This is a genomic window from Roseburia yibonii (assembly GCF_014297335.1).
In the GTDB taxonomy this organism is placed as follows: domain Bacteria; phylum Bacillota; class Clostridia; order Lachnospirales; family Lachnospiraceae; genus Roseburia_D; species Roseburia_D yibonii.
This window is the reverse complement of record NZ_JACOQH010000003.1, coordinates 288358-346028: the sequence shown is the minus strand read 5'-3', so window position 1 is coordinate 346028 and position 57671 is coordinate 288358. Positions and strand designations below refer to the sequence as shown.

Sequence of the window (57671 nt, the reverse complement as noted above, 5' to 3'; positions counted from 1 at the left end):
GGTTTACATAAAATTAACGCGATCAGCATAGCGTTTTTCGTGGTCTATGTACTGCTCAATGGCTGTAAGTCCATCACAAACAATATGGTGGTGCCGATGATCGCGGACTGCTCCGATTATGAGCAGTACCGCAGCGGAAAATTTGTGCCGGGACTTATGGGGGCGCTGTTTTCCTTCGTGGATAAAGTATTTGCGGCGCTCGGAACAGCGTTTGTCGGACTGGTCATGCTTGCGATCGGTTACAACAGCCGTTTCCCGCAGATCGAGGATACGCTGACACCGGTCTTAAAGTGGACAACGATCTTTTTGTTCTGTATCGTCCCAATCATAGGATGGGTCATCTCACTGTTGTCCATGCATTTTTACAGTCTGGATATGAAGACCATGAAGGAGATCGCAAAAAAACTTGGTGACACGGAAGGAGAAAAAAAGAAATGAAGATCGTATTTCTGGATGCGGCATCGATCGGGGCGGACATCGATCTGTCCGGCTTCGATGTGCTTGGAGAAGTAAAGCGGTATGACTATTCCACGTCCGAAGAGGCGGCGGAGCGGATCACGGATGCGGATGTGGTCGTGATCAACAAGATACCGATCAATGAGACGACATTGAAAAAAGCAAAAAATCTGAAACTGGTCTGTGTGACGGCGACCGGCACCGATAATCTGGATAAAGATTATCTGGAAAAACGCGGGATCGCCTGGCGGAACGTAGCTGGATATTCCACAGAGAGTGTGGCACAGCATACTTTTGCGTTGCTTTTTTATCTGTACGAGAAGCTGCGCTACTATGATGATTATGTCAAAACGGAACAGTACATCGGGGATCGCTCGTTCTCGCATTTTGGCAATGTGTTTCATGAGATCAGCGGAAAAACCTGGGGCATCATCGGGCTTGGCGCGATCGGAAGACGGGTTGCGGATCTCGCGAAGGCATTCGGCTGTCATGTGATCTACTATTCCACATCCGGAAAGAATACGCAGCCGGGATACGAGCGGACCGATCTGGATACGCTGTTAAGAGAGTCGGACATCGTTTCTGTGCATGCACCGCTTACGGACGCGACACGCGGTCTGATGAACCGGGAGGCATTTGAAAAAATGAAACCCACGGCAGTCTTTTTAAATGTGGGAAGAGGGCCGATCGTTGTGGAAAAAGATCTTGCGGAAGCGTTAAAATGTGGACAGATTGCAGCGGCGGGCCTGGATGTTTTAAGTGCTGAGCCAATGCGGGAGGATAATCCGCTGCGTGAGATCAAAGACAGTAACAGGCTGTTCATCACGCCTCACATCGCCTGGGCGAGTGTTGAGGCAAGAACCGGGCTTATGGATATTGTTTTGCATCAGATCAGAGAATTTTTTGAATAAAATGAGAAGAAAAAACGCCTTTCGGATCAGAAAAAGTGTCCGAAAGGCGTTTTTGCATTAGCAACAAGCGTGGCCTAACTTGGGATACGACAGTCCATGCCACTGTGGTAGGATTTATTTCCGAGGTCGGCAAGCAGTCTGCCCTCCAATATTGGAAGCACGGCTTCGTTTTTGCAGGAAAACAGCTCGTCCAGCCGTTTTAAGTATCCGGCGTAGCGGCGTGACGCAGAGGAGAAGAGCGACGGGAAAGAGGCTGTGGAGACCGCATTTTCGTTCCACGGATTTTTCCAGGGGCGGTGCGCCTGATTTAAAGGATCCGCCGAAAATTGAAGGAAATCACTCGGGATCAGGGCGGAGAAATACGGATGACCGAGCAGAAGTCCCTCACACTTTCTGGCAAGCGCCTTCTTTTTTCCGGTGTTATCATGCAAAAGTCCTGCGGCAAGCGGCATGAAATAAGTCGCGCGCAGCGTCGTCTGAAAAGACACATGGAGATTCGGATATACATTGGAGTAGCAGTGGTGCAGGATCTTCGCGATCACAAAATGTCCGGTTTGGCTTAAAGCGATGGTGCGCTCCTGATAGAATTCCGAAGGCAGCTTTTTTTTATAATGGCGCAGAAACGCGGTATCAATGTCGGTCTCCAGATATACATGCGGCGCGAAAGCGGTGGCACTGTCCGAGCAGCTTTTCGAGCGGTCGTATACATAAGGGTGGCAGGTGGTGTCGAGAAGATAATGCCCGATAAAGCCGGCAATATAGCTCTCCGCGATCTGACGTTTTTTTCCTTTCGGGAATAAAAAACGGCTCTGAAGCAGGAAAAACAGAAATTTCCCGGTGTCGGTCGTGTGCGCGACAGAGCCGATGTTATTTTTATAGATAACATAAGAAGGAAGATCATAAAAGAAAATATCCGGTCCCTGAAGCCCGAGGCCAAACGCGGTATGGTTTTCCATAAGCTCCCGTCTGAGCGGGGAAGCGCCAAGTCTGTGGCAGGTTTTAACACCGAATAGGTAATGTGTGGTAAATCCCGGCATAAAGATGCTCCTTTCGTGAAAAAATACAGCTAAACATACAAAAACAGTATACCACAATAATGTGTGCATTTGAGGAATGATTTATTGACAAAAGTTTGATTTTAGGTATAATTCCATGTAGCGGCGTTGCACATAAGCAAAAGAAAAAGCTGCTACAAAGTCAGACTTTTGTATATTGAAATTGACAAAATGGTGAAAATGTATATTGCAGGAATACATAAAAATGTGATTGCATATGTTCATGTGAATTATATTTACATATACTGACACCTAGATTTATTCAAAAGTTAAAGGAAGAGCATGGAGGTTTGTGAGATGGCAAAATTAACACAGGCAGTTGAAAGAAAAGCATTTAGTGCGGCAATCGATGTGGCATTAAAGCATATTAATAAAGACCGCGAAAAAGGACTGCTTCAGATCGTTGATCTGGCACAGAAATTTATGGGCGACAACTTTCAGGCTGCTGCATACGACGGCGCAAGAAAGATGATCCAGAACCCGGATCAGAAATGGATGAGATATGTGAACCGTCTTTTGGATGAGACAGATCCGCATGTTGCGAAAATGACAGCACTGAATTTAGGTTATCAGGCAGCATTCTGCGGAACCAAGACGATCCGTAAGATGAGAGAAGTGCATAACTGCAATATCCCGTGGCTGATCCTGATGGATCCGACCAGCGCATGTAATCTGCACTGTACCGGATGCTGGGCAGCAGAGTACGGTAACAAGTTAAATCTGACATTTGATGAGCTGGACAGCATTGTTACACAGGGAAAAGAACTTGGAATTTATTTCTATATGTTTACCGGTGGAGAACCGTTAGTCCGCAAAGCGGATCTGATCAAACTGTGCGAGAAGCACAATGAATGTGCATTCCACAGCTACACAAACGGTACACTGGTTGACCAGAAATTCTGTGATGATATGAAACGTGTCGGAAACCTTTCCCTTTCCATCAGTCTGGAAGGATTTGAGGACACCAACGATTTCCGTAGAGGAAACGGTGTATTCGACAAGGTTATCGCGGCAATGGATCTGCTTCATGAAAACGGACTGATCTTTGGTAACTCCGTATGTTATACATCCAAGAACATGGATGCCGTAACAAGCGATGAGTTCTTTGATCTGCTGATCGAGCACGGAAGCCGTTTCGCATGGTATTTCCATCTGATGCCGGTAGGTATGAAAGCATCTCCTGAACTGATGCCGACCAAAGAGCAGAGAGAATATATTTACCACAGAATCCGTGAAGTCCGTGGATTTGAAGGTGGTAAGGAAATCTTCGTTATGGACTTCCAGAACGATGGTGAATATGTCGGAGGATGTATCGCCGGAGGAAGAAATTACTGTCATATCAATCCGAAGGGTGATGTGGAGCCGTGTGTATTCATCCATTACTCAGGAGCGAATATCCGCGAGAAGAGCCTGTTAGAATGTCTGAAACAGCCGCTTTTCATGGCATACAGAGACGGTCAGCCGTTCAATGAGAACATGCTTCGTCCGTGCCCGATGCTTGAGAATCCGGAACTCTTACAGAAGATGGTTCACGAAAGTGGAGCGCACTCTACAGACGTAGAAGAAGTAGAACCGGTAGAGCATCTGTGTGGAAAATGCGTGGAATATGCAAAAGAGTGGCAGGGAACTGCGGATAAGTTATGGGCAGCGCATCCGCATGAACAAAAAGGTTATACTAATTACAAGAAAAAGTAAGGAGTGATCTTTCATCCGCGGAAAAAAGAAACAGATCATAAAATTAATATTTGTTGCCGCGATCGTAGCGGCGATCGTGTATACATTCCGCGATTCGGCAAAGCCGATCGCGGAGCAGTTAAAACAGACGTCTTTTCAGGTCATTCTTGCGATCTGCGCGGCGTCTGTGCTCTATGAGCTCGTGGAAGGATGGATCACTTATGCATTCGCGCGTCATTATAATCCGGGGTTTCGTTATCTGGACGGTGTGGAGAGCGCGTTTTACTGCAGCTTTTACCGTGTGGCAACGCTGGGCAGTGGCGCGGGGATCGCGGCGATCTATTATTTCCATGAAAAAGAGATCGATTATTCAAAATCCACAGGCATGTATATGATCGAGTATGTGATCCATAAAGTGAGCATCGCGATCCTGTCGGTTCTTCTTTTGATCTTTAATTTTGGATTTTTTAAGCAGAACTACAGCTCGTATCTCTGGATGCTCGTGCTCGGCTATGGGATTACCGTGGTCGTGGCGTGTTTTCTGCTTCTGTTTTGCTGTTCGACGCGGTTTCACCGGCTGCTTTTGTGGCTGAGCGAAAAGGTGAACCGTAAACTGAACGGAAAAATAGAGCGCCAGAAGGCGCAGCTTGCGGAATACTGCGGGATTTTGGAGGAGGCGACGAGAGATCTTCTGCGGGATGGCAGACTGATCTTTACAGCGGTCTTAAAAAATCTGCTGAAATTCGCCTGCTGGTATTCGATCCCGTATCTGGTGCTGCGTGCCGAGTGTGATCTTACGCTGTTTCAGGGAATGGCAGTCATGTCTTTGACGGCGATGCTCGCGGCGGTGATCCCTTCACCGGCAGGGATCGGTTCCACTGAGTTTGTATTTACACTGCTTTTTTCCGTATTGATCGGGACAGGACTTGCGGGGTCCACATCCCTGTTATATCGTTTTGCGACATTCGTATTTCCGTTTCTGATCGGGGCGGTTGTGGCGCTGAACCATCAGAGGAAGAAACGCATACAAAGAAACAGTTAAAGCACATCTGTCTAAAGAAAGGCGGATGTGTTTTTTCTTGCATAAAAAAGCGGGAAATCCGGCGGACTCTTGTAAAAGACGCGGATTTGCGGTATAGTAGCGTAGGGAAAAATGAAAGTATATTGGGATAGATTATAGAAACAGGAACAGGAATGCATTATGAAATTTGAATTTACATTTGAGAAAAGAAACTGCATTACGAGCGGGATCGCATTTGCGGTTATGTTGGGCTTCTGTCTTTATTCCGGGAAAACACCGCTTATGGCGGTTATATTCGGCGCGGTTTATTTCCTGCTGAAAGGTCTTTCGATAGAACTTACACCGAAACTCAACTATGTATGGCTGGCGCTTGAGGTGGCGGTGAGCAGTGTGTTTACCGAACTTCTGATCCAGCATATGCTGCTTTTGCCGGAGGATCGTACGAGGATCACAAGCCAGAAATGGACTTTAAATATTTTGTGCTGCGCGGTGGTTTATCTGGGACTGATTTTTCTTACCGCGCGTCCGAAGATCGCCTGTATGACAGCGCATATTTTTCTGATGTCGCTTGGCGGGATCAATTACTTCGTGTGGCAGTTCCGCCAGAATGAGTTTACCTTCGGAGATTTAAAAGCAATCTCCACCGGGCTCAGCGTTGCGTCTGAGTATCACTTTTCGCTGGATACAAGAGCTGCGATGGCGGTCATTTTATCAATCGTGTATGTGGCGGGGATCCGGCGGATCAATCTTTCGTTTAAACGGATCTATGTGCTGCGGGCACTCAGCCTTTGCGCGGCGGTTGTCCTGGTCACCCATATTGCGATCAAGGCAGAGTTGATCGTGACAGAGACCTGGGAACAGAAAGGAACCTACCGCAACGGTTATATTTTGAATTTTGTGCTGGGAATCCGTGATTCCTTTGTGGAAAAACCGGCGGATTATTCGCTGGACACCATAAAGGAACTGGAAGACAAGTATGGAACGACGGCGGCGGATGCGGATGTCGCGAAGGAAACAGAGGACGCACCGGTCATCATCGCGATCATGAATGAGTCCTTTGCGGATCTTGGCGTGATTGGTGATCTGCGCACAAATCAGGAAGTGACGCCGTTTCTGGATTCGATGGATACCAATATTACAAAAGGCTGCGCGCTCTCGTCGGTATTCGGGGCAAAGACGCCGAACTCCGAGTGGGAATTCCTGACCGGAAACACGATGGCGTATCTGCCGAGCGGCTCTGTGGCGTATCAGCAGTATGTATCGGGAAATACCTATTCACTGGTCAGCACGCTCGAAAGCTACGGCTATAACTGTGTGTCCATGCATCCGTATTACGCGACCGGCTGGAGCAGAAATAAGGTTTATCCGCTGCTTGGATTTACCCAGAGTTATTTTATCGATGATTTTGATCAGAGCAACATTGTGCGTGAATACATCACGGACGAGGAGCTTTACAATAAGATCATCGCGCAGTATGAGGCGAAAGATCCGGATGAGAAGCTCTTTATCATGAGCATTACCATGCAAAATCACGGTGGTTATACCGATGAGTATCCGAACTTTACCGAGAATGTGCGGATGACCAATGGTTATTATTCGGATGTAAACCAGTATCTGTCCCTGGTCAATACCAGCGATCAGGCACTGGAAAAACTGATCAATTATTTCTCGAATGTGGATCAGAAGGTGGAGATCGTCTTTTTCGGAGATCATCAGCCGAGCTTAAACAGCAGCTTTTACCGTCAGATGAACGGAAAAGGCCTTTCCGGGCTTACGATCGATGAACTGGAAGAACTGTTTACCGTGCCGTTCTTCATCTGGACAAACTATGATTCAGAGACGCAGACGGATGTGCATACATCACTCAACTATCTGTCCACCATGGTGTTGGATAAGGCGGGGCTGCCGTTGACGCCATATCACAAATTTCTGGAGGATCTGCAGACGAAGGTTCCGGCAATGAACTCGCGCGGCTTTTATTCTACGCAGGATGGGGAATACAAGCACTACGTCGATGCGACCGGAGAAGAAAAAGAAATGCTGGATCAGTATCAGATCTTACAGTATAACGATATGTTTGATAAGAAAAACCGCAGTGACGTGTTCTTTTCTTATCAGGGAGCAAATAAAAAAGAGTAGGAAAGAATAAGAAAGAATGGAAAAAGTCCCGTGGGAGCATCCGTATCAGAGATCCCGCGGGGCTTTTTTGAAATATTTTTTGTAGGCTCTCGAAAAAGAAGAATAGTTCTTAAAGCCACTGGCAAAGCAGGCTTCGGTGATCGGTGAGCCGTCGCGGATCAGATCCCTTGCCCGGAGCAGGCGCCTGGTGGTCAGGTAATTTCCGATCGTGTAGCCGGTCTCCTCTTTGAAACTGTGCATCAGATAATATTTGCTGATGTAAAATTGCTCCGACAGCCGGTCAATCGAAATATCTTCCGTGAGATGCGTGTTCAAAAAATCAAGCAGGGCAAGGATCTTCGGATTGGAAGCGCTTGTGTTGACATAGTCGATGTGATTGTGGATCGTTGCGCGGTTTAACTGGATCATAAATTCCAGAAACAGGATATTCTGGTACAGCTCGCCGGCATAATCCGCATCCGAAAACGATTTTTCCAGTTCGCAGGTCACTTCGTAGAGTTTGCTGCGGTGAAAAGAATCCATGCGCAGGACATTGGACTTTTCCTCTTGCGCTTTTTTGAAACAGTAGTTCAGATCGTAGTTCTCATTCTGGTAGGAACTGATAAAATCCGGAGAAACATAGATGATGATGCGCTCATAGACCGCGTCGCTGTGGATCACGGGGCGGTGGATCTCTCCGGCTTTTACAAAGACCACATCATAGGGCTGCAGCTCGTAAGAATGCCCCTCGATACAGTAGCTGACATCTCCCCGGATAAAGATCAGGATCTTGTTGAAATCGTGGTAGTGAAAAGAAAAATCTTTTTTCTGCCGGTCGATGATGTGGAACATTTTGAAGTTTGTAGTGAGATAACCGGTTTTTTCGTAGTTTTCCATATGTAACCTCCGTACATTTATCGCCGGAATGCGGCATTCTATCAACACTGTCTGTCAGCCCGCTTAGGCACACTGGAAAAGCACTGCTAAGAGCGGTGTGCCATGGACGGACCATCTGTATCATTTCTTGAAAATTTCAAAGACAACTGTTATGTTCAGTATAAAGCATTATCTGCAATGTATAAAGCATTATTTTGATATTCTTTCAAAATAATGTCATATATAATGGAAACAGACTAAAAATGGCGAAACTATGCAGTTGACAAGATAAAACCTGAGAGAAAGGCGGTTTTTATTATGAAAAATTTCAGCAATTATACCGATTTTGATACAAAAGAAAATCTTGCGTTTGATTCCAAAGTGGTACACGGCGCACTTGGAACGGAGCCGCTTACCGGCGCGGTAAGCATGCCGATCTTCCAGGCGGCGACTTTCCGCCATCCGGAGTTTGGGCAGACCACAGGTTTTGCGTACAGCAGACTGGAAAATCCGACCAGACTGGAGCTTGAGCGCACCATGGCGATCCTGGAAGGTGGTATCCGTGGATTCGCGTTTTCCAGTGGACAGGCTGCCAACATGGCGGTATTTTCCCTGCTTGAGCCGGGTGATCACATTATCCTTTCGGATGATATTTATGGCGGAACATTCCGTATCATCGGGGATGTGTTTGGCAAGTACGGAATAGAACACACCTATGTTGACATGTCAGATCTGGATGCGGTACAGGCAGCAATACAGAAGAATACCAAGATGTTTTTCATTGAGACACCGACCAATCCGATGATGAAGGTGGCGGATATTCACGCTGTTTCCGAGATCGCAAAAGGAATCGGCGCGCTGACTGTTGTGGACAACACATTCCTGACACCGTATTTCCAGAAACCGCTTACACTTGGCGCGGACATCGTAACACACAGTTCGACCAAATATCTGGGCGGACACAACGACACGATCTCCGGTATCGTAGTGGTAAAGGATGACGAGGAGATCGCGGAGAAGATCAATATCCATATCAAATCCCACGGAAGCCAGCTCGCTCCGTTAGATTCCTGGCTGGTGCTGCGTGGCATCAAGACGCTTGCAGTCCGCATGGACAAGCACAACGCCAACGCAAAGAAAGTGGCGCACTGGCTGCGTGAACAGAAAAAAGTAGAGAAAGTTTACTATGTCGGATTTGAAGATCACAAGGACTATGATGTGACCTTAAAACAGACGACCGGATTTGGCGGAATGATCTCCTTTACCGTGGACAGTGAAGAGACCGTTATGAAGATCTTAAAGAATGTGGATATGATCATGTTTGCGGAGAGCCTTGGTGGAACCGAGACACTGATCACTTATCCGACGACACAGACGCACGAAGATACGCCGGAAGATGTCAAAGAAAAACTTGGTATCACACGCAGCTTCCTCCGTATGTCCGTTGGAATCGAGAATCCGGACGATATTATCGCGGATCTGGATCGCGCGATGAATGGTTAAAAAATAAAAATGAGTTTGAACATGCACGGGTGGATGGCAAAAAGCTGCTGCCCGTGTTCCTGTTTCCCGTGTTTTTACCAGAAAAATCGGGAAAGATGAAAGTAAAGGAGATAAGCGATATGAAATTTACGAAAATGCAGGCATTTGGCAATGATTATGTATATATTGACGCAATCCACCAGAAATTAAATAACTTACCGGAGCTGGCAAGATTTGTGAGCGACCGCCATTTCGCGATCGGCTCGGATGGCATGGTGCTGATCTGCCCGTCGGATAAGGGGGACTTCCGTATGCGCATGTTCAACCCGGACGGAAGCGAGGGCGAGATGTGTGGCAACGCGCTGCGAAGTGTCGGTAAATATGTATACGATCACAGGCTGACCGATCAGACGGATCTGGTCATTGAAACCCTTGGCGGGATGCAGCATCTGAATCTGACGGTGAAAGACGGACTGGTTTCCAATATCCGTGCGGATATCGGCGAGCCGCGCTTAGACACAAAAGTGATCCCGGTCAATACCGATCTTCCGCAGTTTGTGGATCAGCCGGTAAAAGTATTAGACCGCACCTTCCACATCACGGCGGTATCCTGGGGCAACCCGCACTGCGCAATGTTTGTAGACAGTGTTGCGGATCTCGATGTGGAAAAATACGGAAAAGAGATTGAGCATATGACGAGCCTGTTTCCGAATAAGACGAATGTGACCTTTGTGGAATTTGTGAGCCGGGACTATGTAAAGCAGCGGGAGTGGGAGCGCGGAACCGGAGAGACGATCGGCTGCGGAACCGGATGCTGTACGGCAGTTGTGACGGGCGTCCTGACCGGACGGTGTGACAGAAAAGTTACGGTAGAGCAGGTCGGCGGACCGCTTCATATCGAGTGGGACGAAAAAACAAATCATATGTTCATGACCGGACCGTCCCATACCGTATTTGAGTCAGAGATCGATGCATCACATATTTTGAACCAATAAAAAGTTTCTGCGCATACTCTGAATTTGAGAATTTTCAGGAATGCCGGATTTTTAATCGGATGGATCTGTGTTCGCAAAAATGGTACAAGTCTGGAAGATTGTCCGGCCGGGGACAGACAAATCTGCAGAAATTCTGCATTGCAGTTTGTCCCCAGCCGGACAATATCCGGAAATGCTTGCGTTACCGGGAACACAAAAAATAAGAAAATGGAGGATAAAGATGAAGTTAAGAGAACTTTGTGAAAAGATAGAATACACCTGTCTGCAGGGCAGCATGGACGTGGAGATCGCGGACATTATATATGATTCAAGAAAATTAGAGCAGGGAACGGCGTTTGTCTGCATGATCGGTGCGAAGACCGACGGACACAAATATATCCCGGATGCGGTGGCGAAAAAAGCGTCGGCGATCGTAGTGGAAAAAGAAGTGGATCTGGCGGAGATCCCGGCAGAGATCACGGTGATCTCCGTGGCATCGGCAAGAAAAGCGCTTGCCTGCATGTCAGCGGCGTATTTCGGTTATCCGGCAAGAGAACTGACAACGATCGGACTGACCGGAACCAAGGGAAAGACGACAACGACTTATATGATCAAAAGCGTACTGGAACACGCGGGAAAAAAAGTCGGCCTGATCGGAACGATCGGTTCCCTTGCGGGAGATAAAAAACTGCCGTCCAAGAATACGACGCCGGAGTCCTACGAGCTGCACCGTCTGTTTCGTGAAATGGTAAAAGAGGGCTGCAGCCATGTGGTCATGGAGGTATCTTCCCAGGGACTGAAACTGGATCGTACCGCAGGCATCGAATTTGATTACGGCGTATTTACCAATCTTTCCCCGGATCATATCGGACCGGCGGAACATGCGTCTTTCGAGGAATATATGGAGTGCAAAAGCCTCTTGTTCCGTCAGTGCAGATGCGGCATCGTAAATGCGGATGACGAGCATGTGGAAGGCATTTTAAAAGGACATACCTGTGAAGTCAAAACATTTTCCTGCGAAAAACAGGCGGATCTCATGGCAGAAAATATCGGATTTTTACAGGAGAACGGAAAACTCGGAATGCATTTTCACACCAAAGGCTGTATGGACTGCGAAGCGCGCGTACACATCCCGGGCAGATTTTCGGTATACAACGCGCTCGTGACCATGCTCGTGTGCCATCTGGCGGGAGTCGGAGATGAAGCGATCCTTGCAGCGTTAAGCGAGGTACAGGTCAAGGGCAGAGTGGAGATGGTTCCGGTGTCGGACAAATTTACACTCATCATCGATTACGCGCACAACGAGGTCAGCACCAGAAGTGTGCTCACAACGCTGCTTGAGTACCATCCGAAACGGCTGATCTGTGTTTACGGCGGAGGCGGAAACCGTTCCAAACTGCGCCGTTATGACATGGGAGAGGTTACGGGCGAGATGGCGGATCTCTGTGTGCTCACCTGTGACAATCCAAGAGACGAGGAGATTTCCGATATCAACAACGATATCAAGGTCGGACTTGCGAAAAGCAACGGAAAATATATCGAGATCGATGACAGAAAAGAAGCGATCCGCTACTGTATTGAAAATGCAAAAGAAGGCGATATGATCGTGCTGCTCGGAAAAGGCCATGAAAATTATCAGGAGATCAAAGGCGTGAAATATCATTTTGATGAGCGCGAGGCAGTTGCCGAGATTATGGAAGAAATGAAAAAAGGGCTAATGTAATTGCAATTTCGTCCGATAAATACATTAGAAAGTTCATTGGGAACTTAGCAATTCAGGGAAGAAAGGAGATGCCGTTATGCGTATAGAATCCATCAGTCAGGTAGCATCTTTATATAAAACAACAAAGACATCTGCGAAATATAACGTAAATGCTGCGTCTTATGGCAGGGATTATCTCAGTATCTCACAGACAGGGCAGGACTACCAGATCGCAAAACAGGCAGTTGCGGAAACTTCAGATATCAGGGAAGATAAGGTTTCTCGGTTGAAAAACAAAATGTCAACGGGCAGTTATTCGGTTGATACGGGAGATTTTGCAGAAAAACTTTTAGCACATTACAATGCAATGAACAACTAAGCAAGGAATGAGGATAAGACAGTGGCCAGTTTAATGGACGACCTTTTGGACGTAATCGAACAAGAAGAAAAACATTACCGGAAGCTGATCGGGTTATCGACAGACAAGAAGAACGCGATCATCAAGGGAGACATCCGGACATTAGAGGATATTACAAATGAAGAACAGGATGTCACCAGCATTTTGAAGAATCTCGAGACAAAAAGATCCGGGGTTCTTGCGGATATGGCGGATGTACTCGGACAGGATGCCGAGACACTTACCGTACGCAAAATGATAGATCTTCTGGAAAAACAGCCGAACGAACAAAAGAAGTTGTCCGATCTGTGTGACCGTCTGCGTCATACCCTGGATGAGATGTCTGCGGTAAACGAGCAGAACCGGGTTCTGCTTGAACAGGCACTTGAAATGGTGAACTTTGACCTGACCCTGTTTAAAAGTCTGCGTCAGGCTCCCGAGACGGCAAATTACGACAAAAACGCTTATAACACCGGAGAACTGCTTGGAAGCAGCGGTTTTGACGCAAAACAGTAAGATAAGGGAAGAAGGGAGAAGAAACCGTGGCAAATTCATTTGGAAGTTTATATATAGGAAGTTCCTCACTCAGGAACCACCAGAACGCGATCAACACAACAGCGAACAACCTTGCAAACGTAGGTACGACAGGTCATGTACGTCAGCAGGTACTGTTCACCGATGAAAATTATATCAAATTTGCGAATGCTGCGATCAGTCCGCAGCAGTACGGACTTGGTGTGTCGATCGGGGATGTGGTACATACGAGAGACATGTTTCTGGACAAGTTATACCGCTCTACCTCAGCGCGGTCAGCGTTTTACGAAACATCCTATGAGGCAGCTTATGAAGTGCAGACTTATCTGCAGGAAATGGAAGGAAAGCAGTTCCAGAACGCACTGAAAGATTTCTGGAACGCGTTTAATAATTTCGGAACAGATCCGGGAAATTCAACCGCACAGAACATGGTCATCCAGAAAGCGAGCCTGTTCCTCAGCCGTTCCAAGGCGGTTTATTCCGGACTCAAATCTTATCAGAAGAATATCAATACACAGATTTCCGAAAAAATAGATAAAGTAAATGAACTGGCGCAGAACATTTTCGACCTGAATTATGAGATCCAGAAGATCGAAGCGGGCGGCATTGAGACCGCGATGGACTTAAGAGACGCGAGAGATCAGGCGCTGGATCAGCTTTCTGCGTACGGAAAGATCGAATATGAAGAAAATCCGGATGGCATCGTGAGCGTCCGTTTTGAGAACCACGATCTTCTCGATGAAGTGCGTGTGTACAATATGGCAAAACAGACCGACAAAGTAACGGATTTCATTACGCCGTACTGGCCGAATACATCGGATATGACATCCGGCGATCTGGATTATGTCTATGATCTGACCGAGGAGATCTCCTCCGACATGAATACGGATATGGGATCGATCAAGGCACAGCTTCTCGCACGCGGCGATATGACACCGACCTATTATAATCTGTTCCACAATGCGGATGGAAGCACGATGACAAGCGAGCAGTATCAGGAAGGCATCGGAAAATCCACGATGATGAATTCACTGGCAGAGTTCGATCAGCTCATCCACACGATGATGACACAGATCAATGACCTGTTCTGCCCGAATACGCAGGTGGCGGAAGACGGCACCTGCTATGATGCGGACGGAAACGTACTCTATCATACGATCGAGGCAACGGTCAACGGCGAAACAGTCCGCGTGCTGGCAGATGAAAACGGCAATGCCTACTATGACGCGGATGGAAATATGATCGTTGCGACAGACGCAAAGTTTTTGGATGTGAATACAACACCGCGCGGAGAGGACGGACAGCTGCCGCCGCAGGAACTGTTCAAACGAAACGGATGTGACCGCTATACCGAGATTACGCTTCGTGATGCGGCGGGCAATGCGGTTACGGACGCAAACGGAAATGAGATCAAGATCTGGAAATACAATGAGGAAGATCTAAACGACCGTTCCAAAATGTATACGACCGAGGGCGTGTCCATTAACGGCGATCTCTTAAAGATCGGAACCAATCTCCCGCATATGAAAGCAAATATGAAAGACGTGGATTATGATCTGGGAAATAAACTTCTTGCGGCATGGACAACAGAGTCAATGTGGCTCAGTCCGTACGACACAGAGAACTGTACCTTTGAGAAGTTCTACACGAAGATGGTAGATGAACTGGCAATGAACGGCAATATCTACGCAACGGCGACAGATACACTTTCCGGATCCCTGTTATCTACGGATAACAAGAGACAGGAAGTGATCGGTGTTTCCACGGACGAAGAACTTACAAACATGATCAAGTACCAGAACGGATATAACGCTGCGAGCCGTTACATCAACGTGATCGCGGCAATGATCGATACACTGCTCAACAGCATGCGTTAGGGAGGAAGATAAAATATGCCATCAACATTTTTTGGACTTACGATTGCGGGATCTGGGTTAAGCTCTTTCCAGGCAGCGATCAATACGACCGCAAATAATATTTCAAACGTTCAGACGGACGGATATACCAAACAGGTTGCAAATCGTGTGGCATCAGAAGCCTTACGCGTGCATCAGAAGTACGGAACAACCGGTTCCGGTGTTACAACGACATCGATCACGCAGGTACGCGATTTCTACTATGATGTAAAATACTGGGAAAACAACGCAAATGTCGGTTATTACGACAAGCGGCTTTACTATATGAAACAGATCGAGACCTATTATATCGATGATGAAAAGACCTATCAGAAGGGATTTTCCACAATCCTCGATACCATGTTCAAAGATCTTGACAGTTTGAAAGGAAATGCGGGGGATGTCAACAAACGAAATGAGTTTATCGGCGCCAGCAACAATCTCACAAGCTATTTTACCGGAATTTCAGAAGAACTTCAGAGCCTTCAGTCAAGCTGCAATGACGAGATCAAGACGATCGTTGCGAAAGTAAACGCGACGGCGTCAAAGATCGCGACACTGAACAAGCAGATCAACCAGCTCGAGTTAAACGGCGGATATGCCAACGAGCTGCGTGACCAGCGTGCGCTTCTGATCGACGATCTTGCCCAGATCGTGCCGGTGACTGTAAATGAAGTGCCAATCAAGGATTCCAAGTATCCGGATCGTGTCACAGGCGCGAACTGGTATACGGTATCCATCAATGGCCAGGATATTGTAGACGGCTATGATTACCGCACCATAGAGTGCCGTGCGCGTGATTACAAGGTAAACCAGACCGATATCGACGGACTTTACGATCTCTACTGGTCAGATACCGGAAATTCTTTCAACACCACAAACGCGAGCATGAACGGACAGCTTCGTGCCCTGTTTGAGATGCGTGACGGAAATAATGAAGAAAACTTTTCCGGAGTTCTGACAAAGGTCGATGGAAATAAAGTGACGTTTGACCAGAAACTTTCCATCACAGACATGGCTGGCATGAATATGGACACGGAAGGAATCATCACGATCGGAAACAAGAATTTCCATTACAACGGATTTTCCTATAAAACAACGGTAGACGCGGAAGGGAACGAGACGATTACGTCTTTCACATTCAATCTGGAAGATGTTGACGCAGCCGTTAATTTAGATGATTATGTTGGAAAGAAAGCCGAGATCGGAACCAGTATAGATTCCCTCGGTATTCCATATTATATGAATCAGATGACTGCGTTTGTACGTTCATTCGCTTCAAAATTCAACCGTCTGGAACAGACCGGTGTGGACTTAAACGGAAATGACATGCGCACGTTCTTTGTGGCGAACATTACAAAAGAAGAGAGAGCATTTGCGGACGATAACTTTGAAATGAAAGCAGGCAACTACACTTACACAAGTGAAAGCGACACTTACTACTGGCTGACGGCGGCAAATTTCGGTGTCGCCAAAGAGTGCGTCAAAGATCCGACCCGTTTTTCAACGATCACAAAAGATAAATACAATGAATTAAAAGGCAAGGATCCGACCGGCGATATCACACAGGGTGAGGATGCTTATGACCTTGCGGAAGAACTCTTGAAGCTGCAATCTGATGTGAAGATGTACCGCAACTGCGGAGCATCCGATTTCTTAAAGTGCCTGTACAATGACGTATCGGTTGATAAGCAGGAGGCAAGCACTTTCAACGAGAACTTTGCCAATATTTCGGAATCCATCACGTCACAGCGCCTTTCCATTTCCGGCGTGGACGAAGATGAAGAAGCGCTTGATCTGGTAAAATTCCAGAATGCTTATAATCTGTCATCCCAGATGGTTCAGGTTATGACAGAGATGTACGATCAGCTGATCTTACAGACCGGAGTATAAGGAGGATAAATAAATGCGAGTTACCAATAACATGATCATGAACACGACAAAATCAAATATTAACCGCAACAAGATCGAAGTAGACAGAATGAACACGCAGATGTCCACGCAGAAAAAGATCGATGTGCCATCGGATGATCCGGTCATTGCAGTCCGCTCTCTGCGTCTCAGAAGTACGTTAAACCAGATCGACCAGTACCTGAATACCAACGTAAAGGATGCGGAGTCCTGGATTGAGATGACGCAGTCTTCTTTAACGACATTAAATTCGGTACTTGATAAAATCCATACACAGTGTAATGATGGATCCAATACCTATCTGACACAGAGCAACCGTAATACGATACTGACTCAGTTAAAACAGCTTCGTGATCAGATCTATCAGGAGGGAAACAATGATTATGCCGGCAGAACGATCTTTACCGGATACAAGACCAACACCACACTGACTTTCCAGACGGATTCAAAAGCAAGTTATACGATCACAGAGCCGTCTTCCTATGAAAATATTGAAGAAAAAGATTATTATACCCATACATTTGAATCTTTCTCAGATGTTCCGGCAAATGAACCGGCAGCAGATGTAGACAAAGTGACGATCCAGAGGATCCGCTTGTCTTACAACGCGATCAAAAATCCGACGGACATCACATTTACCTACAAAATGCAGAATGGAACGACGGCGACAGAAGTTTTGGATACGACCGGCGCGGGAGCATCTGCCAATGGTTTTACATTCAAACAGATGACGAACAGCAATCTGAATGCAGCGGATTATGCAGTCGGTGATGATGAAGTGATCTTAAATACTGATACCGGAGAGCTGCTCCTTGGAAAGAATGCAGCGGACTTTATACGTTCCAACAAAGCAAGCGTTTCTGTCACCTATGACAAGACTGGTTTTAACGAGGGAGAACTTCGCCCGGAGCATTATTTCAACTGTACGGATAAGACAGATACGGCAAATCCTGTGAAATACATCAACTACAATGACAAAGGCGAGCGGATGTATCAGGATATCAATTACTACATCGGAAACAATCAGTCGATCACAGTCAATACGCTGGCAGCGGATACCTTTAACGCCTCGATCGGAAGAGATGTAGATGAGCTTTCCGATGCGGTACAGTTTGCGATGAACGCTTACGATACCGTAGAGAAAATCAAAGCGATGCAGTCCTCAGAACGTTATTCTTCTGATGCGGATCAGGAAATGTTAAGCAAATGGTATGACGCGGCACAAAGACAGTTGGACTATGCAAACCAGAACATGCAGGATCTTTATAATGCAAAACTGACAACTGTTGACAATTATACAAAAGATGTAAACCTTGCGCTTACAACGGTAGGAGCAAAGGGACAGCGTCTGGATCTGGTTAAAAACCGTCTTGAGAGCAATATGACAACGGTAGAAAAATTAAAGTCGGATAACGAAGACAGAGACCTGTCGGATATCGTGATCGATTACACAGCGTCCTATACCGCTTACCAGGCTGCGCTTCAGGCGGCAAGTAAAGTACAGGAGCAGACATTACTTGATTATCTGTAAAAAGGTGGATGACATATGAATACAAGACTGTTTGGTGAGATTGATATACAAAAAGATAAAGTGATCTGCTTTGAAAACGGCATCATCGGATTTCCGGATTACAAAGAATATGCGCTGATCTACGACTCGGAAAAAAAAGATAAAAAAGGCGTATCCTGGCTGCAGTGCCTGGAGGATGAAGTGTTTGCGCTCCCGGTCATTGATCCGCTTTCGGTAAAACCGGATTATGCGCCGGATATTGATGAGGAGCTTTTAAAACCGCTCGGAGAACTGAATGCGGAGAACACCTATGTTCTTGTGACGCTTACGGCGACCGGAAAGAAAGAAGATATCACGGTGAACTTAAAGGCACCGATCATCATCAACACCGATACGAAAAAAGCGATCCAGGTCATAGCGGAGGGGGATTATCCGGTTAAATATAAGATTTATGATAAGCTCAAAGAAAAGGCGGGTGAGTAGACATGCTGGCACTGACAAGAAAAAAAGGGGAATCACTCGTGATCAATAATAATATTGAGATATCGATCCTTGAAGTGCGCGGAGATCAGATCAAGATCGGCATAACAGCGCCAAAGGATGTCCCAATCTACCGGAAAGAGGTCTACAAACAGATCCAGGAAGAAAACAGGGCATCGGTCAGCGCGGAAGGACTCGAGGCATTGAAAAAAATGCTTTGATCACCGGTTAATTATTTGCTGAAAAAACCGATATAATTATATAGAAAACCAAAAACAGGAGTAAAGAGTTATCACACGGAGGTGGTATGAAAATGGAAATAGCGGCAAAGGCAGGAGTGGTCTATCAGGGAAGTACGCCACAGCCTGACGGAAAAGTCACAACATCACAGGAGGACATACAGGTAGCGGTAGGAAATGCCACTGCGGGTGGAGTGACGGACACTTCGGATTCCGGAAGATCGGATGACGTGGTGATTAACGAAGTACAAAGTAAAGACACGATTCGTCGCGCGGTCGATGAGATCAACAAAAAAACCAATACGGAAGCGGTGTGGGGCGTACACGACGAAACGAACCGCATCACGATAAAGATCGTAGATAAGGAAACCAAGAAAGTCATCCGTGAGTATCCGCCGGAAGAAACACTGGATATGATAGCGAAAGTGTGGGAGATGGCGGGAATCCTTGTGGATGAGAAACGATAGGAGGAAGCAGTATGCCAATTCGAATTACAGGTCTTAATTCCGGTCTTGATACCGAAGCTATTATTTCAGAACTGGTTTCAGCGTATCGTACCAAGGAAGAAAAATATCAGAAAGCACAGACAAAATTGTCATGGAAACAGGATGCGTGGAAAGATCTGAACATTAAGGTACGAAGCCTGTATGATAATATCAGTAACCTTCGTTTTACTTCTGCGTGGACAATGAAGAAAACAACTGTATCAGATTCCGCAAAAGCTACGGTGACAGCGGCAGGTTCATGTGTAAACGGAACACAGACATTAAAGATCAAACAGCTTGCCAAGGGTACTTATATCACAGGTGGAGAGATTTCAAATACTTCAGCCGGAACCGCACCGACTTCAGCAACGAAGCTGAGCGAATTAGGATATACCGGATCAGGCGGAGATATCCAGGTGAAGGACAGCTCTGGAAATGTAGTAAAGACTGTCAGTGTGACGGGAAATACTACGATCAAGGATCTTGTGAGTGCGTTAAATGGCGCGGGAGATACGAAGGCTTCTTTCGATGCAACAAACAAGAGAATCTTTATGACCTCGAATAAGACGGGAGAGCAGAATGCGTTTTCTCTTGATGGCGATGCGGATATTTTGAAGACGGTTGGATTGAGCAAAGAGGGCGGAGCGAGCATCGTGGATGCGCAGGATTCCGAGATTGAGCTGAATGGTGCCAAGTTTACCTCTGCAAATAATACCTATACTGTGAACGGACTGACAATAGACTGCCTTGCTGAGACTGGAAACTCAGAGATCAGTATTACGACATCAGTGGATACACAGAGCATGTATGATCAGGTCAAGAGCTTTTTGTCGCAGTATAATTCCCTGATGAAAGAGATGTACTCGCTGTATAATGCGGACAGCGCAAAGGGATATGAACCACTGACAGATTCTGAAAAGGATCAGATGACCGATACGGAAGTGGAAAAATGGGAAGAAAAGATCAAGGCGGCGTTACTGCGCAGGGATGATACACTTGATGGAATTATGTCCACAATGAAAAACGCAATGTCAACTTCCTATTATATTTACAATGGAAACGCGGTTACATATGATTCCGATAAACAGTATTACAAATGCAACGGAAATGCAATTAAGAATTCCGATGGTTCTTATGTGACATCAGCGTCACAGTTGAAGCTGTGGGCATCGGCAAATGGAGCAAAAAAATACAGTCTTTCCAGTTTTGGCATCAAGACAGAAGCATATGCGACCATGACAGCAAACAGTTCTCAGGATGCGTATCATATTGATGGAGATGCGGATGACAGCGTTAGTAAGAATAACTCGGATGTTTTGCTGAATATGCTGAGCTCGGATCCGGATACCGTTTCTTCATTTATGAAACAGCTTACCAGTGGACTGTATTCAGCGATCGATACAAAAATGAAATCGGTAAAGGGATTGAGCAGTTCCTATACGATTTACAATGATATTGAGATGGCGAGAGAATACAGTGATTATACCGATACCATTTCCAAGTGGGAAGATAAGCTGACAGATCTTGAAGATTCTTATTATAAAAAGTTTGCAGCAATGGAGTCGGCACTGGCGTCCTTACAGAGTCAGTCTTCTTCTCTGTCCAGCCTGTTGAGTTAAAAATGACATAAAGTTAAGTTACATGGAGGTACAAATAACATGGCACTAAATACAGGTTATGCAGCATATGCAAACAATAAAGTGATGACTGCATCTCCGGCAGAACTGACACTGATGCTCTATGATGGAGCAATCAAGTTCTGCAATATTGCGATTCGCGCAATCGAAGAGGGCGATGTGGAAAAAGCACATAACAATATCGTAAAAGTAGAAAATATTATTGATGAATTTCGCGCGACATTGAATCACAAATATGCAGTGGCAGAAGATTTTGAAAATGTATATGTGTACTTGAGAGAGCGTTTATCGCTTGCCAATATGAAGAAAGACAAAGAAATTCTGGAAGAAGTCTTAAAACATCTGCGGACGATGCGTGATACATGGAAAGAAGTAATGAAGGAAACCAATAATGGAACAAAATTATCTTAAAAGGAGTTTGTATGCCGGGAGAAGATTATATAACAATCCTGTCAGAAAGTCTGCAGAAAAAAAATAAGATTCTGGATGCAATCCGGGCAGCAAATGAAGAACAGAAAGTACTTCTGGCGGATGAGATGCTCGGACCGGATGATTTTGAAAAAACATTAGATAAAAAAGCTGCGCTGATCGAGGAGCTTAATTGTCTGGACGATGGGTTCCAGCAGATCTATGAGCAGGTTCGCCCGGAAATCGAACAGAATATGGACAAGTATGCGGAGCAGATCCGGCAGATGCAGGAACTGATCCGAGAGATAGTCGCAAAGACCATGTCTGCACAGGCGGAAGAAGCACGAAATAAGCAGTTGATCGAGAAAAAATTTGCATCTGTTAAAAAGCAGATTCGAGAAGTTAAATCGAGTCAGAAAGCAGTAAACACCTATTATCAGAACATGATGAAAAATGCTTATCTCGATTCTCAGTTTTTAGATAGAAAAAAGTGAAAAAAGTCACTTTTTGCTATAAAGTATCGGCGAATATGTCCGATATATATAACAGGTAAGCAAGGAAACACTGATCTGTTTCCGAGCTGCTGGACAGTGGATGTTTGGAAGGAGCGTACGGCCGGAAGAATAGAAACTGTGACAAAACAGAATGAAATGGGGTAACCGTTTCAGATAAAATTAAAATGCAGCATGGAAGCTGCAGCAAATTCAAGGAGGAATTATATTATGGTAGTACAGCACAACCTTACCGCAATGAATGCGAACAGACAGTTAGGTATCACAACAAGCGCTCAGGCAAAATCTTCTGAGAAATTATCTTCTGGTTACAGAATCAACCGCGCAGGCGATGATGCTGCAGGACTTACAATTTCTGAGAAAATGAGAAGCCAGATCAGAGGTCTTGACAAAGCTTCTACAAACGCTGAAGATGGTATCTCCCTTATTCAGTCTGCTGAAGGTGCATTAAATGAATCTCATTCTATCCTTCAGAGAATGAACGAGTTAGCAGTTCAGGGCGCTAACGACACAAACCAGTCTATCGACCGTGATGCAATCAACCAGGAGTTAAATGCATTAACAAGCGAATTAGACAGAATTTCTGAGACAACTCAGTTCAACAAACAGAACCTGTTAGACGGAACTTATCAGGATAAGAAGCTTCAGGTTGGAGCTAACGGCGGACAGAGCATCGGAATCAGCATCGACAAGATGGATGCTAAGTCTCTTGGACTGAAAGATTTCAACTATGCTAAGGGTCAGAACTATACTCATTATGGAACTATCGTATACGAAGGAACTACATATGAGTACAACAACAAATTAGCAGACAGCGCTAACAAGAAAGCTTTCACACAGGCAGCTAGAGAAACTGGTAAAGCAGCTTTCACAGATGACATGATCTACTACAATGCAGCATCTGGAAAATACATTGTTGGTTCTGGAAAATATGATTCTCGTGAAGCAGCTATCAGCGGCGGAAAAGCATCTCTTGGTGCAAAATACGCAGCATCTGCAGCAAAAGCTTGGTCTGCATTAAAGAAAGACGTTGCATTCTCTTCTGAGACTGTTGGAGGATTCGGAAGCCTTACTACAATGAACGTACCGAGAGTTGATGATTACAACATGGCAAACGCTTCTATCCAGGCTATCCAGGGTGCTATCAACAAAGTATCTATCCAGCGTTCCGCACTTGGTGCATTACAGAACAGATTAGAGCATACAGTTGCTAACTTAGACACTGTATCTGAGAATACATCTGCAGCTGAATCTCGTATCCGTGATACAGATATGGCTGATGAAATGGTTAGCTACAGCAAGAACAACATTCTTGCTCAGGCAGGTCAGTCAATGCTTGCTCAGGCAAACCAGATCAACCAGGGTGTTCTGTCCTTATTACAGTAATCTGATAAGATTGGCAGTTAATTTAATCAACATAGAAAGAACCGGCAGTTTTGCCGGCTCTTTCTTTATAAAGATAAAAGGAATCAGTATGGAAGAGAAGATAAAACAGCTTTATATGGAGATCAATTATATTGGTTATCGGCGGTTAGAGAGCAGAAAAAACGATTATATAGAACAGGCAAAAAAGAGATTGCCAATGATAGAAGAATTTACAACATGGTTTTTGTCAGGCAATCAGTTTGGAATTGAAGATGAATTGTACCAGGCATTGCAGGCAAATCTGCTTACAATCCTGGATGATATAGTAACAGCAGCAAAAGAAAATGATACAGTATTGATGCTGGATGCGCTGGAAAGCGGAATCAGCGAATATCTGACGATGTTTGTGCCAGAAGAATATTTCGCAGGAAAGAAGGTGCTGGTACAATGATGGGATTATACGAAAAGAACCTGGAGGCGTTGAACAAGAGATTTCCGGGCATGGATAAACTGATCGAAGAAAAAAAAGATGAGTTGTTACAAAAAGAAAATCTTGATGTTGAGAGTGAAATCAATCTTGAGGGCAGAGAGATCTTAAAAGTACAAAGAAACAATCGAACCCTGTATCTTGCAGGAAAACGTTCCGCTTCGTTGGCGGCAGCAAATCAGATTAAATTTCTGGGAAAGATAGAATATTCAGCACCGCTTTTTATGGTTGGAATAGGAAATGGCTGCTATCTGGAGGAACTTTTTAAAGAAGTGCCGAAAAAAAATGACAATATGGTAATGGTGTATGAACCGTCATTTTCAATCTTTTATGAGCAGTTGTTTCATGTAGATATCGAAGAACTGTTTGAAGACAGAATTGTGGCATTGTTAGTAGAGGGAATCAATGAAGAAGGCATTAAGCCGCTGATCAAGCAGATGCTCCGCGGAGACAGAGTATCCTGTATGCGACATTTCATATTGCCGAATTACAATGAGATATGCCCTGAAAAAGTGCTTGATTTTCAAAAAGTGTTAAAGGATGTGGCAGAGGAATATCTGGTAAATATAAATACGGTACAGGCGTTTTCCAAGGTGGCAGTGGAAAATATGCTGAAAAATGCCGACTATGTGCGTACAGGCTATCAGGCAAAGCAGCTGATGGAGGCAATTCCAAGAGAAATGCCGGCAATTATTGTATCTGCGGGTCCTTCATTAAATAAAAATATTGAGGAACTGAAAAAGGCAAAGAATAAGGCGTTTATCATTGCAGTGGATACGGCAATGAAGCCGCTTTTAAGAAATGGAATTATACCGGATATGTATGCGATTATAGACGGGACAAAGCCACTGGAACTCGTAGCAGTAGAAGAAAGCAGAAACATACCGCTGCTCAGTGAAGTGCGGGCAGCACATGCAGTAATGGATTATCATAAAGGAAAGAAATTTTTCTTCCGGGAATTCACGCCGTATTTTGATCGCATGTATGAGATGAATCATAAAGAGTGGGCAGCAATGGATGTGGGCGGTTCTGTAGCGACAGCTGCATTTTCATTGGCATGTTATCTTGGGCTTGGGACGGTCATTATGGTAGGACAGGATCTTGCATTGACAGGAAATAAGACTCATGCGGATGGTACATTTAAAGAGAAGATGGAAGAACTGGATACTTCAAAGATGAAGATGGTTCCGGGAAATGTGGAGGAAAAGGTACCGACCAGACCGGATTTTGATCATTACAGAATCTGGTTTGAAGATTTTATTGCGCGTTGGAAAAATATGTATCCGAATTTTCGAGTGATCAATGCGACCGAGGGCGGGGCGAAGATCAAAGGAACGGAGATTTCGACATTAAAAGAGGCGATAGAAAAAGAGTGTAAGATTGAGGCAGATGTATCTGCAAATATTGAGAAGCTGGAGCCGATGTTTAACCCGGAGGAACAGAAAAAGATTCTGGTCTATATGAAAGATACACCGAAGAAGTTTCATGAGATGGCGGTAAATGCGGCTGCAGGTAAGAAATTGTATCAAAAACTGGATAAGCTGACGCAGAATCATAATATGGATAATGCAGCATATGACAAATTGTTAAAGCAGATTAAGAAAAATACTAAAAAAATAGAGAAGAATCAGAATTATTCATTAGTAGAAGAAACGCTCGGACGTGCCAACAGCATTTTAAAGACATCACAGTATATTGAATACGGTTCTTTCGAGGAAGAATGCAAAGAGATTGCAAGACGTGGAATTCTGTTTATGGAACTGGTTGAAGAATGTGCAAATCTTTTTGAGGGATTTTCAGATGAAGTGTTTGGTAAAATAGAGGAGTAACAGATAAAAAAACAGGCAGTACATGTAATATATACTGTCTGTTTTTGAATTTATCAATGGGAAGAATAGGTATTCAAAGAGCGTTTCATTAAAAACTCGGCCAATTCAAAGTCCTCTGCCACATCAATGTCAATGCTTCGGCCGCGCTCCATAACGTATGCGTATTCTTTTTCGCTTAACAGCTGGATGCTGTTGGCATGATAAGAAATTTTTCTGATATAAAGGGCACCATTAATACGATAATAGGTATCCAGATCCTGCCGGCGCTTGCTTTGGCTAAGTGATTTGCGAAAACTGCCAAGCGATAAATCGGGTGGAAGGGTCATGGACCATAAAGGGGAATGATCCATTTCGCACACAGCAGTTATGGCATCTGCGTTTTTCTGGTCAAACAACTGATAACCGCCGATGATATCAGAAGCAATACGTAGAGGTGAAGTTGGCTGGAGCAGACAGATGGTATCAAAATATCTGCCGGAAGTCTGATATTGACTTAGTACTTCAGTTACAACATCCCAGCTGCCGGCGGTATCACTGCTGGTTTTAGCAGAGCGCAAAAAAGGAACAGAAGCACCATAGTCTTTTGCAATCTGTGCGTAGTCATCGCTGTCTGTACTTACCATGATCTCATCAAAAAGCGCGGAATCTTTTGCGGCGCGGATACTGTATGCTAAAAGGGGGATATCCAAAAGAGGTTTGATGTTTTTGTCTTTTAGTCCTTTTGATCCGCTGCGGGCGGGAATAATAGCTATATTTTTCATATTGATACCTCAAAGTTTACATCATAAAAATCTTTTTTTATATTAACTGGAGCAGAAGTGACCTGCTTTAGGATCTGGATCATCTGATCGGAAGTTGTTCCGTCACCGAAGGGGTTTTTCACCTGTTTGACCATATCTTTAAACTCTGCGGAAGAGGCTTTTTTTATTGCACTTATGATATCATCTTTCCTCGGGTCACAATGTATGATACTGTCAGCAAAGAAACGTCCTTTTTGTCTGTCGCCAATATCAATTGTTGGAATGTGCATGGCAGGTCCCTCGGTTGTTCCGCTGGATGAATTTCCAATCATCATTTCTGAATATTTTAAGGCAGTCAGGTAACGTTTCATGCCGAGAGAAGGAACTACATGGAAATTGGTATATTTTTGAGCAGTAGATCTCCAAATCTCATTGATACGGTCGCCACCTGAATCTGTATTGGAAAGAGTGATGATATAGGAATAATCGGAGAATGCGCGAAGCGCCTCGATCAATTCATATAATTCGTTTTCGGAAGCCTCTTTTTCTAAAGTGACAGGATGAAAAGTGACAACGCAATAAGGAACATGCATAGAGAGTCCCAACTGGTTCCTGAAATCGTCTTCAGATAAAAGCTTGGTCTTTAAACAGTTTTCGATTGCAAGAGAACCAACATTATATACAGAATGAGGGTTCTCACCAAGTTGAATAACACGTTTGCGGTAAGCGTCACAAGTAGTAAAGTGCAGAGCGCTCATTTTTGTGATTGAGTGGCGGTATACTTCATCAATTGCACCGCTGGTAGTGCTTCCGCCACATATGTGTGTGATCGGAATTAAAAGTGTGGATGCTGCGATTGCTACGCCAAACATTTCATAACGGTCACCGATTACGATCAGCATATCCGGTCTGTGTTCAGAAAAATAGTGACTAAATGATAAGATGACATCACTGATCTGACGTGCGATTCCTTCCCGCGAATTGTCATCAAGATATTTTATTGGAATACATTCTGAAATATTGATACGGGAAGCCCGAATTTCTTCGATCGTATTTCCATTTTCCGGTGCCAGGTGAGAACCGGTCACTACAAAGTCAAGATTAAAATAAGAATCCTGCTCCAGCTTCTTAAGAAGGGGGAGCAGTTGACCAAATTCAGCGCGGCTTCCGGTTACAACGCAAATTTTTATTCTGTGCATATTAATTCATCTTCTCCAAAATCACGAATTGCTTTTGTTCCCAGTACATCAAACCATTTCATAGCAGAAATTCCGTTTCCGGGACGTTTGGTAGTAATGTTTTCTTCGGTTAAAATTTCACCTTTTTTGATATCTCTTTTTGCAACAATACTTTTTCGGGCGACAATAATATTGGGACGTTCTGCAGGAGAACAGATTTTTTTGCCATCACCAAGTGCCACTTCAATATTACGAATGGCAGAAACCATTGCTTTTAATTCATCTGGTTCAATGCTTGCCTTGTGATCCGGACCAATCATAGTGCGATCCAGTGTAAAATGTTTTTCAATTACAGTGGCACCCATTGCGACAGCTGCGATCGGAACCTCAATCCCTACGCTGTGATCGGATAAGCCGACAGGAAGATGAAATGCATTTTTTAAGGTGAGCATTGCATTTAAATTTACATTTTCCATAGCGGTAGGGTAATCGGTATGACATTGCAGTAAAGTAATTTCACTGGTTCCGTTTTTCTTTAAAATGTCAATAGCAGTCGCGATCTCGTCCATTTCTGCCATTCCGGTAGACATAACAACTGGTTTCTTGGTGGCGGCAATCTCTAACAGATATGGTAAATTAGTAATTTCGCCGGACGGGATCTTAAAAAATGGAAGATCCAGAGAGTCGAGAAAATGAACACTGTCAATGTCAAAGGCAGTAGATAAGTAGGACATCCCGATACTGTTGCAATATTCGTAAAGCTCATAATGCTGTTCCAATTTCAGACGGAGTTTTTTTGCCATCTCCAGCTGGGTTTCATCTGCTCCGGTTTCGCGTTTTTGATATTCTGCCTTTGGAGCATATTTGGAAGTGCAGTCAACGGCAGTCTGAAATTTAACAAAATCGGCACCTGCTTTTTTGGCCTCATCAATGAGTTTTTTTGCCAGATCCATATCTCCGTTATGATTTACTCCTGCTTCTGCAATAATGATTGTTTTCATAAAAACCCTCCTGTACATTATGAAAGTATTATTTTCCGCGTAGTTCTAAAAAACGATCAACTTTCATTTCTTCTTTAAAATTTTCAAATAGTTTTACTACATCATATTTTGGTTCATAACCAAGTTCATCTTTGGCATTTTGAACATCCATTAATATACCGCCGCCAGCAACTTTGTCGGTCAGACAGATAATTTCGGAAGGTTTGCCCGGTGGACAGAAGACTTCAATGATAGCCTCCATTTGCTGGCGCAAGGTAACGGGTATACCGGTTCCGCAATTATAAAACCCCTTTGTTAAGTTCTGTACTTCAATGGCTTTGCAAAACATCTGGGCCATGTCATAAACATGAAGCATATCTTTGGCATAGTTTGGATCACCCCAGATTTCAAGAGGTTTACTTTCCATTGCGTGAAAGATCAGTTTGTACAAAGGACGCAGTGTTTTGACACCATTTGGATAAATATAGTGGTTGGTACTGTAGGAATATACGGTCGGAAAACGGAAAGCAAAAGTTTTCAGACCATATTGCTGATGGTAATGTTCAAGTAACTCCAACGCAGTGTTTTTGGAAATGACATACATGGCGTGGTCGCCGGTGTAACTGAAGTTCTTTGGCATATCCGGTTTGATGATGGTTCCGGTTGGATATTCCCATACATCAAAGCAGCTGGTGGAGTATAAAATACGATCTACATTCCTTGTCCTGCAAAATTCAAGCACATTGTAGGTTCCCATGATGATCGAATCAAGATAATCTTTGGGATGATAGCCGTCCATATAGGCAGGAATAACAGCAGCAAGTAAAACAACGGCATATATATCTTCTTTCGGAAGATTGTCAAAATCAGAAGGATTTGTGATGTCAACGGATATGTATGGGACATCCATAGTTTGAAAAACGTCTGCTTTTTTACGCTTCCCGGAAGCAATGATCTGATATTCGTCTTTTGAAAAATACTCAGATGCATATTTGGTGAAATAAGACCCTACATTTCCGGTTGCACCGAATACAATAATTTTTTTCATGTTTTTCGTCTCCATAAAGTGTATAAATTTGTTTATTTTCTATATTGAATCATGAATCCATTGTTTTCATCAAATTCGGGATTCAGTTTTTTGCGCAGCATGACCAGATCGTGATATGCATCCGGATCAAAAATGGTTCGACCAACCCAGAAGGGAGCTCTGCCATTTTTGTTAAATTGCTTTTTGAAGCCAAAAAGAGTATCATCCGGGAGCATGCCGCCGCCTAAATGAAATTTTGATATTCCCATTTTGCTTGCCTGACATGCTGCTTCGTAAAGAAGAAGGTTTCCTGGAGAATATTTCCGGTATTCTGTATGTGTGCCGGAAAGATGGTAATGCATATATCGGTCATTATAAAACATGATAGAGCCGCTGACAGGTTTTCCCTCATACATTGCATAAAAAATGCATGCGTAATCTGCAAGAAGTTTTAAGGATTCAAAGTAATCTGTCTGGAAAGTATAGTATGCATCTGCCTGATTTTTTTCCATTGTCTCATTATACATTGGAATAAAATCTTTGAAGTCTGTAATGTCTTTTCGTACAATAGTGACGTCGTTTTTAATTGCTTTTCTAACCATATTACGGTTTTTGGAATCCATGTTTTTCATGATCAGATCCGGATTTGTGGTATCCATAAATATGGTGTCTCTTAAATAACGTGTTTCAATAACATATGGAAGCAGCTCGTGGTTGAGTAATAACGGATGAAAACGTACAAACTGTGAAACAATTCGATTTTCCCGGCAGTAATGCTGTAATTCCTTTAGAAACTGGATCTGGGAATCTTTTGGAATATTATGATCACTCAATGGCCCACCATAGCCGTAAGGTGTTTCGAGATCGTACCATGTATCAGCGGAAAGTTGTTCGCCAAATAGTCCGGAAGCTGCAATGTCGCTTTTCATGACCACATAGCAGAAGCGGGAAGCTGCATCTTCGTAATAGATGAGCAACGGTTCACCGTCACCATGAAGCATGAAAGAATGTGCATACTCATATAAATAATAGATATCCCAGTTAATAAATGATTTTATACAAATGTCCCATGCAGCAGCATCTGTTTGTTGATATATTTTTAAAATAGTAATTCACCCCCATATTGAAAAATAATATCCCTTAAATAGGTCATATCATTTTTTTGATATCGTTGATCGATTGGAAGAGAGATCAATGTCTCTGCGTTTTTTTGTGCCATTGGCCGGAATTCAGGCCGGAAGTGATCAAATGGCCAGTGTACAGCGCAGTATATCTTGTGTTCCATTAAATAACTTCGAAAAGAATCGCGGTTTTTTACACGTAGAGGAAAAACCAGCGGGCAGTCATTTTCTGCCAGGGCACAAACCGGTTGAAGTCCTATTTTTTGAAGTTCCAAAGTCAGAAAATGATAATTTGATCTTCGGGCTGCAATCAATTCTGGAATATCAATGCAGGAAATAAGAAAACGGGAAAAGTCCGATATCTGTAGTATCTCATCGGAAGTGTCCAATTTTTCTTCACATTCTGTAAATATCTGACGGTATTTAGCATTGCAATCCAGTTCATTTTTCAAAAAAAGATTTTTGAGTATCATACCGTAGGAGCGTGTGTTGTCGCTGCTGGTTTTTATATGGTCAAGTGCGGGTAAATCCTGAGTTTTTTTTGTATACAAAACGCCGCCAAGCGGAATTGGAAGCCATTTGCGGATGCTGGCGATCATATAGTCCCCGGTGATATGATTTATCGAAAAAAAACTTTGCGTTGTATCTTCAATTATCATTATACCACATTCGTCTGCCATACGACGCAGATAAGATAAGATTTGTGCGGACTGAACGGCACCGAAATAGTGGCAGATGTAAAGTGTTGCCACCTGTGGGGTGATCTTCCGTTTCAGGTCGTCGAGATCAATCTGCAAATCTTCGGTTATATTATAAAAAATAATGTTTTGGGATGAAAAACAGTTGCTGACCGATTCACAAATAAATTCGGGCAGAAGAACAGCCTTATTTTGATTAAACGGGATATGACGAAGAGCGCTTCTCCCACTGTCAAAAAACTGACAATTATAAGACTCCAGATAATGAAAGAGGTTATTGGATGAGATATTCAGTTTGTTTAAATCTAAGTCGTATTCACTGCCTAATTCCATTTTGTCATCTCCGGGTAAAAATGATGATTATATACTGAAGTCTATTGTAGAGGAAAAGTTCGCAACATTCAAGGGAGTGAAGGAAAAAATTGTTATCTGAAAATTGTTATCATTGCTTTTGCTATATTACTGGTTTAAAATAAGAATTAGGAAAACTTTAAACGGGAGATAAACGATATGAGGAAAGAGCAATTGATTCAGTTCCTGGGGGAAAGTACATTACATATAGTAGAAGCGATGGAAAAGATAGATGCTAATGCACATGGGATCTTGTTTATTGCAGATAAGAGTGGCAGGCTGCAGGGAACGGTTACGGATGGCGATATCCGTCGATGGATCATAAGATCCGGAAAATTAGATGTGGCAGTGGCAGATATCATGAATAAGGATCCAAAGATTGTATATCGCGGCGAGGAATCGCAGGCACAGGATTATATGAAAAAAGTGCAGGTGAAGGCACTTCCGGTCTTGGACGCAGAAGGTAAAGTCACAGATATCATACTGGATCGTGAAGATGTGACAGAGATGGAAAAACGTGACATGAAAACGTTACGGGAGGTTCCGGTCGTAGTGATGGCGGGCGGAAAGGGAACCAGGCTTTACCCATATACGAAAATTCTGCCCAAACCGTTGATACCAATAGGGGATATTCCAATCATGGAACGTATCATTGACAAATTTGTGGAATATGGAGTTGCAGATTTTTATGCTACGGTTAATTATAAAAAGAGCATGATCAAGTCTTATTTTGCAGATCTGGCGAAGGAGTACTCCATTCAATATGTGGAAGAGGACAAGCCTCTTGGAACGGCAGGAAGTCTGCGGCTGATCGATACAGAGTTTGAATGCCCTATCATTGTGACAAATTGTGATATCCTGATTCATGCTGATTATGCGGATATTTACAAATATCATAAAGAGTCCGGCAATGCGATCACAATAGTATCGGCGTTAAAAAATATTGTGGTTCCATATGGAGTGATCCATTCAAAGGAAAATGGTACTGTTATTTCTATGGAGGAAAAACCCAAACTATCCTATTTTGTAAATACAGGAATGTATGTATTGAATCCGGACCTGTTACAGAAGATACCGGAAGATACATTTTTTCATATGACAGATCTGACAGATTTACTTATACAAGAGGGAAAACAGGTTGGAATGTATCCAATCAGCGAGGATTCCTTCCTGGATATGGGCGAATTCGAAGAAATGCGCCGGATGGAGAAAAAATTGAATTTGAAATCGGAGTAAATGCAAAGGGGGTATCCTGATTACAGGGTGCCCCTTTAAGGGTCAAAGCTTAGCTGCTGATTGCTGAGTTGACTTATAAGAAAAGGATTGAGTAACAGGTGCAATAAGGGTATAATTGTAATAAGCAGCGGGACAAGTTATATATTTATGGAAGAAACCTTGTCTTAGCCAGAGGTTAGGAAAAACGAACAATCGGCCGATATATAAAATATAAAATTTAATGCTGGGTCAAATGGAATTGGCGGCGCTTGAAGAAACAAAAGAAGGGGACTTTTTGCGTAGTGCGAAAGTCCTTTTTTGATTGAGTGAGGGGGACAGAAGATGAATACAGCGTTGATTTTGGCGGGAGGACTGGATCCGCGTTTTCATATGGACATACCAAAACAGTTTGTGAATGTAAACAATAAACCGGTCATTATTTACACTCTGGAAATCTTTCAGAATCATCCGGATATCGATGAGATCATTGTCACCTGCCTGGATGGCTGGCAGGAGATGGTGCGGGTATATGGAAAACAGTTTAATATCACAAAGCTAAAGGAGATCATTCCCGGGGGAAAAGACGCGCAGGAGTCTACCTATCACGGGTTGCAGCTCTTAAAAGACCGCATGGGAGCGGGAGATATTGTCGTGGTACATGACGCGATCCGTCCGATGGTATCGGAAGAACTCATAACGGACAGTATCAAGGTGTGCAGGAAAAAAGGAATGGGTGTGGCGGCGACCTACATCATGGATACGATCATGCATTCGCCGGATGGAAAAGAAGGATATCAGTCGATCAACCGGTATGAGATCATGAAAGTGCAGACGCCACAGGCGTTTGACTTTGCGTATATCTGGGAAAAGCACAATGAGGCGGTCGGGAAAAACTGCCTTGGAGCATGGGACAACAGTTCCATGTTGACAAATCTCGGAGAAAAAGTCAGTTTCTCTGCGGGGTCGGATCTGAATTTGAAGATCAACCGCACAGAGGACGTGGAAATGTTTAAGGCGTTATACCGTATGAAACATCAGGAAGAGAACGAAAGAAAGGAACGGTAAGAGTCATGAATGTGGCACTGATACTGGCAGGCGGACACGGAAGCAGGACAGCACAGGATATACCAAAACAGTTTATGAATGTTTACGAAAAACCGCTGATCGTCTATACACTGGAAAATTTTGAGAAACATCCGGATATTGATGAGATAGCGGTGGTGTGTATTGACGGCTGGCACGAAGTGCTGCGGGCGTATGCCAGACAATATGGCATTACAAAATTGAAATGGATCGTCAGTGGAGGCGGCGACGGACAGGAATCCACCAGAAATGGGATCGAAGCGTTAAGGGAAGTATGTGGCGAAAAGGATGTGATCCTGGTGCATGACGCGGTGCGTCCGTTTCTTCCGGCGGAAGTGATCACGGATGCCATTGTAAAATGCAGACAGAAGGGATCGGGACTCAGCGCGGTCCGGTGTCAGGAGACGATCGTTCGAACCGAAGATGGGATATCCGGTCAGGAAGGCATTGCGCGTACAGAGATCATGCGTGTGCAGACCCCGCAGGCGTATCTGTATGGTAAGGCTCTTTGGGCATACGAAGAGGCAGAGCGCAGAGGGATCAAGGGAGAGGTCTATATCAATACGCTGATGCTGCGGCTGGGCGAGAAATTATATTTTTCCTATGGATCGGAGAAAAATATAAAAGTCACGACGGTAGATGATTTGGAGCTGTTTAAGGCACTGTTAAAGATGGAACGGGAAGACTGGATCAAGTAGGAGAAGATGAGATGATACGATTTTGGGATACAGAAGTTTACTGCATGGAAAAGAGTGAGCTGGACAGAGGCTGGTTGTTTTCATATTTTTGCCAGAAAGGCCACACGGATGATATGATCCTGGTTTACGATGCGGGTGCCTATTATGGCTATCTGAATTATCAGACGTTATTACATACGGCATCATCTGGCAGGGATGAGTATATTATTACGGAAAAATATGTGCATAAAAAGGATGACGCTCAGATCTGGGAACATCTACATGTATTGCTGAAACAATTAGAAGAACGGGGCATAAGGAAACAGGCCTTTATTCCGGTGTTTGATGAGCAGGGACAACTGCTTTATTTTGCATATGAATATGAGAAGGGGCTGAGTACTTTTTATATTGATATTGCGCTCATGGAATTACAGGAAAAGGACACGTTATTATTTTTTGAAGAGGCATATCCGCGGGTAAAAAGTGTATGTATTGATGAGTGCAATGAGTGGGCATATATTTTTTCAAATATTTTGGATATGTATGATATTCCATATTTTTGCGAAGGAGAGAAATGGGAACTGCTTTTTCCTGCCAAGAACAGAACGTTGAATGATTCTGCACATGGCAGGATGACAATTTATGCAGAGGGTGCAGAGCATTTTAGGGAATATGCATCGGATAAGCTTCTTTCGAATTGGAAATTTGTAATGAAAGTAGGTCAGAATAAACACTCTTTTTTGACGGAAAAAATAAAAAAGGATCTTAAAAATAAAAATGTAAAAGTGCAGACGATGTATTTTCCTACGGAAAGTCGAAGCAAGACATCAGGCGAAGAAATTCGACGTATGCATAGAGTATTTCCGCTGGAGAAAAGATGCTGGGATGATATTGTGGGCAGAAGCCAGATTAAAAGAATTATAGGGGAAAAGATTGACTGGGAGGCGTGGTTGGATGCGCAGAATGTGAGAAAACAAAATTCAAAAGAATTTTATGTGCGGGGAAAAAGCATAGAAACAAAAAATTATGGAAATGGAAAACATCACATTTACATTATAGGCCCGTGTATAGCAATGAGCTATTGCGTTCTTAGGGAAGAAGAAAGTATTGGATGTATTTTGGCGGAAAAACTGAAGGAGAAAGATTACGCCGTGGAGTGTATCATGTATCCCTTACACCATAGCATGCTTTATGAGGAAATGATACAAAGTCTAACGTTGATGGAAAATGATATTGTAATTCTGATTGATCGCCTGATGGAAAAAAAGCCAGATTATCAGAGTGATCTGCCAGTAGCAGATATTATAAAAAAACGGCAGGATGACTGGTTTTGGGATATACCCATGCATGCAACGGCAAAGGGATGTTTTGAAATTGCTAATGCAATGGCAAATTGGTTAGAGCCATTACTAAACGATACAGTAAGCGATGATCCCAAATGTCTGCAAATGGGAAAAGTTATACTGGATGAAAAAGCGCAGAAAAAGTTAGAAAAATATATTAGACAAGTGAAAGAGTGTCAAAGGATTGAAAAAGGAAGTTCGGTGGGAGCCATTGTTATGAATTGCAATCCAATGACCAGAGGACATCTTTATCTGATCGAGCATGCAAGAAGTAAAGTGGATTATCTTTATATTTTTGTGGTGCAGGAAGATAAATCGGATTTCAGATTTGAAGAACGTTTTGCAATGGTGAAGCAGGTAACCGAACAATTTGAAAATGTGATCGTTGTGCCTTCAGGAGAATTTGTATTATCCTATGCAACGATGCCTCTATATTTTGAAAAAGAAGAAAAGAAAGAAGATACCCTGGACGCAGCACATGATCTGACGATTTTTGGAGAATATGTGGCGAAGGAGTTGGGGATTACAAAGCGTTTTGTCGGGGAAGAACTTTTGGATCCGGTTACCAGACAGTATAATGAAGCTATGAAAAGGATTCTGCCCAATTATGGAATTGAGGTGGAGGAAATAAAAAGGATTGAGACCGATCAAGGGATCATCAGTGCTTCTGCGGTACGCAAATGGATCAAAGAGGATAACTGGGAAGCGGTAAAAAAATTTGTGCCGGCAGCAGTATACAGTAGGCTGCGTTTGGAATCAGGAAGAAACAATGAGTAGAACAGTAAGAAAGCAGATATTCAAAAAACTGGAAGAACTTTGTAGCGAGAATCAGAAAATTATCACAGATGTGATTGCGGAAGCGCAGTTACAGGATACCTTTGCGCGTTGCCAGAATATGGCGGTAGATATTGGAACGCAGATTGAGACAGTATATGGTGAAGGATTCGATTGCGTTCACGGACTGGAAGATTATTGTGAACTGATCTATATGACTGCTGTGGAACAGGATATGAAAAAGAGAGAAGACTTGGGAAAACGGGCAGAAAAAATCTTGCAGAACGTGATACAATATACACAAAAGGAGATACCGGACAAGTTAGAAGCGGTTTTTCTTCCCTACAAAGCGTCCATGTGGGATTCGCTGGAAAGTATCTGGCTGGCGGCAAGAGAGGACGAGACGTGCGATGCCTATGTCATACCGATTCCCTACTATGACAAAAAAGCGGATGGAACTCTTGGAGAAGAACATTATGAGGGAGGGGAATATCCCGATTATATTCCGGTGACGGGGTATGATTCGTATGATTTTGAGGCAAGGCGGCCGGATATCGTATTCATACATAATCCATACGATGGTGGAAATCATGTGACAAGTGTGCATCCGTTTTTTTATTCCAAAAATCTGAAGCGGTATACAGAGAAACTGGTCTATGTACCGTATTTTGTCCTGGAGGGAAACGGAATACCGGAAAACTACGCACTGACGACCGGTGTAATATATGCGGATTATGTTGTTGTCCAGAATGAAACGGAAAAGGATGACTACATCCGGTACTTTAAGAAAGCGGCGCCGGATTTTCCGATTGAGGACAAGCTGCTTCCGCTCGGATCGCCCAAATTTGACAAGGTACGGGCGTTAAACCGGGAGAATGTGGATGCACCGCAAGAATGGCGGGAAAGAAGCAAAGGAAAAAAGGTGATTTTGTATAACACCAGCCTGAATGCGATGTTGGAAAACGGTGCTGCATATATTGAGAAGCTGAAGGATGTATTTACCTTTTTTAAAGGCAGCAAAGAGGCAGTTCTCCTCTGGCGCCCCCATCCGTTGATGGAATCATCCATTGCGTCCATGCGCCCGGAATTATATGAAGCCTATATCACATTAAAGAAATGGTTTCTGGAAGAGAAAATAGGAATTTATGATGACACGCCGGATATGTATACGGCGATCGGGTTCAGCGATGCCTATTACGGAGATCTGAGTTCGGTCGTGTGGCTTTACAGGCAGACCGGAAAACCGGTACTGATACAAAAAGCAGAAGTTTTAGAGGAAAAATAATGGATAAACAGAATGAAAAAATATATGTAACTCAGTCGTCGATGCCGACGTATGAAGAATACATAGAAGCGATCAAACCGCTATGGGACAGCCATTGGCTCACCAATATGGGAAAATATCATAAAGAACTGGAGAAAGAACTGAGAGAATATCTGGATGTACCGCAAATATCTCTTATGGTAAACGGACATATGGCACTTGAAATGGCAATTCAGGCAATGGATTTCCCGGAGGGCGCGGAAGTTATCACGACACCGTTTACATTCATATCTACCACGCATGCGATCGTGAGAAACCGTTTAAAGCCGGTGTTCTGTGATGTGAAACTCAGTGATGGAACCATAGATGAAACAAAGATCGAAGAGCTGATCACAGAAAATACAGTTGCGATCGTACCGGTGCATGTATACGGAAATATTTGTAATGTGGAAGAAATCCAGCGGATAGCAGATAAATACAGTTTAAAAGTGATCTACGATGCGGCGCATGCGTTTGGTGTTACCTATAAAGGAAAAGGGATTGGAAATTATGGAGATGCATCCGTTTTCAGTTTTCACGCGACAAAGGTATTCAATACCATTGAAGGCGGAGCGGTAACTTTTTCGGATCCGAAATTATATGATAAATTATATAATCTGAAAAACTTTGGAATACGAGGAGAAGAACTGGTAGTGTCGGTCGGAGCCAATGCAAAGATGAATGAGTTTTCTGCGATCATGGGGTTGTGCAATTTAAAACATATCGACACGGCGATACAGGAGAGAAAAATCCGTTATGAGCGATATTACGAATTGTTGAGTGATGTTCCAGGCATCAGATTCTTTGATGAGAGGAAAGAGTGCCAGAAAAATTATGCATATTTTCCGATTGTGGTGGAGGAAGATTATAGAGCGACTAGAGATGGATTATATGATAGATTAAAGGAGAAAAAGATATATGCAAGGAAGTATTTCTATCCGTTGACTTCCGATCAGGCATGTTTTAAAAATAAATACAGGCAAGAAAAGCTAGAATATGCCAGATCATTATCCGATAAGGTTCTGGTATTGCCTTTTTATGAAAAACTTCGTATAGAAGATATAGAAAAAATATGTGAGTTGGTGGTTTGATATGAAGAAAACAATCCTTTTATTGCCAGGGACAAAGTGGCAGATGGATCTGGCGAGAACAATAAGGGAAAGAGGATACAACCTATATGTTGCAGATCCGTCTGAAAATGCTCCGTGTAGAGCGTATGCAGATAAGTTTTTACAGTCCGACATATTTGATAATAAAAAAATAGACGCATTTATAGAGCGTAATCCGATAGACGCAGTTGTTTCTGATGAATGTGATATAGCGACACCAGTGATTGCGAGAATTGGAGAAAAATTTCATTTAGCTACGATTGGTTCTGCCGAGGCAAGATTGTTTACAGATAAGTATAAGATGAAAGAATTTTGCAGACAAATAGGTTTAAATTATCCGGAATACAGACTTTGTAAGACGGAGGAAGAAGTACTTCTTTTTTTGCGAGAGATAAAAAAGCCGATTATTATAAAACCGATTGATTGCAATGCGAGTAAAGGCGTGCATACGGTCAAATCAGAGCAGGATATAGAAAAATATTTTGAAGAAACACTTTCATATTCACGGATTGAGAAGGCAGTTTTGGCAGAAAGGTATATAAATGGCACGGAATTTACTATAGATGGAATAAAAACATCAGAAGCACATTATACGCTGGCAATCAGCGAGAAAAAGCATTTTAAACATAACTGTAATATTGCAGATGAATTGCTGTTTTCTTATAGCAATGAGAAGTTTGATTATGAGCGGCTAAGAAACGTTAATGATTTGTATATATTAAAATCAAAATTACCATTTGGGCTTACACATGCGGAATACAAGTATGAAAATGGAAAATTTTATTTAATAGAAATTGCGGCAAGAGGAGGGGGAAACATGATTTCGTCTGTGATTTCTCAGTACTTGTCAGGGTATCATACATATGAATATCTGCTTGACTGTGCGTTAGGAGAATGCGCAGAGAGAACATTTGAGATCAGCGGACAGCTGAGGGATCGCGTGGCAGTTTTGAAGTTTTTTCATACACCGCATGGAGGTGGCAGGGTAAAAAAAATACATGGAATAGATTACTTGGAAAAAGAGGCAGATATAAAAAAATATGCGTTGAATTTCAGTGAGGGCGATATAATAGGAGATTGCGAATCTGATTCTGCGCGAATAGGTTACTATATTGCCTGCTCAGAAACAATGGAAGGGCTAAATGCGGTCATGGATCATGTAGAAAAGAAATTTAGGATTGAGATGGAATAGGAAAGAAAAATATGTTTGTTTCAATTATTTTTGACGCAGAATACTTTGGAATGGGAGAAAGGTATAAGTGGTTTCTCAAAAATATTTCCCATGCAAGGGAAAATGATTGTTTAGTAATTACACATAAGTATATAGAAGAGCATTATGAAGAGTATGCGAAAAATTGCGAATCACGTTTTTATGATGAATTTGAAATGCGGCGATTAGGCAAAGAGGAATACCAAGATGTCAGTAAAGGCTTTATTCGGGATGAAATTTTTGATGATTTAGAGGAAAGGCTGGTTTCACGGAGTGAGATGTTGCTATTTCTTTTACAAAACAGATATCCGCGTTTGGAGATGGAACTGGTTCGGATTATAGAGGAAGAGCTGGCGAAAAGAAAAGAGACCAAAGTAGAGGCAATCTTCAACTGTTTGGATACATTTGCCAGTGTGGCTTATCTTGGAGAAAAATATCAGTGTCCAATCATATCCTATTGTTTTTCTGCTGTAAAAAAAATTCACGGATATACACAAACATTGTATGTGGCTGCAATTGATGGGGCAATCAGGCAATCTGAAGAAGCCGAAAAACGATATATGACTTATAAAAGCGGTAAGCAGGTTCCGATTGTTTTCTCCAATCGGGAGTTGCTTGCAATTTTTGGAAAAAAGAAAAATATTCCGCTTTTAAAAATCATGGAGTGTGAACCGGAACATGAATTGGGAATCTGTAAAATGGCATGTTCCATTTACCCATATGATTATTCAAAATATAAATACACGGATACCGATTTATATTATGAAGCGCGAAAAAAATTAAAGACAACAGACATTATCATCCGGGATCATCCGGGTATTCCGTGGAATGGAAATGACAAAGGACCGAAAAAAGAGCATGAGAGAAATGATCCGATTTCTTTTATATTGAGCTGTAAAAGAGTGACAAGTATAGATTCACAGATTTTACTGAAAGCTCTTTTATGGGATAGAACAACCTTTTTAAGAGGAAATTTGTCATCTCTTCAGTTTATGTGCACCCAAGATATCTGTAGCGTTGAAAAGGTAGATATTCATAAGCTGAATTATTATATGTTTGGATATTTGATACCATCAGCCTTGATGTTTGATGCGGATTATTGGAGATGGAGATTCAAGCAAAAACCTTCTGAGTATGATATTTATATGAAGCATTTTAACTATTATATGGATTATTTTGGATATGATAAAGAAATGTTCTTTAGAATGGATGAAGAGAACCGATTTTCGTATGTTTTGAAAATGCGCCATATAGATAAGAGGATGATTCAAGATTTGCTGACTGGTGATATAGATTTTCCGATTAATTATGAGGTACTGTATTCAAAAATAGTGTTAAAAGCTGCAGAAGATATCAGTGAGGAGATTACATGCGTAAATGAGCAGTCCGGCGGAATAATACGAAGCAGGTTTAAATTTAAAAATGAGATAACTATAAAACAATTGATATATTATCCGTTTGTTGATGTGGGAGGGTTCGCAGATATAAAAAGTATTAGGATCGATGATGTGAAAAGTAGTAGAAATGAAAATGTACGGTATATTGAAAAAGGGAACGGAGGTATAGATATGGAAGTCAGAGAGATTGCTCCGGGGGATCATGAAATATCAATAGACTGGGTATATTTTTTTCAATAATGAGGAGGAAGAATGATGAAAGTAGCCGCTTATTTGCCGATTAAACTGAATAATGAGAGATTTCCAGGGAAAAATGTCAAAGCATTTTCAGATGGAACGCCGCTGTGCAGACTGATGTTTGATACGATTTCGCAGGTGGATGAAATAGATGACATTTATTGTTTTTGTAGTGATGAATCTATAAAAGAGTATCTATCCGGGCGAGTACAATTTTTAAAACGTGGGAAAGAACTGGATACTGCGGAAACAAAATGCCAGGACATTGTATCCTCATTTTTGGAAAAAGTAGATGTGGATATTATTGTTTTGGCGCATGTGACAAGTCCCTTTGTAAAAGTGGAATCCATTCGTGAATGTGTAAAGCAGGTGTGTTCCGGGGAATATGATTCTGCCTTCACAGCAGGTGTGGTTCAGGATTTTTTGTGGCAGGATGGAAAACCGTTAAATTTTGATCCATCAAGTATAGCAAGAACACAGGATTTGCCTAGAATTTATAAAGAATCGGTAGGCTGCTATGTCTTTACAAAAGATGTGTTTGAAAAAACTGGAAGAAGAATTGGATATAAACCTTACATATGTGAAGTGGATTCGATTGAAGAAGTAGATATTGATTATCCGGAAGATTTTGTGATTGCAAATGCAATATATGATAGCTTGAGAAAATAGGAAGCATGGGAGAAGTTTATGAGCGATATAAAGGTACTTGATGTGACATTGCGTGATGGCGGATGCGTAAATGATTTCAATTTTGGACAAACAAGTATGGAAAGAATATTGGATTCCATAGAAAAAGCAGGAATTGACTATATTGAACTTGGATATATAGATCAAAAAGAAGGAAGCCCTGTTGGAAGAACAAAATTCTGTGATGAAAAGGTTATATATAGTAATTTCCTGAAAGAAAAGAAAAAAGAATCAACATACCTTGCGATGATTGATTATGGAAAATTTGATGTAGATCTGTTGGAAGAAAGAAATCCAAAAGGAATTGATGGAATTCGTCTGGCATTTCATAAAAAGGATGCGGTGAAAGCACTAAAGGTTGGAAACGAGATACTGAAAAAAGGATATAAATTGTTTATGCAGCCAATGCTGACCATCCATTATACAGATGCTGAATTACTGGAGCTGATAGAGGGCATAAATCGTGAACTATCGGGAACAGAGGCGCTTTATATTGTAGACAGTTTTGGCGAAATGAGACCGGAGGATGTAACAAGAATAGCTGGCTTAGTGGATCATAATCTAAATGCCGATATACGGCTGGGTTTGCATACACACAATAATTTGCAGCTGGCTTATTCCAATGTCATAGCTCTGTTGTCGATGAATATTCAAAGATCAATAGTCATTGACTCATCTATTTTAGGAATGGGAAAAGGCGCAGGAAATTTGAATACGGAACTCCTGCTTGAAGATTTGAACAGACAATATGGCAATGCATATCATACAACCGCATTGATGGATGTAATGGATCAGGTTATGAAAGTATTGGAAAAAGAATTTTCCTGGGGATATTCGATAGAGTATTATCTTTCATCAATCAATCAGTGTTCGCCGAGTTATGCGAAATATTTTTACGGGAAGCATATGTTGCCAATAAGCGATGTGGCGGAACTGCTAAAGGCAATAGAACCTCAAAAAAGAGATTCATTTGATAAACAATATGCGGAAAAGGTATATACAAAATACAATCAGAGAAAACAGGCAGATGATGGAAAGATTATACAGCAATTAAAACAGAGCTTTGCGGAGAAGGAAGTTTTGCTCATTGCGCCGGGAAAGAGTATTATAAGAGCAAAAGAAGAAATCTGGTCAAAACTTCAGGAAAAGGAAATTGTTTCGGTCAGTCTGAATAATGAGGAGTACGACACGGATTATATTTTTGTGACAAGAAAAGATTTTTATTCCCGTTTGAAAAATAGAAAAAATAATGTGATAGCGCCATCTAATATGGATGATGATCCGCCAGAGAGTGTTAAGATTGTAGATTATCTGCATTGGATCATAAATTTTCCTGACATACAGGATTCGGCGGGAGCCATTGTGTTGAATATATTGAATCAATTAGGTGTAAAAAAAGTGTACTTAGCAGGATTTGATGGATTCTCGGGGGATGTGAATGAAAACTATTATGATGGAAACATGAGAATTTCAATAAGTTCCAAAGAGGCGGAAATGAAAAATAGAATGTTTGGCATGTATCTTACACAATTATATAATGATAAGAATATTGTCTTTTTGACACCGTCAGAATATGAAAAATACCTGAGTGAAAGAGATGAAGGGAAGGTATGATATGAATTTGGAAGAAGTATTGGTCTGGACATCGGAAAAAGACTATGAAGAAAAATTTTTGGATACTATAAAAGAAGAGGCTGAATTTATAATTTTCGGTGCTGGCATCGGGGGAGAGAAAACATTTTCGTTATTAAAAAAGGTAGGATTGTCTCAGAAAGTGGTTGCTTTTGTGGATAATAATATGCGAAAAGTTGGAAGTGATTATTGTGGGGTGAAAGTTATATCGGCGGATAAAATTTTACAGGTGGCAAACAATCCGATCATTATCATATCCAGCACAGCTTATGACAGGATTGTCGGACAGCTTGAAAAAATGGGAGTTGAGAAAAAAAGGACGGTTTATTTTCAACCGGCAAGACTTTTGGAGGGAGATCAGGAAAAAGAATTTATTCGGTCACACATACAAGAATTTTCTTTCTTTTATGATATGTTGAAAGATGAAAAGTCCAAAGAAATTGTAGTAGATCTGTTGAATTACCGGATTACAAAAGAACAGAAATGGCTTGATAAGATGGCTGATTATGTGGATGATGAGAAAGAACAGTATTTTGACACGGAGATATTAGATAGATATGAAGTTGAAGAAGGCTTTGTAGATGGTGGAGCTTATATTGGTGATACATTAGAAGAATTTATAAAACATTTTCCTACATGGAAAACTGGTTATTACTGTTTCGAGGCGGATGAAGAGATATGCAGTATACTTCGACTGAAGGTGGACAAGATGCAATTGGATTATGTGCAGATATATGAATATGCGTTGTGGAATACGAAAACACAGATAGCATTTGACAATTCAATTGGAGGGGCGGGTAATCATATAGGAGAAGGTGGAAAAAATGTAAATTGCATATCGATAGATTCCGCACTGGTGGGGAAACAGATCGATTTTATAAAGATGGATATTGAAGGTGCGGAGCATAATGCAATCGAAGGTGCAAAAGAAACCATAAAGAAATGCTTACCAGTTATGGCAATATGCGTCTATCATAAGCCGGAGGACTTTTATGACATTTTGATGCTGATTCATAATATATCAAGTGAATATAAATTTTATATAAGACAATACCGTTATGGACAAACGGAAACAGTATTGTATGCGGTTCCAGATTGCCGTAGAAAGAAAAATGAGGAATACAAGGAGGGTTGAAAAGTGACGGAAGAATGGAAAGAGGATTTAAGGAAACTGTTGTTTGAAAAAGAGCGGACGCCAGAAACTTTGGAAGAAGTATATGATATATACAAAAAAGTAGAAGCGTATCTGATAAATTTTCCATTTGAAAAATATCCATATCCGGGATATGAGGCGTTAGAATTTGTGTGTCGAAACTATGACTTTAAAACGGTATTAGATATAGGATGTGGGGAAGGCTATCAAAGTAATGAATTTTTAAAACGGGGAAAAAGAGTTACAGCAATAGACTATGGAAAGTCGGGGAGGGTTTCTCCGCATAAAAAAAATTCGGATTTTCGGCTCATAATAGATGATTTTAATAAATACCCTTTTGGAGAACAAAAATTCGATTGTGTATGGGCAGCGCATATACTGGAGCATCAGTTAGATCCGCATATGTTTTTACGGAAAGTTGTTGGTTGTGCGAAAGAAGGAGGTATTCTTGCGATTACTGTTCCGCCGTATAAAGAAGAAATCATAGGTGGACACGTCAGCTTGTGGAATGCAGGATTGTTGCTATATCATCTGATTCTCGCAGGGTGCGATTGTAGGGATGCGCATATAAAAAAGTATGGATATAATATTAGCGTTGTGGTAGAGAAAAAAACAATTGATCCTTTTGAAGTTGTTACTTATGATGTTGGAGATATCCAGCGTTTACGAAAGTATTTTCCGAGAGAGATAGAGTTCTATGACGAGTTTTTGCACAGGGATACACCCTTTGATGGGAATATTTGGGAATTAAATTGGAAGTAAGAGTTGGAGAGGACTTGTATGGAAGATTTTTTTATACAGATAGTGGAATCGGAACGGCAAAATGATATTTTGGAAGAATTGAAAAAAGAATCACTTCCACTGGTTATTTGGGGAAATGGAAGTATGTCTTATAGCGTGCGGAAAATTTTGAGGCATTACGAAATAGAACCAGTTGCATGCTGGGTCGACCATGCAGATATCACAGAAGTGGATGGGATGCCAGTAATGTCAATCGAAGAAATAGTAAAAAAATACGGGGCGGTAAATATTGTTTTTGGACATTCTAGATATGAACTGGCAGATGCTATATCAGAAAAAGAGGGAATCCATAAGTGTTTTTGCTTGATAAATGTATGTTATGAACAATGGAAACACTTGACGTATGAATTTGTTTTGACGCATAAGGAAGAATATGAGAGGACATATCAATGGCTTGAGGATGATTTGTCAAAAAAATGTCTGACTGCATTTTTGAATTGCAAATTGACAGAAGATTTTCATTATATATTACCGGTATATCAAGAACATATCAGTTACTTTTCAAATCCTTTTTTTGAAATTACAGAATCGGAGAGCTTGGTTGATATTGGTGCATATGATGGTGATACGATTAGAGATTTTTTGAAGGTAAGGAAATGCTATGAACGAATATATGCCATAGAACCGGAGCGCGAGAGTGTTAATAGGTTAAGGGCTTATATATCAAAGACAAAATTAAAGAATATAGATGTGTATCCATATGGGTGTTGGAATCAGAATACGGAATTAGATTTTTGTGAGGATCAAGAAAGTTCAGGTGTCGGATCGGGGGGAGAGACAAAACTTAAAGTATACAAACTGGATGATCTGCTAAAAAATAAAAAGGTTTCTATTATAAAGATCAATTTTTTGACAGGGGTCTGTGAGACACTGGAAGGTGCATCTGGAATATTGAAAGAACAAATGCCAAAGCTTATGATAATGGCAGGGTTTGATGAATGGGGATTGATTCAAATACCGCAAATGATAAAAGCGATAAATTCGCATTACAAAATAGCGATAAGGTATGCAGCTGCGATGCCGGCAAGGTTAATACTCTTTGCATATTAGAAAAGTTGATAAGTCTTGTGGGGAAAATAAGGAGAGTGGACAATGAAAAAAAAGATCATTGAGTATATTATTCAAAATAGAATTTCTACGACAGAGGTTGCAGATTGTCTGGGAAAAGCAGGGGTATTGCCGGAGGTATTGCCATTAAATGCCAGACACTATGCGGTTGGTGAAATACAATATTTGTATGCAATTCAGGATTCCAACTGGACAGTACATGAGGATTTAGACAGGCAAATGGTATCTGATAAGATTGTACTGATTGATGCAGTTGATGTTCATGACAGGGCAATTATCGGAGATCTTGTTTCAAAGTATATTTTGTTATATTGTCAAAACAGAGCAATTGTTTGCACGGGAAAAATGAGAGATGCGCATTATCTGATCAAAGAAAATTACCCTATTTGGTGTAAAGGGGTATCTCCAATCGGATGCTTTAATGAAGCAGTAGATAAGACGGCTTTTTTGGACGTTATAAACGAGAGAAGGAATTTTTATCAGGGGTCAATTGCAGTTTGTGATGATTCAGGTGTGGTCGTAATACCAAAAACCCAGATAACGGAAGAATTTTATGATAAGTTGGTAGCCATTGAATTGCAGGAAGATATTTGGTATGACTGTATAGACAGAAAAAAATGGAGTACGTTTAAGACCATATGTTTAAAAGACTATTTAAAGGAGTACGGGGGAAGAAGTGAAAGCATATAGTTGTATGGAAGATGTACGCAGGCGTATAGATTTAAATTATCAGTTTATTAAGGAATTGGAAAAAAGTCTGGATGCGTGCGAAGGGGATGAAGAAAAGTTGGAGCTCCTGCAGTTAATTGGGTGCGGGTGTTCAGAATATATAACAGGGGCATATAGTAGCAATATTCTTGAAAGAGAAATTGTAAAAATAGGTCAGATAATAGAATTTAGTCCGGAGGAAAAACCGCAAAACGGAAAAATATTGCATGTTATGACCCGGGCGGGAAAGGCCGGAGGACATTCTACGATTGTCTATAATTGGATAAAAAATGATAAAAAACGGCAATATTCGATTGTGTTTACAGATATGGAGTATTGGGACATACCTAAGTTTATTCTTCAAAGTGTAGAGAAAACAGGAGGAACGATATTATGCTTACATGGAAATTTTCTGGAAAAAGCAAAACAGCTGTTACAATTTTCACAGAAGTTTGAACGTATTGTTCTTCATATACATATGTATGATATTGTGCCGTTATTGGCATATAGCAATAAAAATTGGCAGATACCGGTATATTTTTATAATCATGCAGATTTTAGATTTTCCTATGGATTTTCTGTTGCAGATGTTGTCTTGAATTTGAATAAATTTGATTGGGAAAAGTCCAAAAAGTATAGAGGAATTGCAGATGAAAAAAATCTGATATTGCAATCGCCAAACGGGGGGATTATAGATTCAGTTATATGTGATGAAGAGACAAAAGAGAAAGTGCTTTTAAATTTTAAAATTGATAAAAAGAGAAAGCTGATTGTCTCGATGGGAGATGAGTTCAAGTATCAGGATATCATACATTGTAGTTTTACGTATTTTGTTGAAAAATTGTTTGAAAGAAGCAAACAAAAACCACAATTTATTATTATAGGACCAGATCCGAAAAAAGAAAAGTGGAAAAGGTTGGAGGAACGAACAAATGGGGATGCTCGGGCAGTTGGCTATAGAAGTAGACAGGAGGTCTACAGTTTGATAAAAGCAGCAGACTTATTTATTGCATCATTTCCAATGCGGGCATCAGGCGCAGGATTAGCTGAAAAGTGGGGGGTTCCGAATCTGTCCTTGTTTGTAACCGATAGAGAAAAAGATCTTTTTGGAAACAATAAAGCAGACTCTATAGAGGAACTTGTAGATAAATCACTGGACATTTTAAATGGGAATACAAAAAAATATAAAGATGGATGTTTGAAGCATCAGCTGACACCAGAAGAATGGTGTAAAAAATGGGACGAAATTGTTGAAAAAAATACCACACATAATTTAAATTTATTTGAGGCGAAACGATACATAGAAAAAACGGATTATGTTAATTGTCAGTTGATGCAGAAGATGGCCTCCCAGAATATGGAGCAATATGCGGATTTTCATAATATCAGCGGTAAATTTAGGAAACAGTTGTATTTGCTGGATCAGAAATATGACATGGATATATTTAAAAAAGATATCTATGAAAGTTACAACGAAAAAATGGCATTATCTGACAAACATTTGAAATTATATTTAACAGCAATAAGGTGGATTTCCGTAAAACAAAAGGGGAAAAAAATCGGGAAGTATCTGCGGAAGAAAGGATACCATACGATTGCAATATATGGAATGAGCTATATGGGGCAGAGGCTGGTAAAGGAATTGGATGACGGTTTTGTGGAGGTTTGTTATGGGATTGACAGAGATGTGAAAAAAAAGCATTCTGAAATAAAGATATATCATCCGACAGATGAACGCAAACCTGTGGATATTATTGTAAATACAACAAATTTTGAAAATTCCAAGATATTAGAGGGAATGAAAGACCAACAGGCAAAGATGCTGTCTTTGGATGCAATATTGGAGGAAATGGACAAGTGTTTCTACTGAGTGCAAGAGACTGTATAAAGTATAATGGAAATTTAGTTTTTATGACTGAGGAAACATCATTGCCGGTAATGCTTGATGTTGAGAAGGGAGAGGTACGTTATATGCCAATATCCATAAAACCGGATAGGATTGCACCTGTGGATTTGGCAGTGAAAATTGGAACAAATGGATTTTTTTTAGAGGTGTCGGGCGAGCATATTATAGAATATAAGATTGAAACAGCCGAGATAAGTGAATATCCAATTTCGTGTCATAAGATGGCGGATGGTAATTATGCTTTTGTGACGGCGGAAGAAAAGCAGATTTTGATTTTTACAAGTGCACTGCAAAAGCTGGTGATCTTTGATATGGAGACAAAAAAGATAAAAGAAGTTCCTTATCCGGATAATGTAAGGGAAATTGTATTTGGATGCGGCTGTCGCTGCGGAAAAGAAGTTTGGTTGTTTCCAAAGCTTGGTGGGAAGCTGTTGTGCTATCATACAGATAGCGGAAAATATGAAAGCTACTGTCTGGACATCGTGTTGGAGAAAAGTGTACATGCTATTCGGGACAATGGATGCATATATATACTGACTTGGGTAGGCGAAGTATATGAATTTGACATTCATAACAGGAAGCTTGAGCAGATTACTTCATTAAGAGAACTGCTGAAAGATCATACCGTGTCGTGTCTGTTTCCGTCAGATGGAAAGATGATAATTTTACCGGGAACAGATGATCGCTTTTATCAGTTGAATATTAAAACTGGAGAAGTCAGGGTATTGGATAACTGTTGGCCGCCAGACGTGGAATTTGAAAAAATGCGCGAAAAGTGGTCAAAATTCTATGGCTATTGTGAGGATGAAAATTTTTATTATTTATCAAACCGTGTGTGTAGTCATTATCTTAGAATTGATAAAAATACAGGAAAATTGATCTGGATAAAGCCAATACTTCCGAATGCAAAAGAACGGATAAAGTATATACAGGAAAATATTACAGAAGTGGTGGTGGAAGAAGAAGGGTTCCTAAAAGTGTTTGTTGATGATGTTCCGCTGGAAAGAAAAATAGTAAAAAATAGAAAGCAATGTACAGGAGAAAAGATCTGGAGAGTGATATCTGGGCAATAACTGAGACAATGCAAAAGAATATGAGGAGAAAATATTATGGGAAACCCATATAAACGTATTTTATGGGGACTTGGAAAAGAGTACAATTCACATGTGATGTGTTTAAAGCATCAGGAGAGCCTTAATGAGATTAGAATCAATGCAGTCACAGCCAATGAGATACCGCATTATAGCAGGATTGATGGCTGGCCGCTTATTGAAAAAGAAAAAATAAAGAGAACTGCGTTTGACTATATTTTAGTAATGAATGAAGCTTATCAGGATGAGATTGTTACGGATATTATGAAGCTTGGAATAGAAAGGAAACGTATTTTGCCATGTCGGATTCTCGATATTCCCTATTTTACATGGAGCCGATATATTAGGTTGTTAGAAAGCGAGATATCTATCCTCAGTAATAACTGTTGGGGTGGGATAGTGTGCCGTACGCTGGGTATGGAATGCCGTTCTCCATTTAAAAATTTGGCATTAAGTGCCAAAGATTTGTTGAAATTTATACCGAGGATAGGGACGTTGTAGAACATTTTATTTCTTTGAAAACGAAGAAAAAAGCCTGTTTTGTGCCGCGGGGATTCGGCATAAAAGATCCAAATGTTTATGAATTAGAAATGTTGCCCGGACAGAAAGAATTTTGGGAAGTGGTTAATTCTAATGCGTCAAATGGAGCGAACAGCTATTTGTTAGATATCATTTCACTTCTTGCAGGAGAAAAAAAGTATCGTGTAGATTAAAAATAATTAAAATAAGGATGGATGGAAAATTGTATGAAAACAATAGCAATGTATTTACCACAATTTCACAGAGTAAAGGAAAATGATGCGTGGTGGGGAGAAGGATATACCGAGTGGACTGCGGTAAAAAACGCAAAGCCACTTTTTGAGGGACATAATCAGCCGAGAGTTCCGCTGCATGAAAACTATTACAATCTGCTGGAAAAGAGCACGATGGAAGAACAGGCAGAACTGGCGCAGCAGTATGGCGTAGATGGTTTCTGTTTTTACCATTACTATTTTAAAGATGGCAGAAAAATATTGGAGAAACCTGCAGAAAATCTTTTAAACTGGACGGATATAAAGCTGCCGTTTTGCTTTTGCTGGGCAAATGAGACGTGGGCAAGAACATGGAGCAATGTTGGAAATAAAAACAGCTGGAATGAACAGCTCGAGGTGAAAGGTTCAAAATCGGAAAGCGGAGTTTTGTTGCAGCAGGATTATGGGAAAGAAGCGGAATGGGAAGAACATTTCTATTATCTGCTCCCGTTTTTTAAAGACGAGCGATATATAAAATACAATGGCAGACCGGTATTTTTGATCTATAAGCCGAAGAAATTGTACTGCCTTTTGCGCATGATGCAGTTTTGGAAACAGCTTGCAAAAAAGGAAGAAATTCCGGAGATTTATGTGATCGGGGTAAATGTCGGGTATCAGGTGCCGGGGATTGACGCCGCATTAATGCTTGAACCGGGAGCATCCCTAGACATTGACTTGACGGGAAAAAAGGTGAAAAGACGGAAAAAAAATGTTATAAATGCGGTTGAGTATCAAGACATTTATGAATTAGAGGGACATATTGGAAAAATTAATAATGGAAAAACATATTTAAGTGCACTTGTTGATTATGATGATACTCCAAGGCGCGGAGAGAAGGGAGATTGTTTGTTAGGAGTATCGCCGGAGAACTTTGAAAAGAATTTTTCTTTGGTATTAGAAGAAAGTAAGCATAGAAATAATGAATTTGTATTTATTAATGCTTGGAATGAATGGGGAGAGGGTATGTATTTAGAACCGGATGAGAAACATGGTTTTGAATATTTAAAGGCAGTTTTGAGAAGCTTGGAACGTATAAAAAACGAGGATGGAACGAAGAATGTTAGTAGTAATAACAATGAAAAACCAGAGTTTCAAACACAACAGGAATTGGAAAAATTGAGGGAACAGTATGATCTTTTGGATCATTGGTTCCAATTAAAGCAGCAGAATAGATCGGTAAGTGAATATTTTATTGAAAATCATTATGATCAAATTGCACTATATGGATGGGGAACTTTAGGGAAACATTTATATGAAGATTTGAAAATGAGTAAAATAGAGATATCTTACATTATTGATCAGAACAAGAAAGAAGAAGGTATAGTTGCTCCAGAGGCTTTTTTAGAAGATCAGTCTGGAATTTCTGTGATTGTAGTTACACCTATTTTTGCATATGAGGAAGTGTATAAGAAATTGTGTAAGAAGGTTGATGTGCCGGTTATTTCGTTGCAAGAAGTTGTGATGTCTCTTTGAATGATTCATGAAGGAAAGAGTAGAAGGCCATGAAAGTATTATTGAATGTAGTGATACCCTTTTATAATGTTGAGAAATATTTCAAAGCTTGTTTGGACAGTTTGATAAATCAGACGGAAGCTTTTGATGAGTTTGTTCGGGTAAATGATGGATCAACAGATGATAGTGGAAACATTGCAAAAAAGTAGATTTCATAAGTTGCGATCTCGTAAAGACGTTAAGGCAGAGGCTTTTGGAATATCCGGTGGAAATTTTACAGTTTTCCGAGAAGGTTATAAATGAATTGTAGGATTTATCCTGTAATGAGAATCAATTTATGAGACCAAAAGAAATGTCTGGATTAATTATGACAGGAATATTGTATTTTGAAAAGGTATTTCCTCAATATTTAGAAGAAAATGCAGAGTATTATTTTATTTGTACGAATACAAAACGGAAAAATGATTATATGGGGGGCCATTGGTTTCGCGTGAAACATAATTAACTGGTTAGAGGCATAAATAATGAAAGGATAATATGCCTTTATGATGATAGTGATGTGTGCGGATTGGATGAAGCAGAAAGAAACTTAAAGAAAAAGATTGAGATGTAGGTGATCATATGGGTATGGTATTTTATGGTGCTGGCTATTTTGGGAAAATAGCATGGGAGCACTACACAAAAAAGAAATATGCTGATCGGTTAATTGGTTTCATGGACGGTAAAAAGACAGGTCAATATTGCGGAGTGCCTATTGTTTCATGGAACGATATTGATGTTGCAAAGACGGCGGTTGTAATTACGGTACAAAATCCATATGTGGTAAGTCAGATTTACAGGGAATTACAAAATTACAAGGTGCAGCATATTTTTTGGTTTATAAACTTAAACTGGACGGAGACAAGCAATAGCTTCTTAAGTTCAGAATGTATAGAGGGAAGTAATTGGGGAGCGTGTCCAATGCCGCAGGCGGAGATACATGTTGCAGATTACTGTAATTTGAATTGCAGGGGCTGTACACATTTTTCTCCGATATTTGAAAGGGAAATACCTGAATTTGATGTCCGAATAAATGATATTATGCTGTTGAAAAAAAAATTTTCGAGTATTGTACACTTTTCAATTTTGGGAGGGGAGCCTTTATTGAATCCTGATATTATTAGGTATATTAAGGAGACGAGAAAATTATTACCCAATACATATCTTCAGATTGTAACAAATGGTTTGTTGATTCCAAGACTGAGTGAAGATGTTTTTGTGTGCATAAAGGAAAATCGTGTGGTGGTTAGTATTTCGGAATATGAACCTACACATAGACAAATTGAGCAGATTAGAGATAAATTAAATCAATATCAGATACCTTACTGTATTCGTTCGTATGACAGCAAACAGAAATTTAATAAACCGTTGTCGCTTAGTGAAGAAAGTAAATATCCAAATATCTGTATTTCTAATGGATGTGTGAATGTATGGAATGGGAAAATTGCAAGATGTCCGACATTGATGTATGTGCAGAAATTTAACAAAGTATTTGCAAAAAATCTTCCGACAGAAGGAATTCTTGATTTGAGAGACTGTCCGTCAGGAGAAGAATTACTGGAAATCTTGCAGCAGCAAGTACCATTATGCAAACATTGCATTCTATGTGAGATTGAGTGGAAATCCTGCGGAGCAATTCCAACATGGAAAGATTTTGCGGAGAAAGACTAGAGAATAACATTATGCTGGAATCAGGTGCTGAAAGAACTATTGTAAAAATTTCGATTATTATTCCGATTTTTAATAATGAGGAATATTTAGAACAATGTATAGAAAGTGTACAGCGGCAGACGGTAAAAGAGCTTGAGATCATCTGTGTGGATGACGGATCGAAAGATCAGTCGGCAGAGCTGATCCGCAGGCTCCGGCAGGAAGATGCAAGAATTATATTGCATCAACAGGAAAACAGAGGGGCAGCAGCTGCGCGGAATGTCGGGATTCAGCTGGCAGGAGGCGAATATATCGCTTTTTTGGATGCCGATGACTATTATCGGCAGGAAGATGCATTACGGCAAATGATAGATTGCTGTGAGAAGAACCAGGTGAAAGCCTGTGGAAGCGTGATGTATCTTTTGCAGGAAGAAGAGAAGCCAGCTCCGTCAGCCAAACTGGTAAAGAAGATGGCAGAGGAAGGGATTCTTGCCTATCGTAACTATCAGCTGGATTATGATTTTACGACATTTATTTTCAAAAGGGAAATGATTCTAGAGGATCACATCCGGTTTCCGGAGTATCGCTACTTTGAAGATCCGCCATTTCTGACCCGGGCGTTGGATAAGGCAGAGTATTTTTGCATGATGGATGTGGGTTTGTACTGTTACCGCAAGATGGATGTCGCATTCAAATTGACCAGGGAAAAGACGAAAGATCTGCTTCGCGGACTGTTAGATAATTTGAATTACGCGAAAGAGCATCAGCTTGCGGATCTGTTTGGAAAGACATTGGATCGACTGGAGTATGAATATGGAACTTATATTTATCACAATGTCACTTTGGAAGATACAGAGGAAATAGAGCTGCTGACAGAGGCGGGAAACATTGCGGCAGAGCAGCTGCAATGTGAAAAGTATGTGGTACGTCCACTCCGCATGATCCTGGACGGCGCATATGCCGGCGGCGGGGCTTATGAGGATGCTTTGCGAAAAAAAGTACAGGAAGCAGATTCGGTTGCAGTGTATGGTGCAGGAAAGTTTGGAAAGCGTTTTCTGGACTATTTAAAAAAATATCAGCTGGATAAAAAAGTTTCCTGTGTGATCGTGTCAAAAAAATCAAACGAAGAAACCATGTTCGCAGGAATTCCGATCCTGGAGTTAAAAGATTACAGAAAGAAAACGGGTGAGGTGATCTTTGTTGCCATGGGCGGAATGAATTATAAGGCAGTAAAAAAAGAATTGGATCAGCGAAAGATTTTAGATTATGAACCGGTAGATGAGGTGTTTTTAGAAACAGGCAGGTGAGCGATATGTATGATAGAAACCAGTGGATCGAACAATTAAAAAGCAGAGAACTTCTTATTTTTGGCGCCGGGAATATAGCGGAGGAAGTGGCATACTGCCTGCAAAGAAAGCCTTATGAGTTAAAGATTCACGGGTTTATGGTGTCAAAAAAAGAGGGGAACAGGAAGGAGATCTTCGGGCGCCCGGTGATCGACATCGCGGAGGGCAGACGTGAGTATCCGGATGCCTGTATTCTGCTTGCTGTCATGGAAAAATATCAGGATGAGATTCTGGATACTTTAGCGGAGAATGGATTTCATTCGGTGATCCCCTTGACATTTGAGAGCGATCTCTGGAGCGAACTGCGCGGAAATTATTACCGGGAGTGCAGGCTCAGTCAGGGAAAACCATATCTTACGCTGGAAGAGGAATTAAATGCGGTAGATGGTACAGAAAAAAAATCCGGGGCGCTTACGGTTTATATGGCAAAGTGCCATGTGGACAGACCACTGCCCGAAGAAGAAGTAGGCGAGATATGGGAGACGCCGATCCAGGTAGGAGCTGCCCTGACGGATCAGTGTATCGCAGAGGTATGCGACAATACGGGAGATCATATTTCAGAGAAGAACAAAGAATACTGTGAACTGACCGCGCTGTACTGGATCTGGAAAAACGGGAGGGCGGATTATGAAGGGCTGTGTCATTACAGAAGACACTTTGTCCTGGATGAAGAACAGAGAGAAAAACTGCTTTCTTCCGATATCGATGTGATCCTGACGATCCCGGTTTTCAATTATCCGGATGTGCGGACGGCATATTGCAGGGATCATGAGGCGGCAGACTGGGAGGTTATGCTGGAAGCGATCCGCGAGCTGCAGCCGGAATACTGGAACGCTGCGGATGAATTACAGCGCGGACAGTTTTATTATGGTTATAATATGCTGATCGCCAGAAAAGAGATCCTGGATGATTACTGTGCATGGCTGTTCCCGATCCTTGCATACTG

The 57671-nt window shown here is 41.7% G+C and carries 54 protein-coding genes (2 of these 54 only partly in view); 46 read left to right on the top strand and 8 right to left on the bottom strand.

Going from position 1 to position 57671, the window contains the following annotated elements; all coding sequences use genetic code 11:
• Both H8Z76_RS06530 and H8Z76_RS06525 read left to right on the top strand, forming a co-directional pair.
• A protein-coding gene (locus tag H8Z76_RS06530) for an MFS transporter (protein ID WP_186981988.1) crosses the window boundary here: on the top strand, positions 1-438 show its end. Its footprint begins 1026 nt before the window's first position; the window shows 438 of its 1464 coding nt (coding positions 1027-1464); its start codon lies beyond the left edge, outside the window; the stop codon is at positions 436-438.
• Positions 435-1367, top strand: coding sequence for a D-2-hydroxyacid dehydrogenase (locus H8Z76_RS06525; protein ID WP_186981987.1), 933 nt, complete (start codon positions 435-437; stop codon positions 1365-1367). Before H8Z76_RS06530 ends, H8Z76_RS06525 begins: the two co-directional genes overlap by 4 nt.
• A 74-nt stretch (positions 1368-1441) precedes the next feature.
• On the opposite strand, the gene H8Z76_RS06520 is transcribed toward H8Z76_RS06525, so the two are convergent.
• Positions 1442-2404, bottom strand: a complete 963-nt coding sequence (locus H8Z76_RS06520) for a zinc dependent phospholipase C family protein (RefSeq protein ID WP_186981986.1) — start codon at positions 2402-2404, stop codon at positions 1442-1444.
• 315 nt (positions 2405-2719) lie between these two features.
• Here H8Z76_RS06520 and H8Z76_RS06515 point away from each other — a divergent pair, with 315 nt between their 5' ends.
• The 3 genes from H8Z76_RS06515 (at position 2720) to H8Z76_RS06505 (ending at position 7256) form a co-directional block, all read left to right on the top strand.
• Positions 2720-4117, top strand: a complete 1398-nt coding sequence (locus H8Z76_RS06515; protein WP_022516170.1) for a radical SAM protein — start codon at positions 2720-2722, stop codon at positions 4115-4117.
• 13 nt (positions 4118-4130) lie between these two features.
• Positions 4131-5138 (top strand): lysylphosphatidylglycerol synthase transmembrane domain-containing protein, encoded by a 1008-nt coding sequence (locus H8Z76_RS06510; protein WP_330594982.1) that lies wholly within the window; start codon positions 4131-4133, stop codon positions 5136-5138.
• Positions 5139-5297: 159 nt separating this feature from the next.
• Positions 5298-7256, top strand: a complete 1959-nt coding sequence (locus H8Z76_RS06505) for an LTA synthase family protein (RefSeq protein ID WP_186981985.1) — start codon at positions 5298-5300, stop codon at positions 7254-7256.
• Positions 7257-7301: 45 nt separating this feature from the next.
• Here H8Z76_RS06505 and H8Z76_RS06500 read toward each other — a convergent pair whose 3' ends face one another.
• The gene (locus tag H8Z76_RS06500) at positions 7302-8132 is read right to left on the bottom strand and encodes an AraC family transcriptional regulator (RefSeq protein WP_022516174.1); all 831 of its coding nucleotides are present in this window, start codon (positions 8130-8132) and stop codon (positions 7302-7304) included.
• A gap of 297 nt (positions 8133-8429) precedes the next feature.
• On the opposite strand from H8Z76_RS06500, the gene H8Z76_RS06495 reads away from it, so the two are divergent.
• The 17 genes from H8Z76_RS06495 to H8Z76_RS06415 all read left to right on the top strand — a co-directional run bounded on the left by H8Z76_RS06495 (position 8430) and on the right by H8Z76_RS06415 (position 25958).
• Positions 8430-9614, top strand: a complete 1185-nt coding sequence (locus H8Z76_RS06495; RefSeq protein ID WP_022516175.1) for a trans-sulfuration enzyme family protein — start codon at positions 8430-8432, stop codon at positions 9612-9614.
• A 119-nt stretch (positions 9615-9733) separates the two neighbouring features.
• Positions 9734-10588 (top strand): diaminopimelate epimerase, encoded by an 855-nt coding sequence (gene dapF / locus H8Z76_RS06490; RefSeq protein ID WP_022516176.1) that lies wholly within the window; start codon positions 9734-9736, stop codon positions 10586-10588.
• A 220-nt stretch (positions 10589-10808) separates the two neighbouring features.
• On the top strand, positions 10809-12290 hold the full coding sequence (locus H8Z76_RS06485) for a UDP-N-acetylmuramoyl-L-alanyl-D-glutamate--2,6-diaminopimelate ligase (protein ID WP_022516177.1): 1482 nt from the start codon (positions 10809-10811) through the stop codon (positions 12288-12290).
• A 76-nt stretch (positions 12291-12366) separates the two neighbouring features.
• Positions 12367-12648, top strand: coding sequence for a flagellar biosynthesis anti-sigma factor FlgM (flgM, locus tag H8Z76_RS06480; RefSeq protein WP_186981984.1), 282 nt, complete (start codon positions 12367-12369; stop codon positions 12646-12648).
• Between the two features lie 21 nt (positions 12649-12669).
• Positions 12670-13182, top strand: a complete 513-nt coding sequence (locus H8Z76_RS06475; RefSeq protein ID WP_022516179.1) for a flagellar protein FlgN — start codon at positions 12670-12672, stop codon at positions 13180-13182.
• Between the two features lie 26 nt (positions 13183-13208).
• On the top strand, positions 13209-15077 hold the full coding sequence (locus H8Z76_RS13865) for a flagellar hook-associated protein FlgK (RefSeq protein ID WP_022516180.1): 1869 nt from the start codon (positions 13209-13211) through the stop codon (positions 15075-15077).
• Positions 15078-15092: 15 nt separating this feature from the next.
• Positions 15093-16988, top strand: a complete 1896-nt coding sequence (gene flgK / locus H8Z76_RS06465; protein WP_186981983.1) for a flagellar hook-associated protein FlgK — start codon at positions 15093-15095, stop codon at positions 16986-16988.
• A 13-nt stretch (positions 16989-17001) separates the two neighbouring features.
• On the top strand, positions 17002-18537 hold the full coding sequence (locus H8Z76_RS06460) for a flagellin N-terminal helical domain-containing protein (RefSeq protein WP_022516182.1): 1536 nt from the start codon (positions 17002-17004) through the stop codon (positions 18535-18537).
• A gap of 15 nt (positions 18538-18552) precedes the next feature.
• Positions 18553-18999: a flagellar assembly protein FliW gene (gene fliW / locus H8Z76_RS06455; RefSeq protein WP_022516183.1), complete on the top strand. Its 447-nt coding sequence runs from the start codon at positions 18553-18555 to the stop codon at positions 18997-18999.
• A gap of 2 nt (positions 19000-19001) precedes the next feature.
• Positions 19002-19217 (top strand): carbon storage regulator CsrA, encoded by a 216-nt coding sequence (gene csrA, locus H8Z76_RS06450; RefSeq protein ID WP_022516184.1) that lies wholly within the window; start codon positions 19002-19004, stop codon positions 19215-19217.
• An 86-nt stretch (positions 19218-19303) separates the two neighbouring features.
• Positions 19304-19702 carry a flagellar protein FlaG gene (locus tag H8Z76_RS06445; RefSeq protein WP_147618499.1) on the top strand — a complete coding sequence of 133 codons (399 nt, stop codon included), beginning with the start codon at positions 19304-19306 and terminating at the stop codon, positions 19700-19702.
• A gap of 11 nt (positions 19703-19713) precedes the next feature.
• Positions 19714-21339 (top strand): flagellar filament capping protein FliD, encoded by a 1626-nt coding sequence (gene fliD / locus H8Z76_RS06440; protein WP_022516186.1) that lies wholly within the window; start codon positions 19714-19716, stop codon positions 21337-21339.
• A gap of 39 nt (positions 21340-21378) precedes the next feature.
• Positions 21379-21768, top strand: coding sequence for a flagellar export chaperone FliS (gene fliS / locus H8Z76_RS06435; RefSeq protein ID WP_022516187.1), 390 nt, complete (start codon positions 21379-21381; stop codon positions 21766-21768).
• 11 nt (positions 21769-21779) lie between these two features.
• On the top strand, positions 21780-22259 hold the full coding sequence (gene flgN, locus H8Z76_RS06430; protein WP_022516188.1) for a flagellar export chaperone FlgN: 480 nt from the start codon (positions 21780-21782) through the stop codon (positions 22257-22259).
• 228 nt (positions 22260-22487) lie between these two features.
• Positions 22488-23663 (top strand): flagellin N-terminal helical domain-containing protein, encoded by a 1176-nt coding sequence (locus tag H8Z76_RS06425; RefSeq protein ID WP_186981982.1) that lies wholly within the window; start codon positions 22488-22490, stop codon positions 23661-23663.
• A gap of 88 nt (positions 23664-23751) precedes the next feature.
• Positions 23752-24093 (top strand): hypothetical protein, encoded by a 342-nt coding sequence (locus H8Z76_RS06420; RefSeq protein ID WP_022516190.1) that lies wholly within the window; start codon positions 23752-23754, stop codon positions 24091-24093.
• A complete protein-coding gene (locus H8Z76_RS06415) occupies positions 24090-25958 on the top strand; it encodes a motility associated factor glycosyltransferase family protein (RefSeq protein ID WP_022516191.1) in 1869 nt (622 codons plus the stop codon). The genes H8Z76_RS06420 and H8Z76_RS06415 overlap by 4 nt, the downstream gene beginning before the upstream one ends.
• Before the next feature lie 53 nt (positions 25959-26011).
• Here H8Z76_RS06415 and H8Z76_RS06410 read toward each other — a convergent pair whose 3' ends face one another.
• The 6 genes from H8Z76_RS06410 to H8Z76_RS06385 all read right to left on the bottom strand — a co-directional run bounded on the left by H8Z76_RS06410 (position 26012) and on the right by H8Z76_RS06385 (position 32035).
• Positions 26012-26719 (bottom strand): acylneuraminate cytidylyltransferase family protein, encoded by a 708-nt coding sequence (locus tag H8Z76_RS06410; RefSeq protein ID WP_186981981.1) that lies wholly within the window; start codon positions 26717-26719, stop codon positions 26012-26014.
• Positions 26716-27897 (bottom strand): UDP-N-acetylglucosamine 2-epimerase, encoded by a 1182-nt coding sequence (gene neuC / locus H8Z76_RS06405; RefSeq protein ID WP_186981980.1) that lies wholly within the window; start codon positions 27895-27897, stop codon positions 26716-26718. The genes H8Z76_RS06410 and neuC overlap by 4 nt, the downstream gene beginning before the upstream one ends.
• The gene (gene neuB / locus H8Z76_RS06400; RefSeq protein WP_147618493.1) at positions 27885-28877 is read right to left on the bottom strand and encodes an N-acetylneuraminate synthase; all 993 of its coding nucleotides are present in this window, start codon (positions 28875-28877) and stop codon (positions 27885-27887) included. Before neuB ends, neuC begins: the two co-directional genes overlap by 13 nt.
• Positions 28878-28905: 28 nt before the next feature.
• Positions 28906-29904, bottom strand: coding sequence for an NAD-dependent epimerase/dehydratase family protein (locus H8Z76_RS06395; RefSeq protein WP_022516195.1), 999 nt, complete (start codon positions 29902-29904; stop codon positions 28906-28908).
• Between the two features lie 32 nt (positions 29905-29936).
• The gene (locus H8Z76_RS06390) at positions 29937-30884 is read right to left on the bottom strand and encodes a lipid II:glycine glycyltransferase FemX (RefSeq protein ID WP_186981979.1); all 948 of its coding nucleotides are present in this window, start codon (positions 30882-30884) and stop codon (positions 29937-29939) included.
• A 98-nt stretch (positions 30885-30982) separates the two neighbouring features.
• Positions 30983-32035 carry a DegT/DnrJ/EryC1/StrS family aminotransferase gene (locus tag H8Z76_RS06385; RefSeq protein ID WP_186981978.1) on the bottom strand — a complete coding sequence of 351 codons (1053 nt, stop codon included), beginning with the start codon at positions 32033-32035 and terminating at the stop codon, positions 30983-30985.
• Positions 32036-32212: 177 nt separating this feature from the next.
• Between H8Z76_RS06385 and H8Z76_RS06380 the strand changes: the two genes are divergently transcribed.
• The 24 genes from H8Z76_RS06380 to H8Z76_RS06265 all read left to right on the top strand — a co-directional run.
• Complete coding sequence (locus H8Z76_RS06380; RefSeq protein ID WP_022516198.1) at positions 32213-33289, top strand: nucleotidyltransferase family protein; 1077 nt, start codon at positions 32213-32215, stop codon at positions 33287-33289.
• A 321-nt stretch (positions 33290-33610) separates the two neighbouring features.
• Positions 33611-34333 (top strand): IspD/TarI family cytidylyltransferase, encoded by a 723-nt coding sequence (locus H8Z76_RS06375; RefSeq protein ID WP_147618487.1) that lies wholly within the window; start codon positions 33611-33613, stop codon positions 34331-34333.
• A 5-nt stretch (positions 34334-34338) separates the two neighbouring features.
• Positions 34339-35049: an IspD/TarI family cytidylyltransferase gene (locus tag H8Z76_RS06370; protein ID WP_186981977.1), complete on the top strand. Its 711-nt coding sequence runs from the start codon at positions 34339-34341 to the stop codon at positions 35047-35049.
• A gap of 221 nt (positions 35050-35270) precedes the next feature.
• Positions 35271-37148, top strand: a complete 1878-nt coding sequence (locus H8Z76_RS13860) for an adenylyltransferase/cytidyltransferase family protein (protein WP_186981976.1) — start codon at positions 35271-35273, stop codon at positions 37146-37148.
• On the top strand, positions 37141-38430 hold the full coding sequence (locus H8Z76_RS06360) for a CDP-glycerol glycerophosphotransferase family protein (RefSeq protein ID WP_186981975.1): 1290 nt from the start codon (positions 37141-37143) through the stop codon (positions 38428-38430). Before H8Z76_RS13860 ends, H8Z76_RS06360 begins: the two co-directional genes overlap by 8 nt.
• Positions 38430-39539, top strand: coding sequence for a DegT/DnrJ/EryC1/StrS family aminotransferase (locus H8Z76_RS06355; protein ID WP_147618483.1), 1110 nt, complete (start codon positions 38430-38432; stop codon positions 39537-39539). Before H8Z76_RS06360 ends, H8Z76_RS06355 begins: the two co-directional genes overlap by 1 nt.
• Position 39540: 1 nt before the next feature.
• Positions 39541-40749, top strand: a complete 1209-nt coding sequence (locus H8Z76_RS06350; protein WP_147618482.1) for an ATP-grasp domain-containing protein — start codon at positions 39541-39543, stop codon at positions 40747-40749.
• An 11-nt stretch (positions 40750-40760) separates the two neighbouring features.
• On the top strand, positions 40761-42404 hold the full coding sequence (locus H8Z76_RS06345) for a hypothetical protein (protein ID WP_186981974.1): 1644 nt from the start codon (positions 40761-40763) through the stop codon (positions 42402-42404).
• A 12-nt stretch (positions 42405-42416) separates the two neighbouring features.
• Complete coding sequence (locus H8Z76_RS06340) at positions 42417-43070, top strand: acylneuraminate cytidylyltransferase family protein (protein WP_243240449.1); 654 nt, start codon at positions 42417-42419, stop codon at positions 43068-43070.
• Between the two features lie 18 nt (positions 43071-43088).
• Entirely contained in the window at positions 43089-44702 is a 1614-nt protein-coding gene (locus tag H8Z76_RS06335; RefSeq protein ID WP_147618480.1) for an aldolase catalytic domain-containing protein, read from the top strand.
• A gap of 1 nt (position 44703) precedes the next feature.
• Positions 44704-45855, top strand: coding sequence for an FkbM family methyltransferase (locus H8Z76_RS06330; protein ID WP_186981973.1), 1152 nt, complete (start codon positions 44704-44706; stop codon positions 45853-45855).
• 3 nt (positions 45856-45858) lie between these two features.
• A complete protein-coding gene (locus H8Z76_RS06325) occupies positions 45859-46635 on the top strand; it encodes a class I SAM-dependent methyltransferase (RefSeq protein ID WP_147618478.1) in 777 nt (258 codons plus the stop codon).
• A gap of 18 nt (positions 46636-46653) precedes the next feature.
• Positions 46654-47724: an FkbM family methyltransferase gene (locus tag H8Z76_RS06320; RefSeq protein ID WP_147618477.1), complete on the top strand. Its 1071-nt coding sequence runs from the start codon at positions 46654-46656 to the stop codon at positions 47722-47724.
• A gap of 42 nt (positions 47725-47766) precedes the next feature.
• Positions 47767-48432, top strand: a complete 666-nt coding sequence (locus H8Z76_RS06315) for an RraA family protein (RefSeq protein WP_147618476.1) — start codon at positions 47767-47769, stop codon at positions 48430-48432.
• Positions 48433-48436: 4 nt separating this feature from the next.
• Positions 48437-50320 carry a glycosyltransferase family protein gene (locus tag H8Z76_RS06310; RefSeq protein ID WP_147618475.1) on the top strand — a complete coding sequence of 628 codons (1884 nt, stop codon included), beginning with the start codon at positions 48437-48439 and terminating at the stop codon, positions 50318-50320.
• Between the two features lie 41 nt (positions 50321-50361).
• The gene (locus H8Z76_RS06305) at positions 50362-51429 is read left to right on the top strand and encodes a PQQ-like beta-propeller repeat protein (protein WP_186981972.1); all 1068 of its coding nucleotides are present in this window, start codon (positions 50362-50364) and stop codon (positions 51427-51429) included.
• A 36-nt stretch (positions 51430-51465) separates the two neighbouring features.
• Positions 51466-51948 (top strand): DUF1919 domain-containing protein, encoded by a 483-nt coding sequence (locus tag H8Z76_RS06300; protein WP_186981971.1) that lies wholly within the window; start codon positions 51466-51468, stop codon positions 51946-51948.
• A 14-nt stretch (positions 51949-51962) separates the two neighbouring features.
• Complete coding sequence (locus H8Z76_RS06295) at positions 51963-52160, top strand: hypothetical protein (RefSeq protein WP_186981970.1); 198 nt, start codon at positions 51963-51965, stop codon at positions 52158-52160.
• A gap of 33 nt (positions 52161-52193) precedes the next feature.
• Complete coding sequence (locus H8Z76_RS06290) at positions 52194-53711, top strand: glycoside hydrolase family 99-like domain-containing protein (protein WP_186981969.1); 1518 nt, start codon at positions 52194-52196, stop codon at positions 53709-53711.
• Between the two features lie 29 nt (positions 53712-53740).
• Positions 53741-53899 (top strand): glycosyltransferase, encoded by a 159-nt coding sequence (locus H8Z76_RS06285; RefSeq protein WP_186981968.1) that lies wholly within the window; start codon positions 53741-53743, stop codon positions 53897-53899.
• Positions 53900-54027: 128 nt separating this feature from the next.
• A complete protein-coding gene (locus H8Z76_RS06280; protein ID WP_186981967.1) occupies positions 54028-54195 on the top strand; it encodes a hypothetical protein in 168 nt (55 codons plus the stop codon).
• A 116-nt stretch (positions 54196-54311) separates the two neighbouring features.
• Positions 54312-55400 carry a radical SAM protein gene (locus H8Z76_RS06275; RefSeq protein WP_186981966.1) on the top strand — a complete coding sequence of 363 codons (1089 nt, stop codon included), beginning with the start codon at positions 54312-54314 and terminating at the stop codon, positions 55398-55400.
• Positions 55401-55411: 11 nt separating this feature from the next.
• Positions 55412-56686, top strand: coding sequence for a glycosyltransferase family 2 protein (locus tag H8Z76_RS06270; RefSeq protein WP_186981965.1), 1275 nt, complete (start codon positions 55412-55414; stop codon positions 56684-56686).
• Positions 56687-56691: 5 nt separating this feature from the next.
• A protein-coding gene (locus tag H8Z76_RS06265; RefSeq protein WP_186981964.1) for a DUF4422 domain-containing protein crosses the window boundary here: on the top strand, positions 56692-57671 show its 5' end (the start). 1198 nt of this gene lie beyond the right edge of the window; 980 of the gene's 2178 nt are visible here — the first part of the coding sequence; it begins with the start codon at positions 56692-56694; its stop codon lies beyond the right edge, outside the window.

Bases quoted from the DNA above. Each gene is read 5' to 3' on its own strand.
- H8Z76_RS06485 (WP_022516177.1), top strand. From the start codon at position 10,809: ATGAAGTTAAGAGAACTTTGTGAAAAGATAGAATACACCTGTCTGCAG.
- H8Z76_RS06495 (WP_022516175.1), top strand. From the start codon at position 8,430: ATGAAAAATTTCAGCAATTATACCGATTTTGATACAAAAGAAAATCTT.
- H8Z76_RS06310 (WP_147618475.1), top strand. From the start codon at position 48,437: ATGGAAGATGTACGCAGGCGTATAGATTTAAATTATCAGTTTATTAAG.
- csrA (WP_022516184.1), top strand. From the start codon at position 19,002: ATGCTGGCACTGACAAGAAAAAAAGGGGAATCACTCGTGATCAATAAT.
- flgM (WP_186981984.1), top strand. From the start codon at position 12,367: ATGCGTATAGAATCCATCAGTCAGGTAGCATCTTTATATAAAACAACA.
- neuC (WP_186981980.1), bottom strand. From the start codon at position 27,897: ATGCACAGAATAAAAATTTGCGTTGTAACCGGAAGCCGCGCTGAATTT.
- dapF (WP_022516176.1), top strand. From the start codon at position 9,734: ATGAAATTTACGAAAATGCAGGCATTTGGCAATGATTATGTATATATT.
- H8Z76_RS06505 (WP_186981985.1), top strand. From the start codon at position 5,298: ATGAAATTTGAATTTACATTTGAGAAAAGAAACTGCATTACGAGCGGG.
- H8Z76_RS06360 (WP_186981975.1), top strand. From the start codon at position 37,141: ATGAGTAGAACAGTAAGAAAGCAGATATTCAAAAAACTGGAAGAACTT.
- flgN (WP_022516188.1), top strand. From the start codon at position 21,780: ATGCCGGGAGAAGATTATATAACAATCCTGTCAGAAAGTCTGCAGAAA.
- H8Z76_RS06355 (WP_147618483.1), top strand. From the start codon at position 38,430: ATGGATAAACAGAATGAAAAAATATATGTAACTCAGTCGTCGATGCCG.
- fliS (WP_022516187.1), top strand. From the start codon at position 21,379: ATGGCACTAAATACAGGTTATGCAGCATATGCAAACAATAAAGTGATG.
- H8Z76_RS06280 (WP_186981967.1), top strand. From the start codon at position 54,028: ATGAGACCAAAAGAAATGTCTGGATTAATTATGACAGGAATATTGTAT.
- H8Z76_RS06285 (WP_186981968.1), top strand. From the start codon at position 53,741: ATGAAAGTATTATTGAATGTAGTGATACCCTTTTATAATGTTGAGAAA.
- H8Z76_RS06520 (WP_186981986.1), bottom strand. From the start codon at position 2,404: ATGCCGGGATTTACCACACATTACCTATTCGGTGTTAAAACCTGCCAC.
- fliW (WP_022516183.1), top strand. From the start codon at position 18,553: ATGAATACAAGACTGTTTGGTGAGATTGATATACAAAAAGATAAAGTG.
- H8Z76_RS06335 (WP_147618480.1), top strand. From the start codon at position 43,089: ATGAGCGATATAAAGGTACTTGATGTGACATTGCGTGATGGCGGATGC.
- H8Z76_RS06380 (WP_022516198.1), top strand. From the start codon at position 32,213: ATGAGGAAAGAGCAATTGATTCAGTTCCTGGGGGAAAGTACATTACAT.
- H8Z76_RS06385 (WP_186981978.1), bottom strand. From the start codon at position 32,035: ATGGAATTAGGCAGTGAATACGACTTAGATTTAAACAAACTGAATATC.
- H8Z76_RS06420 (WP_022516190.1), top strand. From the start codon at position 23,752: ATGGAAGAGAAGATAAAACAGCTTTATATGGAGATCAATTATATTGGT.
- H8Z76_RS06375 (WP_147618487.1), top strand. From the start codon at position 33,611: ATGAATACAGCGTTGATTTTGGCGGGAGGACTGGATCCGCGTTTTCAT.
- H8Z76_RS06395 (WP_022516195.1), bottom strand. From the start codon at position 29,904: ATGAAAAAAATTATTGTATTCGGTGCAACCGGAAATGTAGGGTCTTAT.
- H8Z76_RS06300 (WP_186981971.1), top strand. From the start codon at position 51,466: ATGGGAAACCCATATAAACGTATTTTATGGGGACTTGGAAAAGAGTAC.
- H8Z76_RS06350 (WP_147618482.1), top strand. From the start codon at position 39,541: ATGAAGAAAACAATCCTTTTATTGCCAGGGACAAAGTGGCAGATGGAT.
- flgK (WP_186981983.1), top strand. From the start codon at position 15,093: ATGCCATCAACATTTTTTGGACTTACGATTGCGGGATCTGGGTTAAGC.
- H8Z76_RS06315 (WP_147618476.1), top strand. From the start codon at position 47,767: ATGAAAAAAAAGATCATTGAGTATATTATTCAAAATAGAATTTCTACG.
- H8Z76_RS06460 (WP_022516182.1), top strand. From the start codon at position 17,002: ATGCGAGTTACCAATAACATGATCATGAACACGACAAAATCAAATATT.
- H8Z76_RS06425 (WP_186981982.1), top strand. From the start codon at position 22,488: ATGGTAGTACAGCACAACCTTACCGCAATGAATGCGAACAGACAGTTA.
- neuB (WP_147618493.1), bottom strand. From the start codon at position 28,877: ATGAAAACAATCATTATTGCAGAAGCAGGAGTAAATCATAACGGAGAT.
- H8Z76_RS06275 (WP_186981966.1), top strand. From the start codon at position 54,312: ATGGGTATGGTATTTTATGGTGCTGGCTATTTTGGGAAAATAGCATGG.
- H8Z76_RS06330 (WP_186981973.1), top strand. From the start codon at position 44,704: ATGAATTTGGAAGAAGTATTGGTCTGGACATCGGAAAAAGACTATGAA.
- H8Z76_RS06320 (WP_147618477.1), top strand. From the start codon at position 46,654: ATGGAAGATTTTTTTATACAGATAGTGGAATCGGAACGGCAAAATGAT.
- H8Z76_RS06270 (WP_186981965.1), top strand. From the start codon at position 55,412: ATGCTGGAATCAGGTGCTGAAAGAACTATTGTAAAAATTTCGATTATT.
- H8Z76_RS06445 (WP_147618499.1), top strand. From the start codon at position 19,304: ATGAAAATGGAAATAGCGGCAAAGGCAGGAGTGGTCTATCAGGGAAGT.
- fliD (WP_022516186.1), top strand. From the start codon at position 19,714: ATGCCAATTCGAATTACAGGTCTTAATTCCGGTCTTGATACCGAAGCT.
- H8Z76_RS06525 (WP_186981987.1), top strand. From the start codon at position 435: ATGAAGATCGTATTTCTGGATGCGGCATCGATCGGGGCGGACATCGAT.
- H8Z76_RS06415 (WP_022516191.1), top strand. From the start codon at position 24,090: ATGATGGGATTATACGAAAAGAACCTGGAGGCGTTGAACAAGAGATTT.
- H8Z76_RS06290 (WP_186981969.1), top strand. From the start codon at position 52,194: ATGAAAACAATAGCAATGTATTTACCACAATTTCACAGAGTAAAGGAA.
- H8Z76_RS06410 (WP_186981981.1), bottom strand. From the start codon at position 26,719: ATGAAAAATATAGCTATTATTCCCGCCCGCAGCGGATCAAAAGGACTA.
- H8Z76_RS06345 (WP_186981974.1), top strand. From the start codon at position 40,761: ATGTTTGTTTCAATTATTTTTGACGCAGAATACTTTGGAATGGGAGAA.
- H8Z76_RS06500 (WP_022516174.1), bottom strand. From the start codon at position 8,132: ATGGAAAACTACGAAAAAACCGGTTATCTCACTACAAACTTCAAAATG.
- H8Z76_RS06390 (WP_186981979.1), bottom strand. From the start codon at position 30,884: ATGCTTCATGGTGACGGTGAACCGTTGCTCATCTATTACGAAGATGCA.
- H8Z76_RS06370 (WP_186981977.1), top strand. From the start codon at position 34,339: ATGAATGTGGCACTGATACTGGCAGGCGGACACGGAAGCAGGACAGCA.
- H8Z76_RS06515 (WP_022516170.1), top strand. From the start codon at position 2,720: ATGGCAAAATTAACACAGGCAGTTGAAAGAAAAGCATTTAGTGCGGCA.
- H8Z76_RS06305 (WP_186981972.1), top strand. From the start codon at position 50,362: ATGACTGAGGAAACATCATTGCCGGTAATGCTTGATGTTGAGAAGGGA.
- H8Z76_RS06340 (WP_243240449.1), top strand. From the start codon at position 42,417: ATGATGAAAGTAGCCGCTTATTTGCCGATTAAACTGAATAATGAGAGA.